Here is a 54,346-nt window from a genome sequence, read left to right as displayed (position 1 = left end):
CGACCGCATCTGGCGCGCCCCCGCGCGTGCCAAGAGCAGCGGCATCTTCAACCTGCTGCGCGTGCGATTGCTGTCCTTCAGCATGGTGATGGGCATCGGCTTCCTGCTGATGGTGTCGCTGGTGGCGAGTGCCGCGCTGGCCGCGCTCGGCAAGTGGTGGTCGCCGATGTTCGGCGCCTGGGAGACGCTGGCCCAGTGGGTCAACTTCGGCTTCAGCTTCGCAATGGTCACCGTGATCTTCGCGATGATCTACAAGATCATGCCGCGCGCGAAGGTGCAGTGGCGCGACGTGTGGGTGGGCGCGGCGGTGACGGCGCTGCTGTTCACCGTCGGCAAGCACCTGATCGGCCTGTACATCGGCAAGAGCAGCGTGGCCTCGGGCTACGGCGCCGCGGGTTCGCTGGTGGTGGTGCTGGTGTGGGTCTACTACTCGGCGCAGATCTTCCTGCTGGGCGCCGAGTTCACCTGGGTCTATGCGCGCAGCTACGGCTCGCTCAAGCATTCCGACGTCGGCATCGGCAAGGGCAAGGACGACCACGTGCCGGCGCGCACGCGCTCGGGCGGCGATCTCTGAACGCGCTCAGCCCTTGAAGCCGCCCTCGGCGAGGAACTTCTCTTCCTCGGGCGTGCTCGCGCGGCCCAGCATCCGGTTGCGGTGCGGGAAGCGGCCGAAGCGCGCCACGATGTCCCGGTGCAGCACCGCGAAGCGCAGGGTGTTGGCATCGAGCGCGCCGCAGTGCACGACCGAGCGCTCCTGCTCGGCCAGCACCTCGGAGTGCATGAAGGGCATGTAGAAGAAAGGCCGCAGCACCTCTTCGAGCTGGCGATCGAAGCCGGCCTCGACCGCATGGTGCGCGACGGCCAGCGCCTTGCCGTCGGTGGCCAGCATGTGGGCGTTGTCGCGCCAGGCGTTGCGCGGCAGCTGGTCGAGCAGCACCAGCAGCGCGAGCGTGCCTTCGGCATCGTTCATCCAGTCGTCGAGCTCGCCGCGCGCGGCGGCGTGGTGGGCTTCGACGAAGCGGCCGGCGAACGCGGCATCGAAGGTCTCGTCCTTGGCGAACCAGCGCTTGGGGCCGGCCTCGCGCCAGAACTGCACCACATCGTGCGCCGAGGGCAGGGTGGAAGACGAAGAAGATTCAGAAGATTCGGAGGCGGAAATCATCGCGGCATTGTCTTCTTTCAATCGGCTTTCAATGCCAGGGCTGGCGCCGCGTGCACGGCGAATTCGGGGTGGTGGCCGACAAGGGATCGCGCAGGGCCTGCCTATGCTGGTCCGCATCCATTCACGACCAGGAGACTTTCCATGAACCGATACGGCACCCTCTTGCGCGCCGCCCTCGTCGCCGGCGCGGCCAGCGCGGCACTGGCCGGCTGCGGCATGATGTCCAAGGCCAATGTCGCGAGCTTCAGCGGCGCGATGAACGCCGCCAGCGAGGTGCCGCCGAACATGACGCGCGGCAGCGGCATGGCCGAGGCCTGGCTCAACCGCGACACCAACGTCCTCAAGTACAAGATCACCTACACCGGCCTCAGCGGCCCGGCCACCGCGGCCCATTTCCACGGCCCCGCCGCCGCCGGCGCCAATGCCGGCGTGGTGCTGCCGTTCTCGAACGCGGCCAGCCCGATCGAGGGCGAGGCCACGCTCACGCCCGCGCAGGCGGCCGACCTCAGCGCGGGCAAGTGGTACGCCAACGTCCACACGGCGGCCAACCCGGGCGGCGAGATCCGCGGCCAATTGCTGCCGAAGATGTGACGCAGGTCCGCCGAACGGGGTTCGAGTGCCCCCTGGTCAGTCGGGGGTCACGGGGCTGATGTCAAATGACTTCATGACGACGTCCCCGAAGAAGCCCCGTTCCTCCCCTGTCTCTCCTTCTCCCCGTTCCCCGTCTCCCCCCGCCCGCCGCAAGAGCCAGGCCGTTTCCGCGGCCCGCAAGCTCGAGGCCTTCGCCGCGCGGCGCGAGGACATGCGCGCCGCGGGCAAGGCCCTGGTGCTGCAGGGCGGCGGCGCGCTCGGCGCCTACCAGGCCGGCGTCTACGCGGCGCTCAGCGAGACCGAGCTGCAGCCGCGCTGGATCGCGGGCGTGTCGATCGGCGCGATCAACGCCGCGCTGATCGCGGGCAACGCGCCCGAGCACCGCGTCGACCGGCTGCGCGAGTTCTGGCACCTGGTGTCCTCGGGCCCCTCGCAGCGCCTGCCGTCCTGGCTCGGCGACCGCGCCACGCAGAACCAGTGGAGCGCGACCATGGCCTCGCTGGTGGGCATTCCCGGCTTCTTCGAGCCGCGCTATTCGCCGGCCTTCCTGCTCGGCGGCGCGGCGCCGCTCCTGAGCTACTACGACACCTCGCCGCTGAAGGCCACGCTCGAGCGCCTGGTCGACTTCGACCGCATCAACCACTGCGAGGCGCGCTTCAGCGTGGGCGCGGTCAACGTGCGCACCGGCAACTCGGTGTACTTCGACAACACGCGCCAGCGCATCGGCCCCGAGCACATCATGGCCAGCGGCGCGCTGCCGCCGGGCTTCGCGCCGGTGCACATCGACGGCGACGACTACTGGGACGGCGGCATCGTCTCGAACACGCCGCTGCAGTACGTGCTCGACCTGCATCCGCGCAGCGAGCCGCTGGTGGTGCTGCAGGTCGACCTGTTCAATGCGCGCGGCGAGATGCCGCATACGCTGTCGGGCGTGATGGAGCGGCAGAAGGACATCACCTATTCGAGCCGCACCCGCATGAACACCGACGCGCTGGCGGCCAACATGAACCTGCAGCAGGCGATCGCCGACCTGATCGAGAAGCTGCCGCCGCACCTGCGCCGCGACCCCGCGGTCGAGGCGGTGCAGGCCGAGCTCACGCACCACCCGATCGACATCTTCCACCTGATCTACCGCGACAAGCCCTACGAGCTCGAGTCGAAGGACTACGAGTTCTCGCGCGCGGCGGTCGAGGAGCACTGGGAGTCGGGCGCGCGCGACATGCGCCGCGTGCTCGCGCATCCCGAGACGCTGCGCAGCGACGCCGCGGTCAACGGCGTCACCACCTTCGACCTCGGCGAGGGCGGCAGCGGCCGCGTGAAGCGGCCCGGCCTGTCACGCTGACGAGAAGAACCGCCCTCACGATTCAGCCCCGGCTAAGAAACCGGCACGAGACTGGTTGCCGGTTTTCAAACGCTTCAAAGGAGGAATGTCGTGAACATTGAAGACGTGCGGCGCCAGGCTTTCGCCATGCCGCTCACCAGCCCCGCCTTTCCGCCCGGACCGTACCGCTTCATGCGGCGCGAGTTCATGGTGATCACCTACCGCACCGACCTCGACGCCTTGCGCGCCGTGGTGCCTGAGCCGCTCGAGGTGGTCGAGCCGCTGGTCAAGTACGAGTTCATCCGCATGCCCGACTCCACCGGCTTCGGCGACTACACCGAGTCGGGCCAGGTCATCCCGGTGCAGCTGCGCACCGCGCGCGGCCTCGAGCAGGGCGCCTACGTGCATGCGATGTACCTGAACGACCATCCGCCGATCGCGGGCGGGCGCGAACTCTGGGGCTTCCCGAAGAAGCTGGCCTCGCCGCAGTTCGACTACGAGACCGACACCATCGTCGGCACCCTCGACTACGGCAAGCTGCGCGTGGCCAAGGCCACCATGGGCTTCAAGCACCGCGCGCTCGAGCCCGGCCCGATCCTTGCAGGCATCGCGCAGCCCAACTTCCTGCTCAAGATCATTCCGCACGTGGATGGCACGGCGCGCATCTGCGAGCTGGTGCGCTACCACATGGTCGACGTCACGCTGCACGGTGCCTGGACCGGCCCGGCCTCGCTCGAGCTGCATCCGCATGCGCTCGCGCCGGTGGCCGAGCTGCCGGTGCGCAAGGTCGAATCGGCCGTGCACTACATCGCCGACATGACGCTCGCGCTCGGCACGGTCGAGCACGACTACCTCGCCCCTTCCTCTTCTTCGCAACCCTAACCCAAGGAACCAGCATGCAACTCAAGGACAAGGTCGCCTACATCACCGGCTCGGCCAGCGGCATCGGCAAGGAGATCGCGATCCTCTTCGCGCAGGAAGGCGCGAAGATCGTCATCGCCGACCTCAACAAGGAAGCGGCCGACGCCACCGCGGCCGAGCTCAAGGCCACGGGCGCGCAGGCCATCGGCGTGGCGGTCGACGTGACCAGCGAGGCGCAGGTCGACGCCTCGGTCGAAGAGGCCGCCAAGGCTTTCGGCGGCATCGACATCCTGGTGAGCAACGCCGGCATCCAGATCGTGCATCCGGTCGAGGAGTTCAGCTTCGCCGACTGGAAGAAGATGCTCGCGATCCACCTCGACGGCGCCTTCCTCACGACCAAGGCCTGCCTCAAGCACATGTACGCCCAGGGCCGCGGCGGCAGCGTGATCTACATGGGCTCGGTGCACTCGAAGGAAGCCTCGCTGCTCAAGGCCCCCTACGTGACGGCCAAGCACGGCCTGATCGGCCTCGCGAAGACGGTGGCCAAGGAAGGCGCCAAGCACGGCGTGCGCGCCAACGTGATCTGCCCGGGCTTCGTGCGCACGCCGCTGGTCGAGAAGCAGATCCCCGAGCAGGCCAAGACGCTGGGCATCAGCGAGCAGGAAGTCATCAAGAACGTGATGCTCAAGGAAACGGTGGATGGCGAATTCACCACCACCGACGACGTGGCGCGCGTGGCGCTGCTGTTCGCGGCCTTCCCGACCAATGCGCTCACCGGCCAGTCGCTGGTGGTGAGCCATGGCTGGTACATGCAGTGAGCGCGATCGCCGCTAGAGCTTGAGCGACCAGGTCTCGCCGACCAGTTGCTGTCCGAAGCCCTCGTAGGCTTCGGACTTCTCGAGTTCGAAGCCGCGCTTCGCATAGATCGCACGCGCGGCCGTGAGGCAGCTGTTGGTCCACAGCACCATCTTGCGGTAGCCCCTGGCGCGCGCGAAGGCGATGCATTCGTCGGTGAGCCGGCCACCCAGGCCGAGGCCGCGCGCGGCGGGCGTGAGCAGCAAGAGCCGAAGCTGCGCGGTGGTGGCCGACTTTCGCACCACGAAGATCGCGCCCACGCGCTCGCCGTCGAGCTCGGCGATCCAGCCCTTGTCCCATTCGGGCTGGAACTTGCGGAGGTACTGCGCCACGATCTCCGCGACCAGCGCCTCGAACTCGCTGTTCCAGCCGTACTCGCGCGCATAGAGCTCGCCGTGCTGCTGCACCACCCAGCCCATGTCGCCGGGCCTGGGGTCGCGCAGCACCACCGTGCGCGTGGGCGCGCGCGGTGCCGCGGGGTCGAGCAGGCGCTCGATCCGTCCCATGGCCTCGACCACCTGTTCGCGCTCGCGCGGCGGCAGTGGCGCGAGCAGGGCGGCGGCTTCCTCGCGCGACTTCTGCTGCAGCGGCGCGAAGGCGGCGTGGCCGGCCCCGGTCAGGGTCAGCAGGCTCTGGCGCGCGTCGCGCGGGCTCGGCGAACGCACGATCCAGCCCTCGGTCTCGAAGCGCTTGAGGATGCGGCTCAGGTAGCCGCCGTCCAGGCCCAGTTCGCGCGCGAGATCGGTCGCGACCAGCGCGTCGCGGTGCGCGAGTTCGTAGAGCACGCGCACCTCGGTCAGCGGCAGCGCGCCGCCGAGGTAAGGCTCGAGCACGCCGGCCTGACGTGTGAAGAAGCGGTTGAAACGGCGCACGGCCTTGACGGCGTCGGCGGGAACGGCGGGGGATTCGGTGGTCGGCATGGAGCGACTGTGCGCCAATTGATTGACAAAAGCAAGCAATTGAATGACTGAAGATTGGTATATAGGCGGGGCGAGCCTGGGCCGAAGCCCCTAATCGAGACGCCGCGCCACCGCTTTCACGGGACAGGAAGGGTGGAAAACCCTAAAATCGCGGGTTACCCATCGCAGCCGCATCTCTCGTTTGTCTTCGAGGCCGCCTGCCGCACCACCCCCATTTGATGAACGCCCCCGTCGACGTCTCCTTTTTCGCGCGCGCCGCCAAGCCGCTGACCAGCTACCGCAAGTACTGGGCAGCCCGCTTCGGCACGGCGAAGTTCCTGCCGACCACGCGCCAGGAGATGGAGGCGCTCGGCTGGGACAGCTGCGACGTGGTGATCGTCACCGGCGACGCCTATGTCGACCATCCGAGCTTCGGCATGTCGGTGATCGGCCGCATGCTCGAGGCGCAGGGCTTCCGCGTGGGCATCATCGCCCAGCCCGACTGGCAGAGCGCCGAGCCCTTCAAGGCGCTCGGCAAGCCGAACCTGTTCTTCGGCGTGACCGCCGGCAACATGGATTCGATGATCAACCGCTACACCGCGGACCGCAAGATCCGCAGCGACGACGCCTACACGCCCGGCGACGTCGGCGGTTCGCGGCCCGACCGCGCGGCCATCGTCTATTCGCAGCGCTGCAAGGAAGCCTGGAACGACGTGCCGATCGTGCTCGGCGGCATCGAGGGCAGCCTGCGCCGCATCGCCCACTACGACTACTGGCAGGACAAGGTCCGCCGCTCGATCGTGGTCGATTCGAAGTGCGACCTGCTGCTGTACGGCAACGCCGAGCGCGCCATCGTCGAGATCGCCCACCGCCTCGCCGCGCGCGAGCCGGTGCACCAGATCGACGACGTGCGCGGCACCGCCTACGTGCGCCGCGAAACGCCCGAGGGCTGGTTCGAGATCGATTCCACCAGCGTGGACGAGCCGGGCCGCGTCGAGGCGCACGTCAATCCCTACCTGATGGTCTCGGACCAGGCCAAGGCCAACGGCGCGAGCTGCGCGCGCGAGGACGAGGCCGAGGCGGTCGCCAAGGCGGCCGAGGTCGCCGGTTCGCCGGCCGTGGCCTCCGCGGCGGTCAACCCCGCCATCAAGCCGCTGCAGTTCGTGCCCAACCCCGCGTTGCAGGGCCGCGGCAAGACCAAGGTGCCGCCGCGCGACCGCTCGGTGATCCGCCTGCCCTCGTACGAGCAGGTGCGCGCCGATCCGGTGCTCTATGCCCACGCCAACCGCGTGCTGCACCTCGAGACCAACCCCGGCAACGCGCGCGCGCTGGTGCAGGCGCATGGCGAGGGCACGACCGCGCGCGACGTCTGGATCAACCCGCCGCCGATCCCGCTGACCACGGCCGAGATGGACCACGTGTTCGACCTGCCGTATGCGCGCAGTCCGCATCCGCGCTATGCCGACGAGAACGGCAGCCACGACGGCGCGACCAAGATCCCGGCCTGGGAGATGATCCGCTTCAGCGTGAACATCATGCGCGGCTGCTTCGGCGGCTGCACCTTCTGCTCGATCACCGAGCACGAGGGCCGGATCATCCAGAGCCGCTCGGAAGACTCGATCATCAAGGAGGTCGAGGCCATCCGCGACAGCGTGAAGGGCTTCACCGGCACCATCTCCGACCTCGGCGGCCCCACGGCCAACATGTACCGCATCGGCTGCAAGTCGCCCGAGATCGAGGCCGCCTGCCGCAAACCCAGCTGCGTGTACCCGGGCATCTGCCAGAACCTCAACACCAACCACGATCCGCTGATCAAGATCTACCGCCGCGCGCGCGCGCTGCGCGGCATCAAGAAGATCCTGATCGGCTCGGGCCTGCGCTACGACCTCGCCGTGCAGTCGCCCGAGTACGTGAAGGAACTGGTGCAGCACCACGTGGGCGGCTACCTGAAGATCGCGCCCGAGCACACCGAGCAGGGCCCGCTCAGCAAGATGATGAAGCCCGGCATCGGCAGCTACGACAAGTTCAAGCAGATGTTCGAGAAGTACTCGGCCGAGGCGGGCAAGAAGCAGTACCTGATCCCGTACTTCATCGCCGCGCATCCGGGCACCAGCGACGAGGACATGATGAACCTCGCGATCTGGCTCAAGAGGAACGGCTTCCGCGCCGACCAGGTGCAGACCTTCTACCCGAGCCCGATGGCCACGGCCACGACCATGTACCACAGCAACCGCAACCCGCTGCGCAAGATCACGCGCGAGAGCGAGACGGTGGACATCGTGCGCGGCGAGAAGCGGCGCCGGCTGCACAAGGCTTTCCTGCGCTACCACGACGCCAACAACTGGCCGCTGCTGCGCGAGGCGCTCAAGGCCATGGGCCGCGCCGACCTGATCGGCAACGGCAAGCATCACCTGATCCCGACCTGGCAGCCGCTGACCGACGGCGGCTACACCAGCGCGCGCCGCAAGAATTCGACCAGCGCACCCGCGACCAAGACCGCCAAGGCCGCGCCGGCCGTGAAGCTGCCGATGGTCAAGCCCTCGAAGGGCCGCATCCTCACGCAGCACACCGGGCTGCCGCCGCGCGACACCGGTTCGGGCCGCCCCTCGGCCAAGCCCGCCGGCGGCAAGCCCTCGGCGCGCAAGGTGCGCTGAAGCGGCGGGCGATCCCGCTGCGGCGATCGCCCCGGCCGCCATGGCACAGCAACGCATCCTCCTGGCCACCGACCCGCGCTGGCGCGTCGAGCGCGTGCGTTCGCACGCAACCGCGCCGCAATGGAGTCCCGTCTACACCGCGCCCTCGGGCCGGCTCGTGCTGCCCTTCGATGCCGCCGCGATGGAGTTCCGCGGCGACGACGGCCCCGGTGCCTGGATCGATGCGCTGACGGCCCTGCGCGTCGCGCCCGCGCAGCGCTACCAGTTGCGCCCCCAGGCGCGCGAGCCGCGCTGCAGCGTGGTCGTGAGCGCCACCGACGGCGTGGCCGATGCGCCCTGGACCGGCGACGCGGCCCAGCGCCTGTTGTCGCCACGCGCCCTGTACCGGCTGCGCCTGCACTGGCGCCGCCTCGAAGCGGGGCTCGATGCCGTCGATGCCACGCCGCAATTGATCGCCGACGCTCTCGCGGCCGGTGGTCTCGCGCACAGCGAGGGCACCGTGGGCCGAGCGCGGCGCTGCCTGGCGGCGGAGGCGGCGGAAGGCCGCACGTTGTCGCTGCACGAGTTGGCGGAAGCCGCCAGCAGTTCGCCGTTCCATCTGGCGCGCAGCTTTCGCCGCCGCACCGGCCTGAGCCCGCACCAGTACCGGCTGCACCTGCGGCTGGCCGCCGCGCTCGCGCAGCTCGATGCCGGCGAACGCGACCTCGCGGGCCTGGCGCACGCGCTCGGCTTCTGCAGCCAGAGCCACCTCGGCGCGCTGTTCCTGCGCGAGGTCGGCGTGACGCCCGGCGAGGCGCGCCGCGCGCTTCACGCCGCGTAAGTCCGCACGCGGCTGCGCAGGATCTTGATAGCGCCGCCGGGCGCGCACGGCCAGACTGGCCGCATGAACCGATCCCTTCCCTGGACAGGCGTGCTCGCCGCGCTCGCCACCGCGCTGATCGGCAGCGGCTGGCAGATCGTCTCGCGCCATGGCGTCACCACCTCGCTCGGCCCGCTGGAGCTCGCGGTGTTGCGTTACGCGATTCCCGCGCTGGTGCTGCTGCCGGTGGCGTGGGCCTCGCGCGCGGTGCTGCGCGCGCTGCCGGCGCGGCAGGGCCTGCTGCTGGTGCTCGGTGGCGGCCTGCCGTTCGGGCTGGTGGCGATGGCCGGCGCGCAGTGGGCGCCGGCCGCCCACATGGGCGTGTTCGTGGCCGGCAGCGTGCCGCTGTTCACCGCGCTCGGCGGCTGGTGGCTCGACGGCGAGCGGCCCGCGCGCTCGCGCTGCCTCGGGCTGGCGCTGATGGCCGCGGGGCTCGCGGTGTCCGGCCTCGGCGGCTTGGCCGCGGCCGCCTCGGCATGGCGCGGCGACCTGCTGTTCCTGCTCGCCGCGCTGCTGTGGGCGGGCTACACCCTGGCGCTGCGCCGCAGCGGCCTCACGGCCTGGCAGGGCGCGGCCGCGGTCAACCTCGGCTCGACGTTGCTGCTGCTGCCGCTGCTGTGGCTCGCGGGCGCGCCCCGGCTGCTGAGCGCGCCCCTGCGCGACGTGGCGCTGCAGGCCGTGGGACAGGGACTGTTCGCGGGCCTGCTCGGGCTTGCGCTCTACGGCGTCGCCGTCGCGCGGCTGGGCGCGGCGCGCGCCTCGCTGTCGGGCGCGCTGGTGCCGCTGATGACCGCCGTGGGCGCGGCCTGGCTGCTGCGCGAGCCGCTCACGGCCTCGACCTGGATCGCGCTCGCGCTGGTACTGCCGGGGGTGGCATTGGCCGGCGGCGCCTGGGCTACGCGTACTGCATCTCTCCGTTCCCGAACGACCAGTTCTCCTTGACCACCTCGACCAGGCTGATGAACACGTCCTCGCGCCGGATGCCGAGCTGCTCGTGCAGCCCGTCGGCCACGCGTCGATAGAAGGCTTTCTTCATCTCGATGCTGCGGCCCTGGTTCAGCGTGATCTGGATCAGCACGAAGCCCGCCGAATACTCGATGCCCAGGTAGCTGCGCGGATGCACGAGCTGCCCCGGCGGATGGCGCGCGATGACCTGGAACTTGTCGTCCTCGGGAACGTTGATGGTCTCGGTCATCACCTGGTAGATGAGATCGCCGATGGCCGGGCCTAGCGTCTCGGGAGCGGTGTCGGGGAGGTCGATGCGGACGAGGGGCATGGTGTCTTCCTTGGCGAGCGGGAGGCGCTCGGCGCGATTGTGGGCGCGTCCGTGCCGGCGTGCAGGAAGCAGGGCGCGGGAAGCGCCCGAGCACGCGAAAGGCCGCGCCGTTGTATGGTGTGGCCCGATGAGCATTTCGTTCTACCGGTCGGGCCCCGGCATGTTCTCGCCAGCGCGGCGCCTGGGGCGTGCCTGTGGCGCCGTCCTGTGCGGCTGGCTGCTGGCGAGCGGCCTGCAAGTCACCGCCGCTCCCACCGCCAGCGAAGCGGCGGCCGGCGAAGCGCCCGCGCAGGCTTTGCGTGCCCAGCACCGGCAGCTCAAGGACAAGCTCGAACGCAGCAGCTTCGGCCGTCCGATACAGCTCGACTCGATCGAGACGCCCGGCGGGCTGCAGGGCGACGTCTATGCGGTGGTCGAGCATCCGCTGTCGGAGGTCGGCAGCGCGCTCAAGGGCTCGGCCAACTGGTGCGAGCTGATGCTGCTGCACGTCAACAACCGGCGCTGCCGCGTCAGCGGCGCGCCGGGCCGCGAGACGCTCACGCTCTACGTGGTGCGGCGCTACGACAAGCCGGTCGACCAGGCCTTCGAGCTGCCCTTCGCCTACCGCGTGGCGAGCGCGACGCCCGAGCACCTGATGATCGACCTGTCGGCCGCCAGCGGCCCGTTCGGCACCAGCAACTACCACGTCACGCTGGAGGCGGTGGCGCTCGACGAGCGCAAGAGCTTCCTGCACTTCAGCTACAGCTACGACCACAGCCTGATGGTGAAGCTCGCCACCCAGGCCTACCTCGCGACCTTCGGGCGCGACAAGGTCGGCTTCACCGTGGTGGGGCAGGCGCCCGACGGCAAGCCCGAGTACATCCGCGGCATGCGCGGGCTGGTCGAGCGCAATGCGATGCGCTACTTCCTCACGCTCGACGCCTACCTCGCGGCCGATGCCAAGGGCCAGTCCGAGCAGCGCCAGCGCCACTGGTTCGCGGCCGCCGAGCAGTTCCCGCGCCAGCTGCACGAGATCGACCTCGACACCTACCTCGCGCTCAAGCGCGAGGATCGGCAGCGCGAGGGACTGGGCCGCTGAGCGCCGCCGTGCCGGCCCTGGCCGGCGGCAGCCGCAGGTGCCGCGTGGCGCCGGCCGTGCGCATCACGGCCGACAGCAGCGAGCGGAACCACAGGTGGCCCGGCGCGCGCTGGTGGCGCGCATGCCAGAGCTGGTAGAAGCGCATCGGCGGGAAATCGAGCGGCGCCGGCACGATCGCCAGCGGCAGCAGGGCGGCGTAGTGTTGCGCGAAGTGCCGGCTGGTGGTGAAGATCAGGTCGGTGCCGGGCAGGAGCTGCGGCGCCATCGAGAAGTAGGGCACCGTCACGGTCGGCGTGCGCGCCAGGCGCAGCGTGGTCAGGTGGCTCTCGACCACGCCGCGCTGCAGGGTGCTGTAGAGCTGCGGTACCACGTGGGCGCCGTGCAGGTAGTCGCTCAACGCGAGGCCCTGCGCGCCCGGGTGGTCGCGGTCGACCAGGCAGACGATCTCGTCCTCCATCAGCAAGGTGGTGTGCAGGTGCTCGGGCGGCTGCGGCCAGTTGCCCACCACCACGTCGAGCGAGCCGTCGGCCAGCGCGGCCTCGACGTCGAACTCGGGCCCGAGCGGATGCATGAACAGGCGCGCGCCCGGCGCGGTGCCGCGCAGGTACTGCACCACCGCGGCCATCAGCGGCGGCGCCAGGTAGTCGGGCGTGCCGAGGTGGAAGGTCAGCCGCGTGGTCGCGGGATCGAAGCTGTCGGCCGGCGCGAGCAGGGCGTCGATCTCGCCGAGCACCACGCGCACCGAGGCCTCGAGCCGCAGCGCGCGCTCGGTCGGCACCATGCGCTGCTTGTCCTTCACCAGCAGCGGGTCGCCGAAGATCTCGCGCAGCCGCTTGAGCGCGGTGCTCACGGCCGGCTGCGACTGGTTGAGGCGCGTGGCGGCGCGCGAGACGCTGCGCTCGGCCAGCAGCACGGCGAAGACGCGCAGCAGGTAGGTGTCGAAAGGATCGTTGGCGCGGGACATGGAGAAAGGACGCTGCACAGCTTTGGTGCCGAGCCATCGCGCGGGCCCGGCGCTTTGCTATGCCGCGCATAACGCGCTAGCGATTGGCGTGCCATGGGCCGCTTCCTAGAGTGCGGGCATTGCTCTTGCTGGACCGCGCCATGACCTCCACCGCCCACCTTTCCCCTGTTCGTCCCACGCGCCGCGGCGCGCTGCAGCTGCTGGCGGCCGGCGCCGCCGCGCTCGCGCTGCCGGCCTTCGCGCAATGGCCCGACCGGCCGATCAGGATCGTCGTGACCTTCCCGCCCGGCGGCTCCAGCGACATCCTGGCGCGCGTGATGGGCGAGCAGCTCGCGCGCCGGCTCGGCCAGGCGGTGGTGATCGACAACAAGCCCGGCGCGGGCGGCACCATCGGCGGCGCCCAGGTCGCGGCCGCGGCGCCCGACGGCTACACGCTGATGCTCGCCAACACCACGCCGATCGCGCTCGGGCCCTTCACGCTCGACAAGCAGCCCTACGACCCGGTCGCGGCCTTCAGCCACATCGCCGCGCTGGGCTCGGCGCCGCTGGCGGTGATGGCCAGCAAGGGCTCGGGCATCGCGAGCTTCGCCGACCTGGAAGCCCGCGCGCGCAAGGACGGCCGGCTCGACTTCGGCTCGGGCGGCCCGGGCTCGATCGGCCATATCCACGGCGAGCTGATCCGGCGCGTGACCGGGCTGCACCTGGAGCATGTGCCCTATCGCGGCGGCGCGCCGATGACCACCGACCTGATCGCCAACACCATCCCCGTGGGGATCGACGTGATCACCGCCTACGTGCCGTACTTCAAGAGCGGCCAGCTGGTGCCGCTGGCGGTCACGGGCAGCGCGCGCTCGCCGCTGATGCCCGAGGTGCCGGCCATCGCCGAAGTCGGGCAGCCCAAGCTGGTGCTCGAGAACTTCTTCGGCCTCAGCGGCCCCGCGAAGCTGCCGCCCGAGGTGGTGGCGCGCCTCCATGCCGCCTGCAACGAGGTGCTGGCGATGGCCGAGGTGCAGAAGAAGCTGATCGAGCTGGGCATCGTCGCCAAGCCCGAGACGACGGCCCGCTTCGAGGGCATCGTGAAGGAGCAGGTGGCGGTGCTCGGGCCGACGGTGAAGGCGGCGGGCATCAAGCTCTGAGGCCCGCCGGCCCGGCGGGCCTCAGTCCGCCAGCGTGAGCAGCGGCACGTCGCGCTCGCGCGCCATCGCCTCGAGTTCGGCGCGGCTGCGCAGCGCGATCCAGGCCGCCACGCCCTCGTGCGTGGCCGGCGCCATCATGTCGCGCGAGGCCAGGCCCGCGGCCTCGCACAGCCGGGCGGCGAAATGCGGCTCGAGCGCGGCCACCGCCACGCGGCCATCGGCGCAGGGATAGACGCGGTAGCCCGCATGCGCGCCGCCGACCGCGCCTTGTGGCTGCGTCAGGCCCCAGGTGCGCGGCAGCGCGAGCCAGTCGGCCGAGACATTGAGCGCGACCTCGAGGTACACGCCCCCGGCCGTGGCGCCGCGCGCGCGCAGCAGCAGCGCCTTGAGCACCGCCTCGCTCGCGAGCAGCGCGCCGCCCATGTCGGCGAACAGCGTGGCCGGCAGCGCGGTGCCGGTGACCAGGCCGCTCTCGGCGAGGTAGGTCAGGTCGTGGCCCGGCTCCTCGGCGCGTTCGCCGTGGGCGCCGACGATCGCCACCTGCGACAGCGCCGGATGGCGCGCATGCAGCGCGTTCCAGTCCAGGCCGAGCTTGGCCAGCGCCGAGGGACGGAACGAGGTCAGCAGCACGTCGGTGCGCGCGAGCGCCTCGTGCAGCGCGCGCTGGCCGGCCTCGCTCTTGAGGTCGGCCGCCTCGATGGCGATGCCATCGTGCAGCGCGGCATAGGCCGCCTGGTTGTAGAGCGCCATCGGGTCGCCCGCGGGCGGCTCGAGCTTCAGGCAATCGGCGCCCATGCGGCGGCAGCGCAGCAGCGCGGCCGGGCCGGGCAGGTTGAGCGCGAGGCTCAGGATGCGCACGCCGGCGAGCGGCTGCGAGGAGGCGTCGATGGAGTCGGGCATGGCGCCATTCTCGCCCCAGCCCCGCGTCGCGCCCGCGACCCGGCCCCCGATGCGCGCGGCGCCCGCCGCGCGTAGCATGGCCGCCGTCAGGCAAACCTCCAGGAGACGACGCATGTTCCAATCTTCCCTCATGAGCGGCCAGCGCATCCTCGTGACCGGCGGCGGCACCGGGCTCGGCCGCGCGATGGCCGAGCGCTTCCTCGGCCTGGGCGCCGACATCGCGATCTGCGGCCGGCGCCAGTCGGTCTGCGAGGAGACCGCGGCCGAGTGGCGCCAGCAGTTTCCCGAACGGCGCATCGACACCTTCGGCGTCGACATCCGCGTCGCCCAGAGCGTGGACGAGATGGTCGAGAGCCTCTGGCAGAGCGGCGGCCTCACCGGCCTGGTGAACAACGCGGCCGGCAACTTCGTCTCGCCGACCGAGAGTCTCTCGCCGCGCGCCTTCGACGCGATCGCGAACATCGTCTTCCACGGCAGCTTCTACGTCACGCAGGCCGTGGGCAAGCGCTGGGTGGCCGAGGCCAAGTCGGGCCAGTGGAAGGCCGGCGATGCCTTCCGCAGCGTGATGAGCATCATCGTGACCTGGGTCGACAACGGCAGCCCCTACGTGGTGCCCTCGGCGATGAGCAAGGCCGGCATCGAGGTGATGACCAAGTCGCTCGCGGTGGAGTGGGCGCGCTACGGCGTGCGGCTCAATGCCGTGGGCCCGGGCGAGATCCCGACCGAGGGCATGAGCAAGCGCCTGAACCCCGGCGAGGAGCCCGGCGCGCGCACCATCGCGATGAGCCCGATGGCGCGCACCGGCCGCATGAGCGAGCTGCAGAACCTCGCGGCCTTCCTGATGTCGCCGGGCGAGTGCGACTGGCTCACGGGCCAGAGCATCATGATGGACGGCGCCAACGCGCTGGCCAACGGCGGCAACTTCTACGAGCTGCGCCAGTGGAGCGACGGCGACTGGCTGGCCGCGCGCGAGCGCATCGAGGCGCAGAACCAGAAGGACAAGACGCAGCGCTGAGCCTGCGCGCTACTTCCTCGGCGGCTTCGCCGCGTGCACGGTGACGTGCTTGTTCACGGGGCTCGACAGCACCAGCGAGGTGGTGACCGCGCCGTCGACCGCGAGCGCGTCCACCACGCGCTCGAGCTCGGCCGGCTCGGCGATCGCGCAGCGCACGATGAAGCAGTCCTCGCCGGTCACGCGGTCGGCGCTCAGCACCTCGGGCATCTGCTCGAACAGCTTCAGGTAGCGCGCGATGCCCGCATGCGTGGTGTCGATGCGGATGATGGCCTGCAGCCCCACGCCGAGCGCGCGCAGGTTGACGCGCGCGCCGTAGCCCTCGATCACGCCCGCGTCCTCGAGCTTGCGCACGCGCTCGCTCATGGCCGGCTGCGACAGGCCGATGCGCTTGCCCAGCGCCGCGAGGCTCTGGCGCGCGTCGGCCTGCAGGGCTTCGAGGATCAGGCGGTCTTTCTTGTCGATGTCCATGCGATGAGAAGAGGGGGCACCGATGGTCCATCGGCCGGGAGCGTCGATTTTCGATGAATGCCCGTGGCCCGCGCGCACGGGCGCCGCTAAGGTCGTGGCTTCGTTCAAGACCCAAGGAGGAACCCTCGATGCAACTCGTCGGCATGCTCGATTCGCCCTATGTGCGCCGCACCGCCGTCTCGCTGCGGCTGCTGGGCATTCCCTTCGAACACCGCTCGCTCTCGGTGTTCAGCACCTTCGAGCAGTTCCGCGCGATCAACCCGGTGGTCAAGGCGCCGACGCTGGTGCTCGACGACGGCGCGGTGCTGATGGATTCGACCCTGATCGTCGAGTACGCCGAGTTCCTCGCCGGCCGCAGCCTGTGGCCGGCCGAGGCGGCGGCGCGGCTGCGCGCGCTGCGCCTCACGGGGCTCGCGCTCGCGGCCTGCGAGAAGACGGTGCAGATCGTCTACGAGCGCAACCTCCGGCCGGCCGAGAAGCTGCACCAGCCCTGGGTGGACCGGGTGCTGGGGCAATTGCTGGCGGCCTATGACGAACTCGAGCGCGAGGTGGCGGTGGCGCCGTGGACCGCCGAAGAAGCGGCGCTGACGCAGGACGCCGTCTCGGCGGCCGTGGCCTGGTCGTTCACGCAGCTGATGCTGCCCGAGCTGGTGGCACCCGCGCGTTGCCCGGCACTGGCGGCCCATGCCGCGCGCGCCGAGGCCCTGCCGGTGTTCGCGGCGCTGCCGCAGCTCTGATCAGGCCGCGATGTCGGCGCCGCGCTCGGCCAGCAGGCCGCGCAGCAGCGAGCGGTGGCAGCGCGACTCGTCCTCGCAGTAGCAGCCCACGGCCAGCGCGGTCCGGTGCGAGAGCGCCGCGAGCAGGTCGAGGCTGCGGCTCGCGTCGGCCTCGGCCATCTCGGCCTTGTACTTGCGCATGAAGGCCGTCCACTCGGCCGGCGTCCGCGCGGCCTGGCCCAGCTTCATGGTCTCGGTCGAGGGCGCGAGGTTCGGGTACCAGACGTCGTACCAGTCCTGCGACGCGAATTCGCTCTTGGGCACGCCGCGCGGCGGGCGCCGCACGGTGCCCACGCGCAGGCCTTCGCCGGGGCTGCGCGGCGTGCCGAGTCGAACGATGCGGATGCTCATGGATGGGTCTCCTCTAGGTACCGACGATGCCGCCGTCGCGCCGCCGGATCACCAGCGTGGCCGAGCGCGGCCGCGCGCTGCCCGGCGCGGTGCCGTCGGGCCAGGCGCTGTTGTGCGTGGCGCTGCCGTCGTCGCGCGACTCGCCCGGATGCTGGACGTTGACGAACAGCGCGCGGCGGTCGGGTGCGACCACGCAGCCCGTGATCTCGCAGCCGCTGGGCCCGGTCAGGAAGCGCTTGATGCGGCCCGTGGCCGGGTCGGCCACCAGCATCTGGTTGTTGCCCAGGGCGGTGTAGGGCGGCTTGCCGATCAGCTGGCCGCTCATGTCGGTCTGGATCCACAGCAGACCGCCGCTGTCGAAGTGCAGGCCGTCGGGGCTGCCGAACAGGTCGGCATCGGCGCTCGGATAGCGCGCGCCGCTGCCGGGCTGCGCGGTGTCGCCCGCGAGCACGAAATGCTCCCAGGCGAAGCCCGCGCTCGCCGCGTCGCCGTCGTCCTCGCGCCAGCGCAGGATGCCGCCGAACAGGTTGTCTGCGCGCGGGTTCGCGGCATCGGGGCCGGGCTTGTCGAGGTCGCCGCGCTGGCTGTTGTTGGTGAGCGTGACGTAGACCTCGCCGCCGGGGCTGATCGCGATCCACTCGGGGCGGTCCATCTTCGTGCCGCCCACCGCGTCGGCCGCGAGCCGCGCATGGACCAGCACCTCGGCCTGGTCGGCGAAGCCGGCCGCGGCGTCGAGCCCGTGGCGGCCGTGCACCAGCTCGATCCAGCGGCCGCGGCCGTCGGCGTCGAAGCGCGCGACGTACAGCGTGCCCTCGTCGAGCAGCCGCGCGTTGGCCGCCGCGCGCGAGCCCTCGCCGGCGGGCGCGATGCGGCCGGTGCTCAGGTACTTGTAGATGTATTCGAAGCGCGCGTCGTCGCCCATGTAGACCGCCACGCGGCCGTCCTTCGTCACGGTGCAGGTCGCGCTCTCCTGGCGCTTGCGGCCCAGCGCGGTGCGCTTGACGGGCTTCGCGGCGGGATCGAAGGGGTCGATCTCGACCACCCAGCCGAAGCGGTGCGGCTCGTTGGGATGGCGGCTCAGGTCGAAGCGCTCGTCGAAGCGCCAGTACTCGACCCATTGCGAGCCCGCCACCGTGCCGTAGCGGCGCTGCGCGGGCGTGGCCTCCTTGGCCGCCTCCTTCGGGCCGCCGAAGTAGCCGTGGAAGTTCTCCTCGCAGGTGAGGTAGGTGCCCCAGGGCGTGACGCCCATCGCGCAGTTGGCGAAGGTGCCGAGCACCTCCGTGCCGGCGGGATCGAGCGCGGTGCGCAGGCGCGGCGAACCCGCGGCCGGGCCGGCGATGCGCATCGGCGTCTTGCCATGCACGCGGCGGGCATAGGGGGAGGGCAGCACCTGGCGCCAGCCGCCCTCGGGCGTGCGCGCGATCTCGATCACCGACACGCCCATCGCATGCAGCGACTTGCGCACCTTCTGCGCATTCCATTCCTTCGCGCCGTCGGCATGCAGCAGCTGCTCGTCGGTGTACTCGTGGTTCATCACGAGCAGCGCGCGCCCGGGTGTGGCGAGCGGAAAGAAATGCATGCCGTCGTGGTGCATGCCGGCCTGCAGCGCCTGGTCGGCGGCGCTGTTGCCGCCGTCGGGCGCGAAGGCGGGCATCGGCTGGCCGGCGATGCCGGTGGGCGTGCCCCAGGGGTAGAGCAACTGCCATTCGTACTCGGGCGGCACCACGACCGCGTCGCGCAGCGAGGCCGGCACGGCCGTGAAGCCCAGCGCTTCCCTGCCTTCGATGGACACCGTGGGCTTGGTGGCCCCGGCAGGGTGCTGGGCCAGCAGCGCCACCACGGCGGCGGTGCCCGATTGCAGGAAGCGGCGGCGGTCGAGGGACATGAAAGGCGGTGCGGGTGTTGGGTCGGCGACAGCCGCCATCATCGCCGAGCACCGCGGCGCGCGATACTTTGCCAACGACCCCAGGAGACACACCGCATGACCGAACGCATCGAAACGATCCGCCACCCCGACGGCGTGGTGGAACTGCAGCTGGACCGCGCCGACAAGATGAACGCGCTCGACCCCGCGATGTTCGATGCGCTGATCGCCGCCGGCGAATCGCTGCGCGCCGACGCCACGGTGCGCGCGGTGGTGATCGCCGGGCGCGGCAAGGCCTTCTGCGCGGGCCTGGACATGGCTTCGTTCCAGCGCATGGAGCAGGGCACGGCCGGCGAGGTGCTGGGCCAGTCGGCCGGCGGCGCCGGGCTGGTGGCGCGCACGCACGGCCTCGCGAATGCCGCGCAGCAGGTCGCGATGGTGTGGCGCGAGGTGCCGGTGCCGGTGATCGCCGCGGTGCATGGCGTGGCCTTCGGCGGCGGACTGCAGGTGGCACTGGGCGCGGACATCCGCATCGTCGCGCCCGATACCAGGCTGTCGGTGATGGAGATCAAGTGGGGCCTGGTGCCCGACATGGGCGGCATGGTGCTGATGCGCGAATTGGCGCGCAGCGACGTGGTGCGCGAGCTCACCTACACCGGCCGCGTGTTCTCGGGCGAGGAGGCGCTGCAGCTGGGCTTCGCCACGCGCCTTTCGGCCGATCCGCTGGCCGAGGCGCTCGCGATGGCGCACGAGATCGCGCTCAAGAGCCCCGACGCGATCCGCGCCGGCAAGCGGCTGCTCAATGCCTCGCTGGCGCACAGCGCGGCCGAACTCTTGATCGCCGAGTCGGTGGAGCAGCAGGCGCTGATCGGCAGTCCGAACCAGGTCGAGGCGGTGCGCGCCAACATCGAGCGGCGCGCACCGCGTTTCGCCTCGCCCGGCTGAGCGAGCGCAACGACCGCGATACCCCCCGGGGGACATTCACCGGCACCGCCGCACGAGGCGGGTGGCCCTTGCACGCGACGCGCCCGCTGCCCGCGGCGTGCGGCGCGCGCCTGCGCGTTCGCCGGCCGGGCCGGTGCCTCATGACCGTCGAGTGTGATCTTTTTGGCTCAAACAATTAACAAATTGATGCCGATCTGACACAAAGATTTACGATCATGTAAAATGTAAGTATTCGTTTTGGTGCAATGAGGCTCTTTGGGTCTCATTGTGTGCACTAGGTCACGACCCGATGCTCTGTACACGCCAGTCGCGGGAAATCCTTCGTATCACTGTCATCAATTACTAAAAGAACCTTGCCAAGCGGCAGCGACCCTGCATGTCGACGACCACGTTTTTCTGCAATCTCAACGTCCCCATCCTCGTGGGCGAGGATCGCTACAAGTACGTCCCGATCGTCGGCGTGTTCCGCACGATCGCGATGGACGACGTCGACGCCTGGGTGATGCATGCCGACGGCCGTCCGCGCAGCGACCGCGAACTGGCGGCGGAGGTGCTGGTCGAGATCCGCAAGCCGCTGGGCGCCACCGGCCGCACCGCGCCGCATGCCTTCGAGGTGGCGGACATCCTGCAGCTCGACCGCGCGGCGGCGATCGTGGTGTCGACCTACCTCGCCGCGCTGCCGCGCGTCTGAGCGGCCTTCTTCCTTATCTTCCTCAGCGCTTCCCGCGCGCATCCACCGGCCAGATGGCGACCAGCGTGTCGTCCTCGACCACGTGGTAGACGTCGTGCAGGTTCACGGTCGGGTCGCAGTGCGGCGTCACGAACTCGACGCGCGCGCCCAGCGCCGGGCGTTCGTCGGCCGGCACCAGCAGCTTGCCGTGCTCGTCGCCGAAGAAGGCATAGCGGCTGCCCGTGCCGGCGCCGCGCGCCACCAGCGGCACGCCGCTGTCGGTGGCGAAGCACTTGCTGCCGCCGTCCACCGTGACCCAGTCGGCCGCCTGCGTGCTGACCACCGCGGCCTGCACGAACAGCGAGACCTCGAAGGCCTGTGCCGGCGCATTGCCGGCCAGCACCTGCGCGTACTCGGCGTCCATGAACACGTACGAGCCGGCCTGCAGCTCGGTGAAGCCGTCGCCCTGCGCATCGAGGTCGTGGGTGCCGGTGCCGGCCCCGGTCACGATCTCGAAGCGCAGGCCCTGGCGCTCGGCAGCGGCCACGATCTGCGCCACCGTCCGGCGCAGGCCCGCGGCCGAGGCGCTGCGATGTTCGCGCTCCACGATGTGCTGCAGGTTGCCCGCATAGGCCTGCAGGCCGCGCAGCCGCAGCCGCGGCTCGGCCGCGATCGCCGCGGCCAGCGCCAGCACCTGGGCTTCGGTGGCCGCGCCGGTGCGGTTGTAGCCCGCGCCGTAGTCGACCAGCACGTCGAGCGGATGGGGCAGGGCGGCCGCGGCGCGCGCGAGCTCGGCGGCATTGCGCGGATCGTCGATCACCACCATCAGCCCGCCGGGGCCGGCCTGGCGCGCGAGCTTGAGCACGCGCGCGATCTTGCTCGGCGTGACCGCGGGCGAGGTCAGCAGCACGCCCGGGATGCCGCCCGCGACCATCACCTCGGCCTCGCCCACCGTCACGCAGCTCACGCCGATGGCGCCGGCCGCGACCTGCATGCGCGCGATCGCCACCGACTTGTGCGTCTTCACGTGCGGCCGCAGCCCCACGCCGCGCGAGCGCGCGAAGGCGGCCATGCGCTCGATGTTGCGCGTCATCGCGCCGAGGTCGATCAGCAGCGCCGGCGTGTCGAGCTGCTGGCGGCCGCCGGGCACGCCGATCAGCGGCGCATTGACGGGGGAGTGGGTTTCGAGGGACACGGGATGTCTCTTTCTGTGGAGGGTCGATGTGCCGCGCCGGAACACGCGGGCGAATGCCTTGTGAAATGATCGCATCGAAATGAGCGCGCCTTCCATCGTCCCCACCGATCCCCCAGCCTTCGACGGGCGCGCGCCATGAAGGCGCTCGACATCGAGGCCGTGCAGGCCTTCGTGCTGGTGGCCGACCTGCGCAGCTTCACGCGCGCGGCCGAGGCGCTCGACGGTACCCAGTCGGCCGTGAGCCTGCGCATCAAGCGGCTCGAGGACGGGCTGGGCCGCCGGCTGCTCGAGCGCACGCCGCGCCGCGTGCGGCTGTCGGCCGAGGGTGATGCCTTCCTGCCCTTCGCGCGCAACCTGCTGGCCGCGCACAGCGGCGCGCTCGATGCCTTCGCGGCGCCGCGCCGCAGGCTGGTGGTGGGCCTGAGCCACCACATCGTCGGCGCCGAGCTGCCGCTGCTGCTGCGCCGCGTGAAGCAGGCCGAGCCCGGCGTGGTGATGGAGGTGCGCATCTCCACCTCGCGCGAACTGCTCGAGGCCTTCGACCGCGGCACGCTCGATGCCGTGCTGGTGCTGCGCCACGACAGCCGCCGGCTCGACGGCGAGGTGCTGTTCGAGGAGCCCTTCGGCTGGATGGCCGCGCCCGACTTCATCCACCGCTCGGGCGAGCCGCTGCCGCTGGCGACGCAGGCCGAGCCCTGCAGCGTGCGGCAGATGGCCGTCAGGGCGCTGGCGCAGGGCGGCGTGCCGTGGTCCGAGGTGTTCGTGGGTGGCGGCATCCTCACGGTGGGCGCGGCCGTCTCGGCCGGACTCGCCGTGGCCGCGCTCGGCCGCCGCGTGGCGCCGGCCGGCACGATCGAGGTCGGCCCGGTGCTGGGCCTGCCGCCGCTGCCCGCGCGCGACGTGGTGCTGCATGCGGGCGTGTCCGATGCGCCGGCGCGGCGCGCCCTGAAGTCGCTGTCGGACGCGATGCGCGCGACGGCCGGCGGCCTCACGCGCTGAGCGCGCGCAGGGCGATGGCCGCCACGGCGGTGGCCATCGCCAGCACGGCGGCGCTCGAGAGCACGGCCAGCAGATGGCCCGCGAGCAGGTCGAAGGCGGTGCTCATGGCAGCGTCTCCAGGCCCGGCTTCGCGAGGTGCAGCACTTCGTAGATCGCATCGCCATCGCCCGCATCGGGCGCCTCGGGCGCATCCGTCAGCAGCGTGAAGCGCACGATCCGCCAGGCGGCGAGATCGAGCGCGCTCCAGGTCGCGACCACGCCCGCTTCTGGCTCGCGGGCCTGCGCGGCGAACACCGCCGCGCGATCGGCATCGGCATCGAGCGCGCGCTCGCTGCGCCGCAGCCAGGCCGCGCGTTCGGTGCGCGCCGCGCCGGCGCGCGCATCGAGCGGCAGCCAGCTCTCCACGCGCGGCCGGCCGAAGCTGTCGATCACGTTCTGGAAGCGCTCGCCCATCAGGAACGAAGCCGCGGCCGCCGGCTCGCGCCACAGGTAGACCGAGGCGTAGAGGTGGCCGACCGCACGGTGCCGGCCGCGCTCCTGCGCGACGAAGGCCTTGAACACCAGGCCCTCGGTGTGGTCCCACAGCGGGCCGCGCTGCGCCGCGCGGCGGCGGATGGCTTCCATGTCGTGGCCGGCCGGCAGCCGGTGCGAGTACTGCATCGCGAACATCGTGTCGCTCCTTGCATGCTTTGTTGAAGATGCAGCGAGCTTGCGATGCCGGGCGGGCCGGTTGAAGGGGCCGCGCGATATAGCTGTGATGTGGCGGCGCAATCGTCGCGTCGTTGCCGCGCAGCTAGGCGCGGCGCTTCGCCGCCTTAGGCGCCCGCGCGCGCAGGCCCTCGACCAGCAGGCGCCCCGTGGTCTGCAGATGCTCCGTGATCAGCGCCTGCGCGGCCTGCACGTCCTTGCCGAGCACCGCGTCGACCAGCGCCTGGTGCTCGCCGCGCACGTCGCGCCGGTCGCCGCCCAGCGGCGCCGACAGCTGCCGGTAGCGCTCGCTCTGCTGGTAGAGCATCAGGTGCATGCGCAGCAGCCAGCCGTTGGGGCAGCCGCTCACCAGCGCATGGTGGAACTCGGCATGGGCGACGGTCCAGTCCTCGCTCAGCAGGGTCTGCGGCAGCTCGTGCTGCAGCTCGGCCAGCCGCGACAGCCGGTGGTGGGCCGACACCACGCGGCCTTCCCATTCGAGGCCGCCATGGCGGATCGCCTCGGCCAGGCAGAGCTTCTCGATCTCGATGCGTGCCTGCACCAGGTCCTCGAGCTCGGGCTCGGAGATCGGGCTGACCCGGAAACCACGCGCGGGCTCCGACACCACCAGCGACTCGGCCTCGAGCATCGCCAGACCCTCGCGCACCGCGCCCGCGCTCACGTCGAGTTCCTCGGCCAGCGCGGCGATGTTGAGCTTGGCGTCGGGCAGCAGGCGGCCGCCGACGATCGCGGCGCGCAGGTGGGTGAACACCAGCCGGGTCTGGCTCATGCCCTTGGTCTTCTCGTTCATCGCGTCCTTTCGCGCCGTGGTGTTGTCCCGGATCATACTTGGCAGGCTTTTAAATCTATGATTCAATAAATAATATATTATTTGAACGAAAAACCACGGATCCACCCGTCCACCGGAGACAAGCCGCCATGACCGCTTCCTCGCTTCGCACCGTCAAGAACCCGCCGCGCGCCGCGCTGCAAGCCGTGCATTCGCTCGACCGCTTCGTGTTCACCGTGCCCGACCTCGCCGAGGCCGAGCGCTTCTATGCCGCCTTCGGCCTTGATCCGCGCCGCGATGGCGGCCGGCTCGACCTCCACACCGTCGGCCATCCGCAGGCCTGGGGTTCGCTCCACGAAGCGCCGGGCCGTCCGAAGAAGCTGCAGTACCTGCGCTTCGGCTGCTTCGCGGAGGACTTCGACGCCATCGCCGCGCGCGCGCGGCACCTGGGCCTGCCGCACTGCGCGGCCCATCCGCTGAGCGCGGGGCAGGGCGGCGAGGCCGGTCTCTGGCTGCTGCATCCCGACGGCTTCCCGGTGCAGGTCGTGGTGGCCGCCAAGAGCTCGCCCGAGGCCGCGGGCGAACGGGTGCTCGCGCCGCGTCCACCGCCGGGCGTGGGCGCGTCACTCAACCGCGCGCGCATCCCGAAGGTGCACCCGCGCCGGCTTTCGCACGTGCTGCTGTTCAGCGCCAAGGTGCCCGAGGCGGTGCGCTTCTTCGAGGAGGCTCTGGGCCTGCGCGTCTCCGACCGCTCGGGCGACCTGATCGTGTTCATGCACGGCGTGCACGGCAGCGACCATCACCTGGTCGCGATGGCCAAGTCGGGCGGGCCCGGCCTGCATCACCTGAGCTGGGACGTGGCCGACATCGACGAAGTCGGCCGCGGCATGGAGCAGATGCTGGCCGTCGGCCATGTGCGCGGCTGGGGCGTGGGGCGTCACGTGCTGGGCTCGAACTACTTCCACTACGTGCGCGATCCCTGGGGCAGCTATTCGGAATATTCGTACGACATCGACTTCGTGCCCGGCGACTTCGACTGGCCCGCCGCCGACCATCCGCCCGAAGACTCCTTCTATGCCTGGGGCCCGCGCGTGCCCGAGGACTTTGTCACCAACTTCGAGATCGAGCCCGCGCCGCCGGCCGCCGATCCCGCCGCCTGATCCTTTCGCCTTCTTCTTTCTCTTTCACCCACCACAAGGAACTCCCATGCGCCTCCTGGCCTTTCAAAGCAGCGGCAAGCCCGCCCTCGGTCTTCGTCTTGGCGACGAAGTCGTGAACCTCAGCGCCGAAGGCCTGCCCGCCACGCTCGACGAGCTGCTGCGCGCCGGCCCCGAGGGCCTGGCCGCCGCGCGCCGCGCCGGCGAGAGCGCGCGCAGCCGGCTGCCGCTGGCCGGCCTCGACTGGCTGCCGCCCGTGCAGTCGCCCGCCAAGGCGATCGCGGTCGGCCTCAACTACATCGACCATGCGGCCGAGAGCAAGTTCGACCCGCCGACCTACCCGGTGCTGTTCCACCGCTTCGCCTCCTCGTGGGTGGGCCACGGCAAGGCGCTCGAGCGCCCGCACGTCTCGACCCAGTTCGACTACGAGGGCGAACTGGTCATCGTGATCGGCAAGGCCGGCCGCTACATCGCCAGGGACCAGGCGCTCGACCACGTGGCCGGCTACTCGGTGTTCAACGACGGCTCCATCCGCGACTACCAGTTCAAGTCGGCGCAATGGATGATGGGCAAGAACTTCGACCGCTCGGGCTCGTTCGGCCCCGAGTTCGTGACCGCCGACGAACTGCCCGCGGGCGCCGCCGGCCTCAAGCTGCAGACCCGGCTCAACGGCCAGGTGCTGCAGGACGCCAACACGCGCGACATGATCTTCGATGTGGCGACGCTGGTGTCGGTGTGCTCCGAGCCCTTCGCGCTGCAGCCTGGCGACATCATCATCGCGGGCACGCCCTCGGGCGTGGGCCTGGCGCGCAAGCCGCAGGTCTTCATGAAGGCCGGCGACGTCTGCGAGGTCGAGATCGAGGGCGTGGGCCTGCTGTCGAACCCGGTGGTCGACGGCGCCTGAGCCGAGGTCCGGGCGCGCTACACCGAGCAGTAGCGCTCCTGGATCTCGCGGTCGGCCAGCAGCTCGGCCGCGCCCGCGTGGTGCGCGATGCAGCCCTGGTCGACGATGTAGGCGCGGTCCGCGATCGACAGCGCCAGCTCGACGTTCTGCTCCACCAGCAGCAGCGTCTTGCCGGCGCGCTTCCAGGCCGCGAACAGCGCGAACATCTCGTCCACCAGCACTGGCATGATCCCCTCGCTGGGCTCGTCGAGCATCACCAGCTTGGGGTGCGCGACCATCGCGCGCGCGATCGCCAGCATCTGCTGCTCGCCGCCCGACATCGTGACCGCCACCTGCGCGAGCCGCTCCTTGAGGCGCGGAAAGGTCTGCGCCACCTCGTCGATCAGCTCCTGCTCGCGCGCGCGCCGGCCCGAGGCCAGGATGCCCAGGCGCAGGTTCTCGAGCACCGTGAGCCCGGGCACAATGCGGCGCTCCTCGAACACGTAGGCCAGCCCCTGGTGGAAGCGCCGGTGCGGCGGCAGGCCCAGCAGCGACACGCCGTCGAACAGCACGCTGCCGCGCGTGCGGCCCATCAGGCCCATGATGCTGCGCATGATCGTGGTCTTGCCCGCGCCGTTGCGCCCGATCAGGCAGACGATCTCGCCCGCGTGCACCTCGAGGTCGACGCCCTGCAGGATGTGGCTGCGGCCATACCAGGCCTCGAGCTTCCGCACCGCGAGCAGCGGCGATTGCGTTGGGGTCATCGGTGTTGCCCTCCGTGGCCGAGGTAGACGCGCTGCACGTCCTCGTTGGCGCGGATCTCCGCGGGGCTGCCCTGGGCCAGCAGGCGGCCCTGGTGCAGCACCACGATGCGGTCGCTCACGCCCATGATCAGTTTCATCTTGTGCTCCACCAGCGCCACCGTGCGTTCGGCCACCAGCGCGAGGATCAGGTCCATCACCGAGCGCGTCTCCTCGGGGCTCATGCCGGCCGTGGGCTCGTCGAGCAGCAGCAGCTTCGGGTCGCTCGCCAGCGCCACCGCGATCTCGAGCGCGCGCTGCTCGCCGTGCGAGAGCCGCTCGGCGCGAAAGCCGCGCTTGTCCTGCAGCTGCACCCGCTCGAGCAGCCGCTCGGCCTTCTCGATCCAGTCGCGGCGCGCGGCGCGCGGGCGCCAGCAGTCGAAGCCGCTGTCGAGCGCCTGCACCGCCACGCGCACGTTCTCCAGCACCGTGAGGTCGGGGAACAGGTTGGTCACCTGGAACGACTTGGCGATGCCCAGGTGCGCGAAGCGGTGCTGCGCCAGCCCGGTGATGTCGCGGCCGTCGAAGCGGATCTCGCCCGCGCTCGGCGCGAAGGCGCCCGAGACCATGTTGAAGAAGGTCGACTTGCCCGCGCCGTTGGGACCGATGATCGCGGTGAGCTGCCCGCGCGGGAAGCTCACGCCGATGTCCTCGTTGGCGGTGAACTGGCCGAAGCGCTTGGTGAGGCCGCGCGTCTCGAGGATGGCTTCGGCGCTCATCGTTCCATCCTCGCGAGCAGCGTGCCCCAGATGCCCTTCGGGAAGAACAGCACCAGCGCGATGAAGATCACCCCGACGATCAGCTGCCAGCGCTCGGTCACGGCCGTCAGCGCATGCTCCATCGCGAGGAACACGCCCGCGCCCACGAAGGGCCCGAAGAAGGTGCCCATGCCGCCGAGCAGCGTGACCATCATCACCTGGCCCGAGGTGTGGTACGACAGGGTGTCGATGCCCACGGTGGCGAGGTTGATCGCCGTCAGCGCGCCGGCCAGCCCGCAGAACAGGCCCGAGATCACGAACGACAGCAGCTTGGCGCGCTCCACGTCGAAGCCCGAGGCGCGGGCGCGCTGTTCGTTCTCGCGCACCGCCTCGAGCACCGCGCCGAACGGCGACTGCAGGATGCGCGACAGCAACCACACGGCCAGCGCCACGAAGCAGAGCATGAAGTAGTAGCGGTTCAGCGGCTGCAGCAGGTCGATCTGCCAGCCGCCGAGGCGCAGCGTGGGCACGTTCACGCCGCGCAGGCCGTTGTCGCCGCCGGTCAGCGAGGTCGCGTGGAAGGCCGCGAAGTACACGCACTGCGCGAGCGACAGCGTGACCATCGCGAAGTAGATGCCGCGCGTGCGGATCGCGAGCGCGCCGATGGCCAGCGCCACCAGCCCGCCGAGCGCGATGCCCGCCGCCACGGCCAGCGGCCAGGGCAGGCCGTGGCTGGCGATCAGGATGCCGCAGGCGTAGGCGCCGCTGCCGTAGAAGGCCGCGTGGCCGAACGACAGCTTGCCGGTGTAGCCGAAGGTCAGGTTGTAGCCCGCGGCGAACAGGCCGAACAGCAGGATGTTGATCGCCATCGCGTGGAAGGGCACGACCAGCGGGAACAGCGCGAGCACCGCGATGCTCAGCGGCACGCGGTGGCGCGTGGCCGCCTCGCGCAGCCGTCGCGCGCCCGGGGCCGCGGCGGCTTCGGCGCGCGGCGCACGCAGCGGGGGCGGGGAGGAGGAAGTGGTGGTGGACATGGTCTGGAAAGCGTTGGAAGCGAAGGGCGCGCCTTCAGTCGCGCGCGCCGAACAGCCCGTTGGGCCGCAGGATCAGCACCGCGGCCATCAGCGCGAAGATGGCGAGTTCGGCGAGCTCGGGCTGGAACAGCGTGGTCATCGCCACCACCACGCCCACCAGCAGGCCGGCCACGATGGCGCCGACCAGCGAACCCATGCCGCCGATCACGGTGACCACGAAGGCCTCGATCAGCACCGAGCCGCCCATCTCGGGATTCACCCCGCGCAGCGGCGCCGCCAGCAGCCCGGCCAGGCCCGCGAGCGCGGTGCCGAGGCCGAAGATCAGGAGCCACACGCGGCCCACGTCGATGCCCAGCACCTTGAGCACCAGCGGGTCGCGCGCGCCGGCGCGGATCACCAGGCCCAGGCGCGTCTTCTCGATGAACAGCCACAGTGCCAGCAGCAGTGCCGCGCACAGCCCGAGCAGGAACAGCCGGTAGAGCGGGAACACGCCGAAGCCCAGGTCGACCGCGCCGCGCAGCGCCTCGGGCGTGGCGAAGGCCTCGCCCTGCACGCCCCAGACCATGCGCACGCCGTCGACCAGCACGTAGGCCAGGCCGAAGGTCAGCAGCAGCGGGTAGTCCACGCCGCGGCCGTACAGCGGCCGGATCAGCCAGCGCTCGGCCACCAGCCCCAGCAGGCCGACCGCGAGCGGCACCAGCAGCAGGCACCACCAGAAGCTGCCGGTGAGCCCGTAGGCGTAGACCGCCACGTAGGCGCCCAGCATGTAGAAGGCGCCGTGCGCGAAGTTGACCACGCCCAGCAGCCCGAAGATGAGCGACAGGCCGACGGCCACCAGCACGTAGATGGCACCGAGCGCCAGGCCCACGAAGAGCTGCTGGAGCAGCAGGGAGACGGAGAGTTCCACGGCGAGGCTCTCAGGCGTGGCCCAGCTCGGCGCAGCTGCGCATGCGCGCCTCGTCGGGGGCCTCGGTGGCGACGATGCGGAAGATGTCGTCCTTGCCCTTGGCCTGCGCGGCGGGCTTCGATTCCACGATCAGCACCGACTGCACCGACTGGTGGTCGCAGGCGCGGTAGTAGGTCGGCCCCTTGTAGGCGTCGCTTTTGAGGGCCTGCAGCGCCTCGGCCACGCGGTCGCTGTCGGTGCTGTTGGCCTGCCTGGCCGCGGCCAGCAGGTTGCGCACGCCCGCATAGCCCAGGCCCGCGTAGTCGGTCGGCGCGGTGCCGCCGTTGGCCGCGCGGAACGCCGTGTTGAAGGCGCGCGCCGAGGGCGTGCTTTCCTCCATGCCCCAGTAGTAGCCGGTGCCGCCGATGATGTCGGCATACACCTCGTGGCCGTCGACCATGCGGCCCGAGTGCATCAGGAGCGGCGCGATGATCTTCGACTTCTGCTTGACGCCGAAGTCGCCGGCCTGGCGGAAGGCGATCGACTGGTCGCGGCCGAAGTTGCAGACCACCAGCACGTCGGGCTTGAGCGCGAGGATGCGCGGGAAGTAGCTCGAGAAATCGGTCTGGCCCAGCGGATGGCGGATGTCGGCCAGCACCTCGATGCCGAAGGCCTTGCCGGCCGCGAGGAAGCCGCGCGACATCTCGTGGCCGTAGGCGTAGTCGGCCGTGAGGAACACCACGCGCTTGCCCATCTTCGGGAAGGCGTAGCGCGCCACCGCGCCCGCGGTCATGTGCGGGTTCAGGCACTCGTGGAAGGTGTACTTGCTGAAGTCCTTGGCCTCGTTGATCGAGTCGGACTGGCTCACCGAGTTGTAGATGATCTTGCGCTGCTTCGTCGCGTTGTTGACCGACAGCTGCACCGCCGCCGACACCGAGCCCACGATGAAGTGCGCGCGGTCCTTCTCGATCAGCTCGACCGTGCGCGTGACGGCCTCCTGCGGGTTGAGCTTGTCGTCGCGCACCAGCAGCTCGGCGCGCCGGCCGCCGGCCGCGTTGAACTCCTTGATCGCGAGCTCGGCGCCTTGCTGCACGGCGCGCGCCTCGGCCGCGAAGGGCCCGGTCAGCGGGATCGGCAGGCCGACGCGCAACGGTTCGTTCTGTGCCAGCGCGCGCAGCGGCAGCGCGGCGCCCGAGGCCAGCAGGGCGCCGCCGGCGGCCTGCAGCACGGTGCGCCGGCGCAGCGAGGGGGAGGGAAGGTCGAGGGGCGAGGTCATGGCGTGTCTCCTTGTCGTTCGGGTCAATGCAAGCGATGAAGGCGCGGGCCGGGATCAGATGCGTCCGAGGGCGCGCAGCACCTTCTCGGGGGTCACGGGCTGTTCCGAAACGTGGGCGCCGAAGGGCCGCAGCGCGTCGTTGATCGCGTTGAGCACGGCGGCCGGCGCACCCGCCGTGCCGGCCTCGCCCGCGCCCTTGGCGCCGAGCTGCGAGGTGCGCGTGGGCGTCTCGATGTGGGCCACCTCGATGTCGGGCATCTCGAAGGCCATCGGCACCAGGTAGTCGGCCATGCTGCCGTTGCGCATCAGGCCGTGGTCGTCGTAGAGGCATTCCTCGTAGAGCACGCCGCCGATGCCCTGCACCACGGCGCCGCGGATCTGTTCGTCGACCAGCATCGGGTTGAGCACGCGCCCGCAGTCCTCCACCACCCAGTGGCGCAGCAGCCGCACGAAGCCGGTGTCGACGTCGACCTCGACATGCGAGGCCTGCACGCCGTTGGTGAAGACGAAGGGATAGTCGCGCTGCGCATAGTGGCGCGTGACCACCAGCTCGGGCTGGAAGCCCGCGGGCAGCAGGTCGGGGCGGAAGTGCGCGAGCCGGCCGAGCTCGGCCAGGTCGGACAGCGTGTCGCCGGTGGCCAGGCAGCGCACCTCGCCGTGCGCGATCGTCAGGCCCTCGGCCGGCCGCTTGAGGTGCGCGGCCGCGAGCGCCAGGATGTGGCGGCGCAGGTCGCGGCTGGCGAGCAGCACGGCCTCGCCGCCGATGCCCGCGCCGCGCGAGGCCCAGGTGCCGCCGCCGTAGGGCGTGGCCGCGGTGTCGCCGGTCAGCACGCGCACCGAGGCCATCGGCAGGCCCAGCGTGTCGGCCACGATCTGCGCGAAGATGGTCTCGGTGCCCTGGCCCTGTTCGCCCACGCCGGTGGCGCAGTGCACCACGCCGGTGGGGTCGAGCCGCACGGTCGCGCCATCCTGCGCCGCGATGCGCGCGCCGCCCACGCCGTAGAAGGCCGGGCCGGGATTGGTCAGCTCGATCAGCGCCGCCAGGCCGATGCCGCGGTGCACGCCGCGCTCGCGCAGCGCGGCCTGCTCGCGGCGCAGCGCGCCGTAGTCCATCAGCGTCTCGATGCGGTCCAGGCAGGCCTGGTGCGACAGCCCCTCGAGCAGGATGCCCGAGGCACCCTGGCGCGGATAGCTGCCGTCCTCCATCACGTTGCGGCGGCGCAGTTCGAGCGGGTCGATGCCCAGCTTCGCCGCGGCGAGATCGACCAGCCCCTCGGTCACGGTGCAGGCGATCGGATGGCCGACGCCGCGGTACTGGCTGGTCTGCACCTTGTTGAGGAAGGCGACATCGAGCGTGGCCTTGTAGTGCGCGTGCTTGTAGGGGCCGCCCGTGATGTTGATGACCTGGTTGCCCTCGATCGCGCTGGTGCGCGGGAACATCGAGAACGGGCCGATGCCCGTGAGGTCGTCGATCTGGAACGCCAGCATGCGGCCGTCGCGCGCCAGCGCGAGCCGCGCCTTCACGCGGTGCTCGCGCGCATGCACGTCGGTGACGAAGGACTCGAGCCGGTCGGCGACGAACTTGACGGGCCGCCCCAGCAGCACCGACAGCGCCACCGTCGCGAAGTCGTCGGCATAGGCATGCACCTTGATGCCGAAGGAACCGCCGACGTCGCGGCAGACCACGCGCACGTCGGCCTCCTGCAGGCCGAGCTGGCGCGCATAGAGATCGGCCATCATGTGCGGCGCCTGGTGCGAGTGGTGCACCACGAGGCGCCGGCCGGTGGGCGTGAAATCGGCCAGCACGGCGCGCGGCTCCAGCGTCACGCCGGTGTGGCGGCCGAAGCGGAACTCGTCCTCGACCACCACGTCGGCACCCTCGAACACCGCCTCCACGCCGCCGGTGTCGATCTCGCGGTGGAAGCACAGGTTGCTGCCGAGCTCGGGATGGATCACCGGCGTGGCGGCATCGAGCGCCGTGTCCATGTGCACCGCCGCGGGCAGCGGCTCCCATTCGACCTGGACCGCGTCGAGCGCGTCCTCGGCCAGGGCCCGGGTGCGGCCGAGGATGGCGAGCACCGCCTCGCCCTGCCAGGTGGCGCGCTCGATCGCCAGCGCATGCTGCGGCGGCGAGCGCATGCCCGCCAGGTGCTTGAGCGTGCCGACCCAGGGCGCGCAGACCGCCGCGAGCTGGCGGCCGTCGACGATGGCCGCGATGCCCGGCATGCGGCGCGCCGCCTCGGCATCGATGCGCACGATGCGCGCATGCGCATGCGGGCTGCGCAGGTAGACCACGTGCAGCATGCGCGGCAGCTCGAGGTCGTCGACGTAGTTCGCGCGGCCCTGCGTGAGCCGCTGCATGTTGGGCCGCTCGACCGACTGGCCGATGTAGCGCTGCGCCTCGATTTCGCGCACCGGCGCGGGGAGGGTGAGGTCGTTCATGCCGCGCTCCCCGCGGCGCCGCTACAGCCGCCGCAGCGTGCCTGCCGTTCCTGCCCGGCCAGCGCGATCGCGTCGACGATCGCGTGGTAGCCCGTGCAGCGGCAGTAGTTGCCCGAGATCTGTTCGCGGATCGTGTCGCGGCCCGGGCAGGGCGTGCGTTCGAGCAGCGCATGCGCGGTCAGCAGCATGCCCGAGGTGCAGGCGCCGCACTGCGCGGCATTGCGCGCCGAGAAGCTGCGCTGCAGGTCGGCGAGCGTGCCGGCGTCGGACAGGCCCTCGATGGTCTCGATGCGCCGGCCGTCGGCCTGCACCGCGAGCACCAGGCATCCGCGCGCGATCTCGCCGTCGATCAGCACCGTGCAGGCGCCGCACACGCCGTGCTCGCAGCCCACGCGCGTGCCCTTGAGGCCGAGCTCGTCGCGCAGCCAGTCGACCAGGTGCTGGCGCGGCTCCACGCGGCAGGCGTGCACCTCGCCGTTGACCTCGATGCGCACCGCGAGCTGGAGGTCGTGGGTGTCGGTGGTGTCCATCACTGGGCGGTCTCCGGTTGCAGCACGCGCTCGACCGCGCGCCGCAGCAGCACGCCGGCCAGGTGGCGCTTGGCCGCGGCGCTGCTGTGCAGGTCGGCGTCGGGCTGCATGTCCTCGTCGAGGCTCAGCACGGCCGCCTCGAGCGTGCTTTCGTCGGCCTGCGTGCCGGCCAGCCGGGTCTCGGCGCCGAGCGCGCGCATCGGCGTGTTGCCCATGCCGAAGAAGGCGATGCGCAGGTCGGACAGCCGGCCCTCGTGCACGTCGGCGGCCAGCGCGATGCCCACGATGGCGTAGTCGCCATGGCGCCGCGCGAGTTCGGCGAAGGCGAAGCGGCGCGCCGGGCCCGGCAGCGGGAACTCGAGCGCCACCAGCACCTCGTGCGCGCGCAGGTCGGTCTGGTAGAGGTCGACGAAGAAGTCGCCGGCCATCACGCGGCGCTCGCGCTGGCCGTCGCTCACGATCAGCTCGGCATCGGCCGCGAGCGCGCAGGCCGGCCACTCGGCCGCGGGATCGGCGAAGGCGATCGAGCCGCCGAGCGTGCCGCGGTTGCGGATCGCCGCGTGCGCCACGTGCGGCGCGGCCTGCGACAGCAGCGGCAGCCGCTGCGCGATCAGTTCCGAGCATTCGATGTCGACGTGCCGCACCAGCGCGCCGATGCGCAGGAAGTCGCCGCGCAGTTCGATGCCGCGCAGCTCGGGCAGGGCGGCGATGTCGATCAGCAGTTGCGGCTTCGACAGCCGCATGTTGAGCGTGGCCAGCAGGGTCTGGCCGCCGGCCAGCACGCGGGCCGCGTCGCCGTGCTCGCGCAGCAGGGCCGAGGTCTGGGCCAGGCTCTGCGCGCGCAGGTAGGAGAAGGCGGGGGCTTTCATCGCGGGCTTTCCTGGCTCAGAACGCGCGGCTCGCGAGCCAGCCGATGCCGCTGCCGATCGCGAGCCACAGCAGGCGCTGCAGTTCGCCGGACCAGGGGCCGAAGCCGGCCGATGCGGTGGCGGCGCGCACGGGTGCCGCCAGTGCCGCTGGCGCGGAGGCGGTTTCGCGCCGTGCCTCGGGCAGGTCCGCCGCGGCTTCGAGCACCTGCGCCGCGGGCTTCGGCGCGAGCTGCTCATTGAGCGCGAGAAAGAACTCGTCGGCCATCTTGCGTGCCGAGGCATTCACGAGCCGGCCGCCGATCTGCCCCAGCTTGCCGCCGACGGCCGCCTCGACCGTATAGGTCAGCCGCGTGCCGTTGCCCTCGGTGGCGAGCGTGACGCGCGATTCGCCCTTGGCCATGCCGGCCGCTCCGCCGCTGCCCTCGAAGGCGATGCGGCAGCTCTGCGGCTCGACCACGTCGAGCCGGCGGATGCGGCCGCTGAAATGCGCGCGCACCGGGCCGATCTTGGCGAGCAGCCGCGCCTCCATCTCGTTCTCGCCGAGCCGGCGGATCTCCTCGCAGCCGGGCACGCAGCGCGCCAGCAGCTCGGGATCGTCGAGGGCACGCCAGACCGTCTCGCGGCCCGCGGGAATCCACTGTTCGCCTTGCAGTTCCATCCGTCGTCTCTTTCCTCGGTGGCGCACCGGGAGCCGGTGCCGTTCGCATGGGGCGGAGTATTTAACGACTGGTCAATAAGATCATTGGTACTTACCATGAGGTAAATTGCGACCCTCCAACGACAACACCGAAGACAACAGCCGTTTCATGAAAGACGCATCCGAAGACCCGAAGAACGTGGCCGTCAAACCCGCGCGCCAGCGGCTCTCGACCGAGGACCGCGAGCGCCAGATCCTCGACGGCGCGATCGCCTTCTTCTCGGAGCGCGGCCTCGACGGCCAGACGCGCGAGCTGGCGCAGCAGATCGGCATCACGCATCCGCTGCTCTATCACTACTTCCCGAACAAGCGCGCGCTGATCGAGCGCGTGTACGAGGAGGTCTACCTCGAGCGCTGGCAGCCCGAGTGGGAGGAGTGGCTGTCGGACCGTTCCACCCCGCTCGAAGCGCGGCTGGTGCGCTTCTACGGCGCCTATGCGCGCGCGATCCTCACCAAGGAGTGGGTGCGCATCCTGGTGTTCTCGGGGCTGTCCGACGGCTACGTGCCGGGGCAGTACATGGAACTGCTCAAGGAACGGCTGTTCCCGCACATCTGGCGCGAGATGCGCCACGAGCTCGGCCTCACGGGGCGCGCCAAGCCCACCGAGCGCGAGCGCGAGCTGATGTGGGGCATGCACGGCGGGATCTTCTACATCGGCGTGCGGCGCTGGATCTACGCCGAGGCCATGCCCGAGGACCTCGACGCGGTGCTGGCCGACCGCGTGCGCGCCTTCATGCTGGTGGCGCCCGAGGTGTTCGGCCGCAAGGGCGCGAAGCCCTCGGCCTGATCGCGCCGAAGCGGCTGCCGCTTTCAGATGCATTGGTCATAGCCATATCGCAAACGCTTCGTTGGTGAGCGCGCGTCGACTCCCTACAGTGCGGCCTGCACTTTTCACAAGGAGTTACGCATGTCGATCCTGAGCCGCTGGTGGCGAGCCGCCTCCCTTGCCACGCTGACCTTCATCGCGAGCGCCCCCGTGGCCGTCGCCCAATCCACGGCCGAAGCCGGCGAGGCGCTGGTGTCGACCGAGTGGCTCGAGAAGAACCTCAGGAACGCCAAGGTGCGCGTGATCGAGGTCAGCGTGAACCCCGGCCTCTACGAGCGCGGCCACATCCCCGGCGCGGTCAATTTCTCGTGGCACAACGACCTCAACGACCGCGTGCGCCGCGACATCGTGAGCCAGGCCCAGTTCGAGAAGCTGCTGTCGGCCGCGGGCGTCGACAAGGACACCACCGTCGTGCTGTACGGCGACAACAACAACTGGTTCGCGGCCTGGGGCGCCTGGGTGTTCGAGCAGTACGGATTGAACAACGTCAAGCTGCTCGACGGCGGCCGCAAGAAGTGGGAGGCCGAGAACCGCACGCTCGAGAACCGCACGCCCGAGTACGCCGCCACCGCCTTCAAGGCGAGCCGGCCCGACCCGGCACTGCGCGCGCGCCTGACCGACGTGGTGGCGGTGGCCGACGGCAAGTCGGACACGCGCCTGGTCGACATCCGATCGGCCGACGAATACAGCGGCAAGATCTTCGCGCCGCCGGGCGCGGCCGAACTCGCAGTGCGCGCGGGCCACATCCCCGGCGCGGCCAACGTGCCCTGGGGCCGCGCGGTCAACGAGGACGGCACCTTCAAGTCGCCGGCCGAGCTGAAGGCGCTCTACGCCGCCGCGGGCATCGACGGCAGCAAGCCGGTCATCACCTACTGCCGCATCGGCGAGCGCTCGAGCCACACCTGGTTCGCGCTGCACCGCATCCTCGGCTACAAGAACGTGCGCAACTACGACGGCTCGTGGACCGAGTACGGCAACGCCGTCGGCGTGCCGGTGAACAACCCGAGCGGCACCGTCTGGGCGTCGAAGTGATTCGAGGAGAGAAGAAGAACGAGGAGGGTGCGTGAGTCACCAGGAGTTGGGTGGCCGTCCGCCGGAAGCGCGGACGGCATTGGGCGAGCCTTCGGGCTCGTTTTTTTTGGATGGCACGGGCGCGGCGCGCTGGCCCGCGCTGACCACGGCGTCGGTCGTGCTGGTGCTGCTCGCGGCCGGCGTGCACCTGCTCGGCGAGCGCAGCGGCGGCCGCGCGCTGGCCTTCGCGCTGGGCATCGGCGCGGTGCTCGGCATCGTGCTGCAGCGCTCGCGCTTCTGCTTCTATTGCCATGCGCGCGACTACTTCGAGCGCGGCGACGCGCGCGGCCTGCTCGCGATCGTCGCGGCGCTCGCGGTGGGCACGCTCGGCATGCACGTGGTGATGAGCGGCTGGCTGCCGGTGCCGCAGCCGGGCCGGCTGCCGCCCGATGCCCACATCGGCCCGGTGAGCTGGGCACTGGTGCTCGCGGGCCTGGCCTTCGGCGCGGGCATGGTGGTGTCGGGCTCGTGCATCAGCGCGCACTGGTACCGGCTCGGCGAGGGCTCGCCCACCGCGCCCTTCGCGCTCGCGGGCGCGGCGCTGGGCTTCGTGCTCGGCTTCAATACCTGGAACCCGCTCTACAGCGCGACCATCGCCACCGCGCCCGTGCCCTGGCTGCCGCATCACCTCGGCTATGCGGGCTCGGCGGCGCTGCAGCTCGCGGTGCTCGCGCTCGCGAGCGCGCTGCTGTGGCGACGTCTGCCGCCCGCGCGGAACGCCGCGGTGCCCGCGAGCTTCGGCGCCGCGCTGCGCGCGCTGCTGCGGGGGCGCTGGCCCTATGTCTGGGGCGGCCTCGGGGTGGGCGCCATCGCCGTGATCGTGGTGCTGCGGCTGCGGCCGCTGGGCGTGACGGCCGCGCTCGGCAGCGCGGCGCGCGCGGCCGGCGAAGGGCAGGGCCTGCTGCCGCAGCGGCTCGAGGGCCTCGACGGCTTCGCCGGCTGCGTCACGGCCGTGGCGCAGAGCCTGTGGCAGACGCCGAACGCGCTGCTGGTCGGCGGCCTCGTCGCCGGCGCCTTCGCGGCCGCGCTCGCGAGCGGGCAGTTCCGGCCCGCGTGGCCGCGGCCGGCGCAGGTCGCGCGCGGGCTCGGCGGCGGCCTGCTGCTCGGCTGGGGCGCGATGACCGGCCTGGGCTGCACCGTCGGCAACCTGCTGTCGGGCACCATGGCCGGCGCGCTCTCGGGCTGGGTCTTCGGCGCGGCCGTGCTGCTCGCGGTCTGGGCCGGCCTCAAGCTGCGCTGGGGCAACTGAGCGGCATTCCAGGGCCGCGCATATCGAAGCACGCATTCCTTCTTTGTGCCATGCCCGCGCCGTTGATACGGTCGGTCCTCTTTTCTTTCTTTGCAGCAGAGGACACGCGACATGGGCGCCAGGGATTTCGAGCGGCAGCTTCTTTCGGGCGCCGATGGCGGCACGCGCCACGAGGCCGACGTGCTGGTGATCGGCGGCGGTCCGGCCGGCGCCTGGGCCGCGGTGAGCGCGGCCGCGCGCGGCGCGCGCGTGCTGCTGGCCGACAAGGGCTTCTGCGGCACCTCGGGCGCCACCGCGCCTTCGGGCACCGGCCTGTGGCACGTGCCGGCCGAAGGCACGGCGCGCGAGGAGGCCAAGGCCAGCCGCTTCGCGATGGGCGGCCAGCTGGCCGAGCACGCCTGGATGGACCGCGTGCTCGAGCAGACCTGGACCAACGTCGAGACGCTCAAGGAATGGGGCTATCCGTTCCCGGTCGACGACCAGGGCGCGCTGCGCTGCACCTCGCTGCAGGGCCCCGAATACATGCGGCTGATGCGCAAGCGCGTGAAGGCCGCGGGCGCGCGCATCCTCGACCACAGCCCGGTGCTCGAGCTGCTGGTCGACGAGCACGGCACCGTCTGCGGCGCCACCGGGGTGAACCGGCAGAGCGGCGAAAGCTGGGTGGCGCGCGCCGGCGCGGTGGTCATCGCCACCGGCGGCTGCGCCTTCCTGAGCCGCGCGCTCGGCTGCAACGTGCTGACCGGCGACGGCCAGCTGATGGCGGCCGAGGTCGGCGCGGCCTTGTCGGGCATGGAGTTCTCCAATGCCTACGGGCTCGGCCCGGCCTTCTCGTCGGTCACCAAGTCGCTGTTCTACAACTGGGCCACCTTCTACTCGGCCGACGGCGTGGCGATCGAGGGCGCGGGTTCGTCCAAGGGCCGCGGCGTGATCGCGCAGACGCTGCAGGCGCAGCCTGTCTACGCCTGCCTCGACCGCGCCGACGCGCAGATCCGCGCCTGGATGCGCACCGCGCAGCCGAACTTCTTCGTCTCCTTCGACCGCCAGGGCATCGATCCCTTCACGCAGCACTTCCCGGTCACCCTGCGGCTCGAGGGCACGGTGCGCGGCACCGGCGGCCTGCACCTGATCGACGACAGTTGCGCCACCACCGTGGCCGGCCTCTATGCTGCGGGCGACGCGGCCACGCGCGAGCTGATCTGCGGCGGCTTCACCGGCGGCGGCAGCCACAACGCGGCCTGGGCGCTGTCCTCGGGTTTCTGGGCCGGCGCCGGCGCGGCCGACTTCGGGCGCGATGCGCGCGCGCGTTCGCAACGCGCGGCCCTGCGCGCCGGCGGCGTCGCGCTGGCCACGCGCGGCGCGCAGGCCTGGGACAGCCAGGCCGTGGTGCGCGCGGTGCAGGCCGAGGTCTTTCCCTACGAACGCAACTGGTTCCGCGAAGGCGACGCGCTGCGCGATTCGCTCGCGCGGCTCGACGCCCTGTGGGAGCGCCTGCGCCAGGGCGCACCGGCCGCCAGCGCGGCCGACGCCGTGCGCGCGCGCGAAGCGGCCGCCATGCTGGCCACCTCGCGCTGGATGTACCGCAGCGCGCTGCAGCGCACCGAGACGCGCGGCATGCACCGCCGGCGCGAGCATTCGGCCATCGACCCGAGCCAGCGCCATCGCCTGCTGAGCGGCGGGCTCGACGAGGTTTGGGTGCAGCGCCATGCCGTGCAACGGCGCGCCGAGGAAGAGGTGGCCGCATGATCGAGCTCATCAGCGCCGAGCGCTGCACCGCCTGCAACATCTGCGTGAGCGCCTGCCCGACCAACGTGTTCGAGGCCGTGCCCGGCGGCCTGCCGCGCATCGCGCGCCAGGATGATTGCCAGACCTGCTTCATGTGCGAGCTCTACTGCCCCGAGGATGCGCTCTACGTCGCGCCGATCGCCGACCGCGGCGCCACCGCCGAGGAGCGCGACGTGGCCGCCCAGGCGCTGATGGGCAGCTACCGCCGCGACATCGGCTGGGGGCGCGGCCGCCAGTCGACGGCCTCGGCCGACGCCAGCTTCGAACTGCTGCGGCGCGCGCACTGATGGCGGCGCCTGTCGATACCCGCCGCCGGCGGTTGCTGCGCGGCGCCGTCGCCGCAACCGCGGCCACGCTGCCGCTGTTCTCGATCGCGCAGGGCGCACCCGGTGCGGGCGTGCTGCGCCTGGGCTACATCGGTCCGGGCAGGAAGCCCGCGGCCGCCACCGGCTGGGCGCTGCGCCAGGGCCTGTTGCAGCGCGAGCTCGCGCCGCTGGGCTTCAAGGAGGTGGTCACGCGCAACTTCCCGAACGGACCCGATCTCAACGAAGCCTTCATTTCGGGCGTGCTCGACGTCGGCATCTACGGCGACACGCCCGCCGTGGTCGCGCGCTCGCGCGGCCTCGATGCGCGGCTGATCGGCTTCGACACCGTGGGCATGAACGTCTGGCTGCTCACGCCGCGCGACGGCGTGCGCAGCGTGCGCGAGCTCGAGGGCCAGGCCATCGGCGTGGCGCGCGGTTCCTACATGCACCGCTATGTGCTGGGCCTGCTCAAGGAGCACGGCCTGCAGAAGTCGGTGAAGGTGATCCACATGTTCCCGCGCGACGGCGAGGCCGCGCTCGACCAGCGCTCGATCGCCGCCTTCGCGGCCCAGATCGACGTCGGGCCGCTGCTCGCATCGCGCGGCTACCCCGTGATCGACGAGGCCGATCGCCATCCCACCCTGCGCGGCACCTCGGTGATCGTCGCCTCGTCGAAGCTGCTCGCCACCGCGCCCGGCCTGCCGGCCGCCTGGACCCGCGCGCGCCGCGCGGCCATTGCCGAGATGCGCGCCGACAGCGCGGCCTACTACGCCTTCCATGCCGAGGTCAGCGGCTTCCCGCTCGAGGCGGTCAAGGCCTCGCATCCGCTGAGCCAGTACCCCGAGGCCGCCTATCCCGCCGACGGGCTGGGGCTGATCGAGGAGGTGAAGAAGTTCCTGCTGGGGGAGAGGCTGGTGACGCAGGACTTTGCGTTGGCGCAGTGGCAGTGGGCGGGCGAGGGTTAGTGGCGCGGTCGTAGATCCCCGGGTGCGGCCACGCGCAGGCTGGTCCGGAATCTGGTGGCCCAGGCATCGCCCGACAGGATGGGATTTCCCACGATGCCGACGAGCAGGTCGGGCGACAGTTGCATGATGAACCCCTGCTGCGCATTCGTGCCGCCGTACACGTGCTCGTACCGGCTGGTCCTGCCGCGATTCCATTCGCCCTTGTAGACGAACTCCCCCTTCAGGGCGGACTTGCCCGCCAGTTGCGCCGGGTCCATGCGCGTGATGCTTCCGGAGACAGCGTTGGGCAGGTGCCAGCCGTCTTCGTCGGAGAAAAAATCTCCCAGGTCACGCTGGCCCATGTCGTTCAACCGGCCGTGGCCGACGACGACGGTGCCCACCGCGCCCAGGGGCACGGGGCCGAACGCAAGATACCAATCGCAGACCTCGTAGGGCGGCGCGGAGGCATATCCGTCCGTGTGGCACTCGTAGAGATCGCTGTTCTTCGGTTTCGCGATCCAGACCGTGAACTGGCATTCGTCCCCGCCGGATGGGTTCTCGGGATAGTCCGGCCTGCCTATCTGGTAGTGGGGTGCGGGTCCCTGTTTGTTGTCGGCTCGTTCGGGCCGGCCGATCCGGTACTTGGCGGAGAGTTCGAAGGCAACGCCGCAGGAGACCACGGTGTTCACCGGAAAGCCGTCGGCTTGCCCAGTGGCCGGTGCATTGGGAGCCGCGTTGGCTGCAAGTGGGGCCAGGATCGCAACGGCGAGGGCCCAGAGGATGGAAATGACGGTACGCAGGGAACGCATCGGAGCTTCTTCGGATGGGCGATGGTGGCGGCCGCCCGACCATAGCGCGCCGGGTCATCGTCTTCATGAAGCTCGCGTGACACGAACGAGGCTGGCGCAGCCCGTTTCCTCCCCCACTCACGAATGGCAGACCAACCCATCCTTCAGCAACGTGATCTCGAACTGCAGATTCCCCGCACGCGCCCCCCGCGCCTGCGCGAGCGTGCCGTCGGCGCGCCAGCGCCGCAGCGCGGCCGCGATGTAGTCGCGCGACACGGTGTCGCCCGCCGCGAGCCGCACGGCCGCGTCGGCCGGTGCGCGCAGGTCCTGCGCGACCGGCTTGTAGAAGCGCCATTCCTCGTTGCCCATCAGCCGCTCGAGCACCTGCGCGTCTTCGGCCAGCGCCGCGCATTCGCCGGCCATGAAGGCCGAGGCCGCATGCACGGCCGAGGGATAGTTGCGCGGCTGCGCGCCATAGCGCAGCGCCACCGCGCCCGCATAGCCCGAGCCTTCGCCGACGCAGACCGAGGCGCCGCGCAGCGCTTCTTCGTCCTGCACGCGGCCGCGGCGCAGCGCGATGACCTGGCCGCGGCCGGTGTCGTAGCTGCCGGGCGCGGCGTCGATGCCGGCGCCGCCTTCGTCGGTGCGCGCGCCCTGGGCCGGCACGCCGGCCACCAGCAGGTCGACGCGGCCGTCGCGCAGCGCCTCGTCGCGTTCGTCGGGCGCGAGGCCGACCAGCACGGCCTTCACGCCGAGCGAGGCGGCGAGTTCGCGCGCCAGCGTGGCGTCGAAGGCATCGGGTTCGGGCGGCGTGGGCGAGCCGGGCGGGGCAGGGCGCGGATAGCGCCGCACGCCGACGACCAGTTCGCCGCGCGCGATCGCGCGTGCGAGCACCGGGCCCTTGGGCAGTTGATTCAGCGGCGTGGCCAGCGCGGGCACGGCCAGCGGCGGCAGCCATGCGAGCCAGGTCGCGGGGCCCGACAAGCCACGCTCGCGCGGCGCGTTGTCGGCATTCGGCCAGGCACCGCCCGCGGCGGCCAGCGCGGCGACCACCGCGAGCACCGGCCCGGCCGCGACCAGACTGGGCCAGCGGCCGATGCCGTCGAGCAGGCCGGCCACGGCCGAGGAGGCAGAGGAAGAAGGGGGGCGCGGGTTCTCACTCATCGAGGCTCAACCCGCGCCGCCAGCGCAGCAGCCGGCGCTCGAGCAGCGCCAGCAGGTAATTCAGCAGCAGCCCGAGCACCGCCAGCAGCAGGATGCCGGCGTACATGGTCGGGATCTGGAAGGTCTCCTGCGAATTGAGCGTGAGGAAGCCCAGCCCCGAGTGCGCGCCGATCATCTCGGCCGCCACCAGCGCCGTGATGCTGTAGGCGCCCGCGAGCCGCACGCCGGTGAAGATCGAGGGCAGCGAGGCCGGCAGCACCACCTTGAAGAAGACGAAGCGGCGCGAGGCGCCCATCGACAGCGCGGAGTTCACGAGCAGCCGGTCGACCTGCTTCACGCCGCTCACGGTGCTCAGCAGCACCGGCCAGAACGAGGCCCAGAAGATGATCGCCACCTTCGACAGCTCGCCGATGCCGAGGAACAGGATGAAGACCGGGAACAGCGCGAAGGCCGAGGTCTGGCGGAACAGCTGCAGCACCGGGTCGACGATGGCCGCGAGCCGGCGGATGCCGCCGATCAGCAGGCCCAGCAGCACGCCCGCGCTGCTCGCGAGCACCAGGCCCCAGAGGGAGCGCTGCAGGCTCGCGGCCACGTGCTTCCAGAGCTGGCCGTTGTCGAGCAGCTGGCCGATGCTCGCGAGCACGGCCGAGGGCGGGCTCAGGTAGGCATCGCTCACGATGCCCAGGCGCGACAGCGCTTCCCACAACGCGAGGAACAGCACGATGCCGGCGGCGCGTTCGGCGAAGCGGCCCGCGAACCGGGCGAAGCGCGCCAGCGTGCGGCGCGGTGCGGGCGCGGCAGGCGCGCCTTCGAGCACGGCGCTCACGAGACCACTCCTTCGAGGGAACGCGGCTTCAGGCCGACCTGCACCTCGTCCTTCAGCACCTCCCAGGCGCGCTGGCGCAGGGCCGCGAACTCGCTCGAATGGCGCAGTTCGGCCGAGCGCGGCCGCGCGAGCGGGATGTCGATGATCGCCTTGATGCGGCCGGGCCGCTGCGTCATCACGGCCACGCGGTCGGACAGGTAGACAGCCTCCTCGAGGCTGTGCGTGATGAAGACGATGGTCTTGCGGTACTGCTCCCAGATGCGCAGCAGCTCGCCCTGCAGGATCTCGCGCGTCTGCGCATCGAGCGCGGCGAAGGGCTCGTCCATCAGCAGCACGTCGGGTCGGTAGGCCAGCGAGCGCGCGATCGCCACGCGCTGCTTCATGCCTCCCGAGATCTCGTGCGGATAGCGTTCGCCGAAGCCGTGCAGGCCCACGAGCTCGAGGTACTCGTGCGCGGTGCGGCGGCGCGCGGCCTTGCCGATGCCGCGGATCTCGAGGCCCACCGCGATGTTGTCGAGCACCGTGAGCCACGGGAACAGCGCATAGCCCTGGAACACCACGCCCTGGTTGCGGTGCACGCCCGCGACCGGCCGGCCGTCGATGGCGATGCGCCCGCCGGTGCGCTCGGTGAGCCCGGCCAGGATGCCGAGGAAGGTCGACTTGCCGCAGCCCGAGGGGCCGAGCACAGAGAGGAACTCGCCCTCGCGCACGTCGAGGTCGAAGCCCTCGAGTACGCGCACGCGCTCGCTCGCGCCGCGCGCCGCGTAGTCCATGCGCACGTCGCGCGCCGAGATCTTGATGCCGCTCATGCGCGCGCCGCTCAGGTCTTCGCCGCGGCGGGCTGCGAGGGCGCCTGCGCGTAGGGGTTGAACTCGTTGGTGTAGACGTCCTTCACCGCCACCTTGCCGGCCGGGATCTTGCCCTCTGACTGCAGGATGTCGACGTAGTACTCGATCGGCGGTTCGGTCACCACCAGGTCCTCGACGTAGGCGTAGCGGTCCACGTTCCGCAGGTCCATGTTGATGCGCTTGGCGACCAGCTTGCGCGCCTCCTCGGGATTCGCATTGACCCAGTTGCCGGCCTTGGCCAGCGCCGTCACCACGTCGCGCACAGCCTCGGGATGCTCGCGGATGAAGCGGCCGTGCGCGCTGTAGGGCGCCATGCCGCCGAGGCCGCCGTCGAGGTCGAAGTCGCTCCACAGCCGCACCAGCGCGTCGGCATGGTCGGCGCGGCCCGAGAAGGGCGCGTGGATGATCGCGAGGTCGGTGTTGCGCGTGACCAGCGTCTGCTCGGCCTGCTCGTCGGGCACCACCACGAAGTTGATCCTGTTCACGTCCACGCCATGCTGGCGCAGGTACTTCTTGGTCACGAACTCGGCGCAGGCGCCGAAGCTGTTGAAGCCGATGGTCTTGCCCTCGAGGTCCTTGGGCTTGAGGATGCCCGAGTCCTTGCGAACGAAGTACTTCATGTGCGGGGCTTCCTGCAGCGTCTTGCCGCCGGCCGCCACCACCTTGAGGTCGGCGCCCGAGGCGATGGCCGAGATCACCAGCGGCACCATGCGGCTGCCGAAATCGATCTCGCCGGTGCCCACGAGCGGAATGATCTGCGGCGCCGCGATCTTGCCCACGTACTGCGGCCGCGTGTTCGTGCCCTCGAAGTAGCCGAGCTGGTCGGCCAGGTAGATCAGGTCGAACGAGGGGTTGTCGGGGTACTTGAACGCGACCTTGTCGCCGGTCTTCCTGACGATGGCCGGCGCGTCGGCCGAAGCGGATTTCGCCTCGTCGCGCGAGCAGCCCACGAGCGCGGCCGCGCCGAGCCCGCCGAGGCTGCCCACCGTGCCCAGCGAGACGAGGGTTTGCAGCAGGCCGCGGCGCGAGGGCGCGCGCAGCGCGACGGTTGCGGGTTCGCGGGAGGGGGAGAGCTTCTCGATGGACATGGCGACCGGCAGCGGAACTGCCTCTGAACAGGGATGGCCGATGCTAGGAAGCGGCCGGTGCCGGACCAACGAAGAAATCCATGCATGGATATGCAGGGAGTGGGGAAGCCCCTTTTCGCCTCCGGGCTCGATCGATCAGCCGGCCTCGCGCGGCGGCCGTTGCGCGCGGGCACTGGCGAGCCTCGTCCTCGCCAGTGCCAGGTGAGCGATCAGGAAAGGGAGGGGCATCAGGTAGAGGCTCCAGTTGCTCCTGATCGCCTGCTGCAGCGGCGTGAGTTCGATCAGGTGCGGGTAGGCGGCCGCCCGTGCGATGGAGATCGCGTAGTAGGCACAGCAGACATACACCCTGGTGGCTGCGAACAGTCCGTTCAAGACGACGATGTAGATGCTGGATAGCCTTCTGTCACCAGCCACCAGACCGAACGCGAAGCTGTATGCCGCCACTTGAAGGAGCGAAATGCCAAGGATGAGGGGCCACCAGCCGCGCGCGTCCACGCTGAAGTGACAGGCGATGGCTGTTTCGACGATGGCGCCGATCGAAAGGATGGCCAGCGGCAGAGCGACGTTGCGATATCTCATGGTGGGGCGGTTGTACCGGCTGGCGTGCTCGCACCGCGGATCGCGCTGTTGAAGTATCGATTTCCAGCACCGAGGGTCGCAGCGACGGCTCGAACCGAGGTGCCCTGGATTGCTTGCGAAAATGCGGCATGCACAGCCTTCTCGCTGCCGACCCGGCAGCCGTTTCTTCCGCCCCCGACCCCCTCGCACTCCAGACGCTGCTCGAGCAGCGCGGCTCGACCCGTGGCTTTACCGACCAGCCCCTGCCCGAGGGCTGCCTCGAGCAGCTCCTGGTCCAGGCGCGCCGTGCCCCCAGCGGCGCGAACCTGCAGCCCGGCGAGTTCGTCTCGCTCGAAGGCGATGCCCGCGCGCGCCTGAGCGCGGCGCTGGTGGGCGCATTCCGCAACGGCGAGCAGGAAGCCGAGGACTACAGCTACTTTCCGCGCCCGATGCCCCACAGCCTGCGCCGGCGCCAGGTCGCGGCGGCACAGGCGCTCTATGGCGCGCTGGGCGCAGCACGCGAGGACCGGGCCGCGCGCGATGCGCAGTTCGAGCGCAACTTCCGTTTCTTCGATGCGCCGGTGGCGCTGCTGGTGCTGATCGATGCGCGCATGGGCAGCGGTTGCTACATGGACCTGGGCATGTGCCTGTTCGGTCTGATGATGGCTGCGAGCGCGCAGGGCATCGGCAGTTGCGCCATCGGCGCGATCGCGTCCTATCCGGGCCTGGTGCGTTCGACGCTGGGGCTGGGCGATGAGCACCACATCGTGTGCGGCCTGGCGCTGGGCTATGCCGATCCGCGGGCGCCCGAGAACGCGGTGCGGACCGCGCGGCGGCCGCTCGACGACTTCTTCCGCGTGATGCGCTAGCGGCTGGAGCCTAGAGCCGCTGCACCAGCCCCGCCGCGCCCAGGCCACCCGCGCCGGCAATCGCCGCGAGGCCGTGCGCGCCCGATGGGGCATCGTGCGCCATGTCGGCGAGCAGGCGCACCAGGCTGACCGCGCCCGAGGCGCCGATCGGATGCCCGCGGCCCAGGCCGCCGCCGCCGCGGTTCAGGCGCGAGGGCTGCAAGCCCAAGGCCTGGATGAAAGACAGCGCCTGCACGGCAAAGGCTTCGTGCAGCTCCGCGCCCCACAGCGCGCCCGCATCGAGGCCGGCACGGCGCAGCAGCGCTTCGGCGGCGGTGGAGGCACCGAGCATCGGCATCTCCGGTGCCACGCCGATCGAGGTGCCGCCCAGCCAATGGAAGCGCGGCGCGATCTTCAACGCGGTCGCGGCCTGTGGCGTGGCGAGCAGCACGAAGGCGGCGCCGTCGGCGCGCGGGGCGATCGCGAGGCGGCTGACAGCCATCTCTAGCGCAACGACCGGGTCGGACAGCGTGTCGGCGACGGCCTCGATCGGCATGCGGGCCATGCGCGAGGCCGTGAGTTCGCGCGCATAGCTGTCGTGCGTGGCATCGCCGATGGGCACGATCTCCTGCGACATGCGTTCGCGCCATGCGAGCGCCTTCGCATGGCTTTGGGCCGCGAACTCATCCTGCCGCGCGCGACCGATCGAATGCAGCGCGGCATGGCGCGCGGCGGCGAGCAGCAGGTCGGGATCGCGCGCCGGGTCGGGCGCGAAGGCGGGGCGGTCGTAGGGCACGGGTGCCTCGCCGGCATCGCGCGGGCGATGCTGGCGGATGGGAGCGCGGCTCCAGGCCTCGACGCCGCCGGCGATCGCGATGGCGGCATTGCCGCTGGCCAGCAGGCCGGCGGCCAGGGTCAGGGCATCGAGACCGGCGCAGCACTGGGTATCGACCGACAGCGCGGCGACGTGGTCCGGCAGGCCGGCGGCCAGCGCGACCATGCGCGCGGGATTGCCGCCCGCGCCGAGCGCGTTGCCGGCGACGACCGCATCGACCGCCTGCGCCGGAACGCCGGCGCGCGCCATCAAGGCCCGCAGCACCGGCGCGCCGATCTCGTGCGCCGCCAGCGCGCCGAGCGCACCGCCGACCGGCACCACCGCGCTGCGGGCCCAGCCGAGGATCACGGGCGGATTCACAGCCGTTCCCATGGCGCCGCCGATGTGTCGGCCAGTCGCCGCGCAAGGGCCGCGTGATCCGTCTTGCCGCTCGGCGTGCGCGGCCAGGCGTCGACGCGGTAGAAGCGCCGGGGCAGCTTGAAGGGCTCGAGCCGGTCACGGCACCAGGCCTGCAGTTCCTCGCGCGAGAGCGGTGCCGACAGCGCCAGCAGGGCCACAGCCTCCATGCCGCGCAGCGGATGCGGCAGCCCCTGGATCGACGCGGCCGCGATGGCCGGATGCCCGGCCAGCACGTTCTCGACTTCCTCGGGGAACAGGTTCTTGCCTTGCACGAGCAGCATGCGTTGCTGCCGGCCGACCAGGTGCAGGAAGCCTTCCTCGTCCACATGGCCCATGTCGCGCACCGAGAGCCAGTCGCCGTCGCGCAGCACCGCGGTGCCGTCTTCCTCGGCGGTCAGCGTCACGTAGTCGCTGAACACCATGGGGCTGCGCACGTAGATCAGTCCGGGCAAGGGCGGCTCGATCCTGAGTTCGACGTTGGCGAAGGGCCGGCCGACCACGTCGTCGGGCAGGGCCTCGTCGCTGTCGGCCCAGGCGATGAACGAGGTTTCCGACGCGCCATAGAACTCGACGATGCGGGCCTCGGGAAACAGCGCGCGCAGCGCCGCGGTGCGCGCGCGCGGCCACGGGGCGCCGCTGACCATCACGAGGCGCGTGCCCGTCACGGGCGCCAGGCCATGGCGCTGCGCATGTTCGAGCATCAGCAGCAGCTGGCTGGGCACGGCGACCAGGCTGCCCGCGAGGCCGCGCTGCAGCGTCTCGAGCGCGGCGGCGGCCGAGAACTGGCGCTGCAGCCGCATGCCCGCGCCGGTCCACAGGCCCAGCAGCGCGCCGAACAGGAACAGCGAATGCGAGAGCCGGCCCGGCACCAGCACGGTGGTGCCGGTGGCGGGGCCGAAGCTTTGCACGCAGATCTCGAAGCTGTGGGTCCACGATCCGTGCGTGCGGCGGAAGCCCTTGGGCACGCCGGTGCTGCCCGAGGTGAAGCCGATGTAGAAGGGGGTGTTCGCGTGCGCTTCCTCGATGCCGGCGGCCGCGCCCAGGTGCCGCGCCATGCGCGCCTGCACCTTGTCCCGCACGGCCTCGGGCCAGTCGGGATCGCCGACGGCCGCGGCGCGGTTGCTCGCGAGGATCGCGAGGAAGCTCGCGAGCTGGTCGGCCGGCGAGGCGCTCGCGCTGGCCCAGGCGACCGTCGGCGTGGCAGCGGCGTCGAGCGCGGCGGCTTCCGTCGCGACGCGGGCCGCGAGCGCGGCGAAACTCAGTCGCGTGTGGCCATCGTCGAGCGCGAGGGCATCGGGCGTGTGCCGCGCCCACCAGGCGAGCGGCGCGTGGACGGTCCGGAAATCGGGCGCCGGACCGGTCATCAGTCGCGATCGAGCCGCCAGCTCGGCAGGCCGCGTGCCACGGTCTGCACCACCAGCGCGCAGACCACGCATTTGACGAGGTCGCCCGGTACGAAGACCAGGCTCGCGAGCGCTGCCTTCTGCAGCGGCAGGTGGGCCACCAGCGACAGCCCCGCGATGCCGAACAGGTAGACCACGACGATGCCGCCGATGAACGAGGCGGCCAGCGCCGCGGCGAACAGGGCGCGTCCGCGCGCGGCGGCGAAGCGCCGCATGACCCAGCCGCACACGAAGGCGCCGAACAGCCAGCCCACGAGGAAGCCGGCGGAAGGCGTCACGAACGCGCCCGGACCGCCCCGGCCACCGGACAGCAGCGGCAGGCCGAGCGCCACGCCCACGAGCAGCAGCGCCACCGCGAGAAAACCGCGGCGCGGGCCGAGCAGGCAGCCCGCGAGCATCACGCCGAGCGTCTGCAGCGTGATCGGCACGCCCAGGGCCAGGTCGATGCGCGGAACGGCGCCCAGGGCGGCGATCAGCGCGGCGAAGAGCGCGACGTAGGACAGCGTGCGGGAGGAGGTGATCGGGGTGGAGGTGGACATGGAAATGGGATGTCGGGGAAGGTCGTGCCACGGGCCGTGGCCCTGGCTTCCTTGCGTGGCGGACGGGCCGCGGGTGGCTGGGCCTTCACTGCCTGCACGGGGGGCGGGCAGGAGGCGTCCGAGAGCGTAACACCGTCGCCGCCAGGCCCGCGCTGGTACCCTGTCCGTCCGACTTCAGACTCAGGCGCGAGGAGGCGCCGCCCCATGAAACAACAGATCTCGCGGCTCTCGCCGCATCAGAACGGCAAGGTGTTCGGCGTCATGATGGCGGTCACCTCGCTGGTGTTCATCGTGCCCTTCGCGCTGCTGTTCGCGCTGGTCCAGCCGGCCGGCAAGAGCGGGCCGTCGATCCTGGTCCTGCTGCTCGCGCCGGTGATGTACCTGGTCTTCGCCTACTGCGCGGTGGCCGTCGGCTGCCTGATCTACAACTTCCTGCAGAAGTTCGTCGGCGGCATCGAGTTCGAGACCTCGACCGACCTCAACGCGCGATAACGGCTCGGGCGGCCCCGGCAGCCGAACGCGGGCGTCAGGCCTTGTCGGCCTCCGACTTCTTGTCGATCGCCGCCTGCAGCTCCCTGGCATAGGCCAGGAGCTGGTCGCGCATCGCATCGGCGCCCTGCAGCAGCGCGTCCGACGTGGGCTGGCCCAGCAGGATGCCCGCCTGCTGGTTGCCGAAGCGCTCCATCCGGTCGAACAGCAGCCTGGGATTCGGGTGCGAGGACATCAGGGCCAGGCAGAAGCTCTTGAGCGCGGCCACTTGTCCCTGGAGGTAGTCGAGGCGTTCTTTGTCGGTCATGGGAGAGGCGTGCGGTTGCAAAGGAGCCGTGGTGGACTCGGGCGGGGACCCCGGGGTTCCGGGTCCGGCGACGGGCCGCATTATGAGCCGCCGGCCGGCATGGCCGGATGACGGGCGCGCCGCCTACGCGAGGCCGCGCCAACTGCTGCCGCACGCGGGCGCGGGGCACACGGAGACTTTGCCGTCCCTTCCCGCAACCCCCCAGCCCGATCACCCACACGCCATGGCCGACACCCCTCACGTTCCGACCCCCCTGACGGTGCTCGAAGGCACCGCGCACCCCCTCGGCGCCACCTTCAACGGCGACGGCGTCAACTTCGCCGTGTTCTCGGCGCATGCCACGCGGGTCGACGTCTGCATCTTCGACGAGGCCGGCACCACGCAGGTCGGCTGCGTCACCCTGCCCGAGTACACCGACGAGATCTGGCACGGCTTCGTGCCCGGCCTGCAGCCCGGCGCGCGCTACGGCCTGCGCGTGCACGGTCCCTACGAGCCCGAGAAGGGCCACCGCTTCAACCACCACAAGCTGCTGCTCGATCCCTATGCCAAGGCCTACATGGGCGAGCTCAAGTGGGGCCCCGAGCTGTTCGGCTACACCGTGGGCCATGCCGACGGCGACCTGAGCTTCGACGAGCGCGACAGCGCGCCGCTGGTGCCCAAGTGCGTGGTGGTCGATTCGCGCTTCGAGTGGACGCAGACCGACGCACTGCGCGTGCCCTGGCCCGAGACCGTGTTCTACGAGACCCATGTGCGCGGCTTCACCATGAAGCATCCGCAGGTGCCCGAGCAGTTCCGCGGCACCTTCGCGGGCATGGCGCGCGACGAGGTGCTGGCGCCGATCCGCGCGCTCGGCGTGACCAGCGTGGAACTGCTGCCGGTGCAGATGTTCCTGAACCAGTCCTCGCTGCTCGAGAAGGGCCTGACCAACTTCTGGGGCTACGACACCATCGGCTTCTTCGCGCTCGACCCGCGCTACATGGACGGGCCGCAGATCGACGAGTTCAAGCACATGGTCGACCGCTTCCATGCGCACGGCCTCGAGGTGATCCTCGACGTGGTCTACAACCACACGCCCGAGGGCAACGAGCTCGGCCCGACGATCTCGTTCAAGGGCATCGACAACGCGAGCTACTACCGCCTGCTGCCCGACACGCCGCGCTACTACATCAACGACACCGGCACCGGCAACACCGTGAACCTCAGCCATCCGCGCGTGCTGCAGATGGTGACCGACAGCCTGCGCTACTGGGTGACCGAGATGCGCGTGGACGGCTTCCGCTTCGACCTCGCGACCATCCTCGCGCGCGAGCCGCACGGTTTCGACGAGGGCGGCGGCTTCCTCAAGAGTTGCCGGCAGGACCCGGTGCTCTCTAGCGTGAAGCTGATCGCCGAGCCCTGGGACATCGGCCCCGGCGGCTACCAGGTCGGCGGCTTCCCGCCGGGCTGGGCCGAGTGGAACGACCAGTTCCGCGACACCGTGCGCGCCTGGTGGAAGGGCGAGGAGGGCATGGCCGGCAAGCTCGCGCAATGCCTCACCGCGAGCGGCGAACGCTTCAACCACCGCGGGCGCCGGCCCTGGGCCAGCGTCAACTTCATCAGCGCGCACGACGGCTTCACCCTCGCCGACACCGTGAGCTACAACGACAAGCACAACGAGGCCAACGGCGAGGACAACCGCGACGGCCATTCGGACAACCGCTCGTGGAACTGCGGCGTCGAGGGCCCCACCGACGACGAGGCCGTGCTCGCGCTGCGCGCGCGCCAGCAGCGCAACCTGCTGGCCACGCTGCTGCTGTCGCAGGGCACGCCGATGCTGCTGGCCGGCGACGAGTTCGGCCGCACGCAGCAGGGCAACAACAACGCCTACTGCCAGGACAACGAGATCTCGTGGGTCGACTGGGCCACGGCCGGCGGTGAAGCGGGGCGCGCGCTCGGCGAGTTCGCGGCCCGCCTGCTCGCGCTGCGCAAGGAGTTCCCGGTGCTGCGGCGCAACCGCTTCCTGGCCGGCGCCTGGTTCGAGGACATCGGCGCCAAGGACTCGACCTGGTTCACGCCGTCCGGCGAGGAGATGCAGCCCTCGCATTGGGACGACCCGCAGACGCGTTCGTTCGCGCTGCTGCTCGACGGCCGCGCGCCGGTGTCGGCGATTCCGGTGGCGGCGCACGATGCGAGCGTGCTGCTGGTGTTCAACGCGTGGCACGAGGCCGTGCCTTTCACGCTGCCGGCCGCGCCGGCCGGCGCGTGGACGCTGGTGCTCGACAGTGCCGACCCGGCATTGGGCGTGGGCGATGACGCGGCGCGTGGCGACTATCTGGCGACGGGGCGCTCGGTGCTCGTGTTCGCGAGCCGCTGAGTCCGTGGCATTCCGGTGACGGAAGGAAGGACCGCGCGCGCCCTCGCGGGGACGCGCGAATAGCACTTCCACGCCCGCGCGGCGCGGTGAAAACCCTCGGTAAAAAAATCGCATCCGGTTGAACTTCCGGCCCGTA

56 protein-coding genes (1 of these 56 cut by a window edge) are annotated in these 54,346 nt (G+C 71.1%); 26 read left to right on the top strand and 30 right to left on the bottom strand.

Going from position 1 to position 54,346, the window contains the following annotated elements; genetic code table 11:
* On the top strand, positions 1–574 hold the 3' portion of the coding sequence (locus tag KV106_RS14995; protein WP_057594744.1) for a YihY/virulence factor BrkB family protein. It extends 347 nt beyond the left edge of the window; only the last 574 of its 921 coding nucleotides appear in the window; its start codon lies beyond the left edge, outside the window; the stop codon is at positions 572–574.
* 6 nt (positions 575–580) lie between these two features.
* On the opposite strand, the gene KV106_RS14990 is transcribed toward KV106_RS14995, so the two are convergent.
* A complete protein-coding gene (locus KV106_RS14990) occupies positions 581–1,162 on the bottom strand; it encodes a DUF924 family protein (protein ID WP_261210900.1) in 582 nt (193 codons plus the stop codon).
* A gap of 141 nt (positions 1,163–1,303) precedes the next feature.
* Here KV106_RS14990 and KV106_RS14985 point away from each other — a divergent pair, with 141 nt between their 5' ends.
* From KV106_RS14985 to KV106_RS14970, 4 genes are all read left to right on the top strand, one after another.
* Entirely contained in the window at positions 1,304–1,753 is a 450-nt protein-coding gene (locus KV106_RS14985; protein ID WP_057594746.1) for a CHRD domain-containing protein, read from the top strand.
* A gap of 211 nt (positions 1,754–1,964) precedes the next feature.
* Positions 1,965–3,095 (top strand): patatin-like phospholipase family protein, encoded by a 1,131-nt coding sequence (locus KV106_RS14980; protein WP_057594747.1) that lies wholly within the window; start codon positions 1,965–1,967, stop codon positions 3,093–3,095.
* A gap of 90 nt (positions 3,096–3,185) precedes the next feature.
* Positions 3,186–3,956, top strand: a complete 771-nt coding sequence (locus tag KV106_RS14975; protein WP_261210898.1) for an acetoacetate decarboxylase — start codon at positions 3,186–3,188, stop codon at positions 3,954–3,956.
* Between the two features lie 14 nt (positions 3,957–3,970).
* Positions 3,971–4,753, top strand: a complete 783-nt coding sequence (locus KV106_RS14970; protein ID WP_261210897.1) for a 3-hydroxybutyrate dehydrogenase — start codon at positions 3,971–3,973, stop codon at positions 4,751–4,753.
* 12 nt (positions 4,754–4,765) lie between these two features.
* On the opposite strand, the gene KV106_RS14965 is transcribed toward KV106_RS14970, so the two are convergent.
* Positions 4,766–5,710, bottom strand: a complete 945-nt coding sequence (locus tag KV106_RS14965; RefSeq protein ID WP_261210896.1) for a bifunctional helix-turn-helix transcriptional regulator/GNAT family N-acetyltransferase — start codon at positions 5,708–5,710, stop codon at positions 4,766–4,768.
* 218 nt (positions 5,711–5,928) lie between these two features.
* Between KV106_RS14965 and KV106_RS14960 the strand changes: the two genes are divergently transcribed.
* From KV106_RS14960 to KV106_RS14950, 3 genes are all read left to right on the top strand, one after another.
* The gene (locus KV106_RS14960) at positions 5,929–8,343 is read left to right on the top strand and encodes a YgiQ family radical SAM protein (protein ID WP_057594751.1); all 2,415 of its coding nucleotides are present in this window, start codon (positions 5,929–5,931) and stop codon (positions 8,341–8,343) included.
* Between the two features lie 40 nt (positions 8,344–8,383).
* Entirely contained in the window at positions 8,384–9,163 is a 780-nt protein-coding gene (locus tag KV106_RS14955) for a helix-turn-helix domain-containing protein (protein ID WP_314733640.1), read from the top strand.
* Positions 9,164–9,226: 63 nt separating this feature from the next.
* Positions 9,227–10,144 (top strand): DMT family transporter, encoded by a 918-nt coding sequence (locus KV106_RS14950; protein ID WP_261210895.1) that lies wholly within the window; start codon positions 9,227–9,229, stop codon positions 10,142–10,144.
* Here the strand turns inward: KV106_RS14950 and KV106_RS14945 are convergent.
* Entirely contained in the window at positions 10,098–10,478 is a 381-nt protein-coding gene (locus KV106_RS14945; protein WP_261210894.1) for a tautomerase family protein, read from the bottom strand. The two genes, KV106_RS14950 and KV106_RS14945, sit on opposite strands and share 47 nt — an antisense overlap.
* Positions 10,479–10,605: 127 nt before the next feature.
* Between KV106_RS14945 and KV106_RS14940 the strand changes: the two genes are divergently transcribed.
* Positions 10,606–11,556: a hypothetical protein gene (locus KV106_RS14940; protein WP_261210893.1), complete on the top strand. Its 951-nt coding sequence runs from the start codon at positions 10,606–10,608 to the stop codon at positions 11,554–11,556.
* On the opposite strand, the gene KV106_RS14935 is transcribed toward KV106_RS14940, so the two are convergent.
* Positions 11,516–12,520, bottom strand: coding sequence for a LysR family transcriptional regulator (locus tag KV106_RS14935; RefSeq protein ID WP_261210892.1), 1,005 nt, complete (start codon positions 12,518–12,520; stop codon positions 11,516–11,518). The genes KV106_RS14940 and KV106_RS14935 overlap by 41 nt on opposite strands.
* A 140-nt stretch (positions 12,521–12,660) precedes the next feature.
* On the opposite strand from KV106_RS14935, the gene KV106_RS14930 reads away from it, so the two are divergent.
* Positions 12,661–13,656: a Bug family tripartite tricarboxylate transporter substrate binding protein gene (locus tag KV106_RS14930; protein ID WP_261210891.1), complete on the top strand. Its 996-nt coding sequence runs from the start codon at positions 12,661–12,663 to the stop codon at positions 13,654–13,656.
* A 21-nt stretch (positions 13,657–13,677) separates the two neighbouring features.
* On the opposite strand, the gene KV106_RS14925 is transcribed toward KV106_RS14930, so the two are convergent.
* On the bottom strand, positions 13,678–14,556 hold the full coding sequence (locus KV106_RS14925) for a CoA transferase (RefSeq protein ID WP_261210890.1): 879 nt from the start codon (positions 14,554–14,556) through the stop codon (positions 13,678–13,680).
* A gap of 112 nt (positions 14,557–14,668) precedes the next feature.
* On the opposite strand from KV106_RS14925, the gene KV106_RS14920 reads away from it, so the two are divergent.
* On the top strand, positions 14,669–15,571 hold the full coding sequence (locus tag KV106_RS14920; RefSeq protein ID WP_261210889.1) for an SDR family oxidoreductase: 903 nt from the start codon (positions 14,669–14,671) through the stop codon (positions 15,569–15,571).
* 9 nt (positions 15,572–15,580) lie between these two features.
* Here KV106_RS14920 and KV106_RS14915 read toward each other — a convergent pair whose 3' ends face one another.
* Positions 15,581–16,039, bottom strand: coding sequence for an Lrp/AsnC family transcriptional regulator (locus KV106_RS14915; protein ID WP_261210888.1), 459 nt, complete (start codon positions 16,037–16,039; stop codon positions 15,581–15,583).
* A gap of 128 nt (positions 16,040–16,167) precedes the next feature.
* Here KV106_RS14915 and KV106_RS14910 point away from each other — a divergent pair, with 128 nt between their 5' ends.
* The gene (locus tag KV106_RS14910; protein WP_261210887.1) at positions 16,168–16,776 is read left to right on the top strand and encodes a glutathione S-transferase; all 609 of its coding nucleotides are present in this window, start codon (positions 16,168–16,170) and stop codon (positions 16,774–16,776) included.
* Here KV106_RS14910 and KV106_RS14905 read toward each other — a convergent pair whose 3' ends face one another.
* On the bottom strand, positions 16,777–17,166 hold the full coding sequence (locus KV106_RS14905; RefSeq protein ID WP_261210886.1) for a DUF488 domain-containing protein: 390 nt from the start codon (positions 17,164–17,166) through the stop codon (positions 16,777–16,779).
* Positions 17,167–17,179: 13 nt separating this feature from the next.
* On the bottom strand, positions 17,180–19,051 hold the full coding sequence (locus KV106_RS14900) for a PhoX family protein (RefSeq protein ID WP_261210885.1): 1,872 nt from the start codon (positions 19,049–19,051) through the stop codon (positions 17,180–17,182).
* 96 nt (positions 19,052–19,147) lie between these two features.
* Here KV106_RS14900 and KV106_RS14895 point away from each other — a divergent pair, with 96 nt between their 5' ends.
* On the top strand, positions 19,148–19,975 hold the full coding sequence (locus tag KV106_RS14895) for a crotonase/enoyl-CoA hydratase family protein (protein ID WP_057594269.1): 828 nt from the start codon (positions 19,148–19,150) through the stop codon (positions 19,973–19,975).
* A 376-nt stretch (positions 19,976–20,351) separates the two neighbouring features.
* A complete protein-coding gene (locus tag KV106_RS14890) occupies positions 20,352–20,666 on the top strand; it encodes a hypothetical protein (RefSeq protein ID WP_057594268.1) in 315 nt (104 codons plus the stop codon).
* 22 nt (positions 20,667–20,688) lie between these two features.
* Here KV106_RS14890 and KV106_RS14885 read toward each other — a convergent pair whose 3' ends face one another.
* Entirely contained in the window at positions 20,689–21,840 is a 1,152-nt protein-coding gene (locus KV106_RS14885) for a DSD1 family PLP-dependent enzyme (RefSeq protein ID WP_261210884.1), read from the bottom strand.
* A gap of 135 nt (positions 21,841–21,975) precedes the next feature.
* Between KV106_RS14885 and KV106_RS14880 the strand changes: the two genes are divergently transcribed.
* On the top strand, positions 21,976–22,839 hold the full coding sequence (locus KV106_RS14880; RefSeq protein ID WP_261210883.1) for a LysR family transcriptional regulator: 864 nt from the start codon (positions 21,976–21,978) through the stop codon (positions 22,837–22,839).
* Positions 22,840–22,941: 102 nt separating this feature from the next.
* On the opposite strand, the gene KV106_RS14875 is transcribed toward KV106_RS14880, so the two are convergent.
* Together KV106_RS14875 and KV106_RS14870 are read right to left on the bottom strand one after the other, a co-directional pair.
* Positions 22,942–23,508, bottom strand: a complete 567-nt coding sequence (locus KV106_RS14875; RefSeq protein ID WP_261210882.1) for a DUF4865 family protein — start codon at positions 23,506–23,508, stop codon at positions 22,942–22,944.
* 124 nt (positions 23,509–23,632) lie between these two features.
* Complete coding sequence (locus KV106_RS14870; RefSeq protein WP_261210881.1) at positions 23,633–24,337, bottom strand: GntR family transcriptional regulator; 705 nt, start codon at positions 24,335–24,337, stop codon at positions 23,633–23,635.
* Positions 24,338–24,465: 128 nt separating this feature from the next.
* On the opposite strand from KV106_RS14870, the gene KV106_RS14865 reads away from it, so the two are divergent.
* Positions 24,466–25,476, top strand: coding sequence for a VOC family protein (locus KV106_RS14865; RefSeq protein WP_261210880.1), 1,011 nt, complete (start codon positions 24,466–24,468; stop codon positions 25,474–25,476).
* Positions 25,477–25,522: 46 nt separating this feature from the next.
* Complete coding sequence (locus KV106_RS14860) at positions 25,523–26,377, top strand: fumarylacetoacetate hydrolase family protein (protein WP_261210879.1); 855 nt, start codon at positions 25,523–25,525, stop codon at positions 26,375–26,377.
* A gap of 17 nt (positions 26,378–26,394) precedes the next feature.
* Here KV106_RS14860 and KV106_RS14855 read toward each other — a convergent pair whose 3' ends face one another.
* The 9 genes from KV106_RS14855 to KV106_RS14815 are packed head-to-tail and all read right to left on the bottom strand — an operon-like array spanning position 26,395 to position 35,549.
* On the bottom strand, positions 26,395–27,099 hold the full coding sequence (locus KV106_RS14855; RefSeq protein WP_314733642.1) for an ABC transporter ATP-binding protein: 705 nt from the start codon (positions 27,097–27,099) through the stop codon (positions 26,395–26,397).
* A gap of 17 nt (positions 27,100–27,116) precedes the next feature.
* On the bottom strand, positions 27,117–27,875 hold the full coding sequence (locus KV106_RS14850) for an ABC transporter ATP-binding protein (RefSeq protein WP_261210877.1): 759 nt from the start codon (positions 27,873–27,875) through the stop codon (positions 27,117–27,119).
* Positions 27,872–28,888 carry a branched-chain amino acid ABC transporter permease gene (locus KV106_RS14845; protein ID WP_082321953.1) on the bottom strand — a complete coding sequence of 339 codons (1,017 nt, stop codon included), beginning with the start codon at positions 28,886–28,888 and terminating at the stop codon, positions 27,872–27,874. The genes KV106_RS14850 and KV106_RS14845 overlap by 4 nt, the downstream gene beginning before the upstream one ends.
* Positions 28,889–28,922: 34 nt before the next feature.
* Positions 28,923–29,795, bottom strand: coding sequence for a branched-chain amino acid ABC transporter permease (locus KV106_RS14840; protein WP_057594262.1), 873 nt, complete (start codon positions 29,793–29,795; stop codon positions 28,923–28,925).
* Positions 29,796–29,805: 10 nt separating this feature from the next.
* On the bottom strand, positions 29,806–31,050 hold the full coding sequence (locus tag KV106_RS14835) for an ABC transporter substrate-binding protein (protein WP_261210876.1): 1,245 nt from the start codon (positions 31,048–31,050) through the stop codon (positions 29,806–29,808).
* 54 nt (positions 31,051–31,104) lie between these two features.
* The gene (locus KV106_RS14830; protein ID WP_261210875.1) at positions 31,105–33,492 is read right to left on the bottom strand and encodes a xanthine dehydrogenase family protein molybdopterin-binding subunit; all 2,388 of its coding nucleotides are present in this window, start codon (positions 33,490–33,492) and stop codon (positions 31,105–31,107) included.
* Entirely contained in the window at positions 33,489–34,022 is a 534-nt protein-coding gene (locus KV106_RS14825) for a (2Fe-2S)-binding protein (RefSeq protein WP_261210874.1), read from the bottom strand. The genes KV106_RS14830 and KV106_RS14825 overlap by 4 nt, the downstream gene beginning before the upstream one ends.
* Positions 34,022–34,891, bottom strand: coding sequence for an FAD binding domain-containing protein (locus KV106_RS14820; RefSeq protein WP_261210873.1), 870 nt, complete (start codon positions 34,889–34,891; stop codon positions 34,022–34,024). The genes KV106_RS14825 and KV106_RS14820 overlap by 1 nt, the downstream gene beginning before the upstream one ends.
* A 16-nt stretch (positions 34,892–34,907) precedes the next feature.
* Positions 34,908–35,549 (bottom strand): CoxG family protein, encoded by a 642-nt coding sequence (locus tag KV106_RS14815; protein ID WP_261210872.1) that lies wholly within the window; start codon positions 35,547–35,549, stop codon positions 34,908–34,910.
* Between the two features lie 148 nt (positions 35,550–35,697).
* On the opposite strand from KV106_RS14815, the gene KV106_RS14810 reads away from it, so the two are divergent.
* The 6 genes from KV106_RS14810 (at position 35,698) to KV106_RS14785 (ending at position 41,786) form a co-directional block, all read left to right on the top strand.
* Complete coding sequence (locus KV106_RS14810) at positions 35,698–36,375, top strand: TetR/AcrR family transcriptional regulator (RefSeq protein WP_261210871.1); 678 nt, start codon at positions 35,698–35,700, stop codon at positions 36,373–36,375.
* A 120-nt stretch (positions 36,376–36,495) separates the two neighbouring features.
* Complete coding sequence (locus tag KV106_RS14805) at positions 36,496–37,446, top strand: sulfurtransferase (RefSeq protein ID WP_261210870.1); 951 nt, start codon at positions 36,496–36,498, stop codon at positions 37,444–37,446.
* Between the two features lie 106 nt (positions 37,447–37,552).
* Positions 37,553–38,734 carry a YeeE/YedE thiosulfate transporter family protein gene (locus KV106_RS14800; RefSeq protein WP_409976525.1) on the top strand — a complete coding sequence of 394 codons (1,182 nt, stop codon included), beginning with the start codon at positions 37,553–37,555 and terminating at the stop codon, positions 38,732–38,734.
* 111 nt (positions 38,735–38,845) lie between these two features.
* On the top strand, positions 38,846–40,477 hold the full coding sequence (locus KV106_RS14795) for an FAD-dependent oxidoreductase (protein WP_261210869.1): 1,632 nt from the start codon (positions 38,846–38,848) through the stop codon (positions 40,475–40,477).
* Complete coding sequence (locus tag KV106_RS14790) at positions 40,474–40,803, top strand: 4Fe-4S binding protein (protein WP_057594253.1); 330 nt, start codon at positions 40,474–40,476, stop codon at positions 40,801–40,803. The genes KV106_RS14795 and KV106_RS14790 overlap by 4 nt, the downstream gene beginning before the upstream one ends.
* Positions 40,803–41,786, top strand: coding sequence for an ABC transporter substrate-binding protein (locus KV106_RS14785; RefSeq protein WP_261210868.1), 984 nt, complete (start codon positions 40,803–40,805; stop codon positions 41,784–41,786). The genes KV106_RS14790 and KV106_RS14785 overlap by 1 nt, the downstream gene beginning before the upstream one ends.
* Here KV106_RS14785 and KV106_RS14780 read toward each other — a convergent pair.
* The 6 genes from KV106_RS14780 to KV106_RS14755 form a co-directional block, all read right to left on the bottom strand.
* A complete protein-coding gene (locus tag KV106_RS14780; protein WP_057594251.1) occupies positions 41,783–42,574 on the bottom strand; it encodes a hypothetical protein in 792 nt (263 codons plus the stop codon). The two genes, KV106_RS14785 and KV106_RS14780, sit on opposite strands and share 4 nt — an antisense overlap.
* A 117-nt stretch (positions 42,575–42,691) precedes the next feature.
* Entirely contained in the window at positions 42,692–43,717 is a 1,026-nt protein-coding gene (locus KV106_RS14775; RefSeq protein ID WP_261210867.1) for a substrate-binding periplasmic protein, read from the bottom strand.
* Positions 43,710–44,543, bottom strand: a complete 834-nt coding sequence (locus KV106_RS14770; RefSeq protein WP_409976524.1) for an ABC transporter permease — start codon at positions 44,541–44,543, stop codon at positions 43,710–43,712. Before KV106_RS14770 ends, KV106_RS14775 begins: the two co-directional genes overlap by 8 nt.
* Positions 44,540–45,352, bottom strand: a complete 813-nt coding sequence (locus tag KV106_RS14765; RefSeq protein ID WP_261210866.1) for an ABC transporter ATP-binding protein — start codon at positions 45,350–45,352, stop codon at positions 44,540–44,542. The genes KV106_RS14770 and KV106_RS14765 overlap by 4 nt, the downstream gene beginning before the upstream one ends.
* Before the next feature lie 11 nt (positions 45,353–45,363).
* Positions 45,364–46,479 (bottom strand): ABC transporter substrate-binding protein, encoded by a 1,116-nt coding sequence (locus KV106_RS14760; RefSeq protein WP_261210865.1) that lies wholly within the window; start codon positions 46,477–46,479, stop codon positions 45,364–45,366.
* A gap of 135 nt (positions 46,480–46,614) precedes the next feature.
* A complete protein-coding gene (locus KV106_RS14755; RefSeq protein WP_261210864.1) occupies positions 46,615–47,058 on the bottom strand; it encodes a hypothetical protein in 444 nt (147 codons plus the stop codon).
* A gap of 128 nt (positions 47,059–47,186) precedes the next feature.
* Between KV106_RS14755 and KV106_RS14750 the strand changes: the two genes are divergently transcribed.
* Positions 47,187–47,906 (top strand): nitroreductase family protein, encoded by a 720-nt coding sequence (locus KV106_RS14750; protein WP_057594247.1) that lies wholly within the window; start codon positions 47,187–47,189, stop codon positions 47,904–47,906.
* Between the two features lie 10 nt (positions 47,907–47,916).
* Here KV106_RS14750 and KV106_RS14745 read toward each other — a convergent pair whose 3' ends face one another.
* The 3 genes from KV106_RS14745 to KV106_RS14735 are packed head-to-tail and all read right to left on the bottom strand — an operon-like array spanning position 47,917 to position 51,061.
* Positions 47,917–49,080: a thiolase family protein gene (locus tag KV106_RS14745; protein ID WP_261211034.1), complete on the bottom strand. Its 1,164-nt coding sequence runs from the start codon at positions 49,078–49,080 to the stop codon at positions 47,917–47,919.
* A complete protein-coding gene (locus KV106_RS14740; RefSeq protein ID WP_261210863.1) occupies positions 49,077–50,483 on the bottom strand; it encodes an AMP-binding protein in 1,407 nt (468 codons plus the stop codon). Before KV106_RS14740 ends, KV106_RS14745 begins: the two co-directional genes overlap by 4 nt.
* Positions 50,483–51,061, bottom strand: a complete 579-nt coding sequence (locus KV106_RS14735; RefSeq protein ID WP_057594244.1) for a biotin transporter BioY — start codon at positions 51,059–51,061, stop codon at positions 50,483–50,485. The genes KV106_RS14740 and KV106_RS14735 overlap by 1 nt, the downstream gene beginning before the upstream one ends.
* Positions 51,062–51,265: 204 nt before the next feature.
* Between KV106_RS14735 and KV106_RS14730 the strand changes: the two genes are divergently transcribed.
* Positions 51,266–51,553 carry a hypothetical protein gene (locus tag KV106_RS14730; RefSeq protein ID WP_057594243.1) on the top strand — a complete coding sequence of 96 codons (288 nt, stop codon included), beginning with the start codon at positions 51,266–51,268 and terminating at the stop codon, positions 51,551–51,553.
* A 34-nt stretch (positions 51,554–51,587) separates the two neighbouring features.
* Here the strand turns inward: KV106_RS14730 and KV106_RS14725 are convergent, their stop codons facing one another.
* Complete coding sequence (locus tag KV106_RS14725; protein WP_057594242.1) at positions 51,588–51,857, bottom strand: hypothetical protein; 270 nt, start codon at positions 51,855–51,857, stop codon at positions 51,588–51,590.
* 223 nt (positions 51,858–52,080) lie between these two features.
* Here KV106_RS14725 and glgX point away from each other — a divergent pair, with 223 nt between their 5' ends.
* Entirely contained in the window at positions 52,081–54,210 is a 2,130-nt protein-coding gene (gene glgX, locus KV106_RS14720; RefSeq protein ID WP_261210862.1) for a glycogen debranching protein GlgX, read from the top strand.
* The last annotated feature ends 136 nt before the right edge of the window (positions 54,211–54,346 follow it).

This window comes from Variovorax endophyticus, from assembly GCF_025376855.1.
In the GTDB taxonomy this organism is placed as follows: Bacteria; Pseudomonadota; Gammaproteobacteria; order Burkholderiales; family Burkholderiaceae_C; genus Variovorax.
Note: the sequence above shows the minus strand (reverse complement) of the source record. Positions and strands in the feature narration are given on the sequence as shown.

Coding starts and splice junctions, on each gene's coding strand:
- KV106_RS14990 (WP_261210900.1), bottom strand. CDS start 1,162: ATGATTTCCGCCTCCGAATCTTCTGAATCTTCTTCGTCTTCCACCCTG.
- KV106_RS14985 (WP_057594746.1), top strand. CDS start 1,304: ATGAACCGATACGGCACCCTCTTGCGCGCCGCCCTCGTCGCCGGCGCG.
- KV106_RS14980 (WP_057594747.1), top strand. CDS start 1,965: ATGCGCGCCGCGGGCAAGGCCCTGGTGCTGCAGGGCGGCGGCGCGCTC.
- KV106_RS14970 (WP_261210897.1), top strand. CDS start 3,971: ATGCAACTCAAGGACAAGGTCGCCTACATCACCGGCTCGGCCAGCGGC.
- KV106_RS14965 (WP_261210896.1), bottom strand. CDS start 5,710: ATGCCGACCACCGAATCCCCCGCCGTTCCCGCCGACGCCGTCAAGGCC.
- KV106_RS14960 (WP_057594751.1), top strand. CDS start 5,929: ATGAACGCCCCCGTCGACGTCTCCTTTTTCGCGCGCGCCGCCAAGCCG.
- KV106_RS14955 (WP_314733640.1), top strand. CDS start 8,384: ATGGCACAGCAACGCATCCTCCTGGCCACCGACCCGCGCTGGCGCGTC.
- KV106_RS14950 (WP_261210895.1), top strand. CDS start 9,227: ATGAACCGATCCCTTCCCTGGACAGGCGTGCTCGCCGCGCTCGCCACC.
- KV106_RS14945 (WP_261210894.1), bottom strand. CDS start 10,478: ATGCCCCTCGTCCGCATCGACCTCCCCGACACCGCTCCCGAGACGCTA.
- KV106_RS14940 (WP_261210893.1), top strand. CDS start 10,606: ATGAGCATTTCGTTCTACCGGTCGGGCCCCGGCATGTTCTCGCCAGCG.
- KV106_RS14935 (WP_261210892.1), bottom strand. CDS start 12,520: ATGTCCCGCGCCAACGATCCTTTCGACACCTACCTGCTGCGCGTCTTC.
- KV106_RS14930 (WP_261210891.1), top strand. CDS start 12,661: ATGACCTCCACCGCCCACCTTTCCCCTGTTCGTCCCACGCGCCGCGGC.
- KV106_RS14925 (WP_261210890.1), bottom strand. CDS start 14,556: ATGCCCGACTCCATCGACGCCTCCTCGCAGCCGCTCGCCGGCGTGCGC.
- KV106_RS14920 (WP_261210889.1), top strand. CDS start 14,669: ATGTTCCAATCTTCCCTCATGAGCGGCCAGCGCATCCTCGTGACCGGC.
- KV106_RS14915 (WP_261210888.1), bottom strand. CDS start 16,039: ATGGACATCGACAAGAAAGACCGCCTGATCCTCGAAGCCCTGCAGGCC.
- KV106_RS14910 (WP_261210887.1), top strand. CDS start 16,168: ATGCAACTCGTCGGCATGCTCGATTCGCCCTATGTGCGCCGCACCGCC.
- KV106_RS14905 (WP_261210886.1), bottom strand. CDS start 17,166: ATGAGCATCCGCATCGTTCGACTCGGCACGCCGCGCAGCCCCGGCGAA.
- KV106_RS14900 (WP_261210885.1), bottom strand. CDS start 19,051: ATGTCCCTCGACCGCCGCCGCTTCCTGCAATCGGGCACCGCCGCCGTG.
- KV106_RS14895 (WP_057594269.1), top strand. CDS start 19,148: ATGACCGAACGCATCGAAACGATCCGCCACCCCGACGGCGTGGTGGAA.
- KV106_RS14890 (WP_057594268.1), top strand. CDS start 20,352: ATGTCGACGACCACGTTTTTCTGCAATCTCAACGTCCCCATCCTCGTG.
- KV106_RS14880 (WP_261210883.1), top strand. CDS start 21,976: ATGAAGGCGCTCGACATCGAGGCCGTGCAGGCCTTCGTGCTGGTGGCC.
- KV106_RS14875 (WP_261210882.1), bottom strand. CDS start 23,508: ATGTTCGCGATGCAGTACTCGCACCGGCTGCCGGCCGGCCACGACATG.
- KV106_RS14870 (WP_261210881.1), bottom strand. CDS start 24,337: ATGAACGAGAAGACCAAGGGCATGAGCCAGACCCGGCTGGTGTTCACC.
- KV106_RS14865 (WP_261210880.1), top strand. CDS start 24,466: ATGACCGCTTCCTCGCTTCGCACCGTCAAGAACCCGCCGCGCGCCGCG.
- KV106_RS14860 (WP_261210879.1), top strand. CDS start 25,523: ATGCGCCTCCTGGCCTTTCAAAGCAGCGGCAAGCCCGCCCTCGGTCTT.
- KV106_RS14850 (WP_261210877.1), bottom strand. CDS start 27,875: ATGAGCGCCGAAGCCATCCTCGAGACGCGCGGCCTCACCAAGCGCTTC.
- KV106_RS14845 (WP_082321953.1), bottom strand. CDS start 28,888: ATGTCCACCACCACTTCCTCCTCCCCGCCCCCGCTGCGTGCGCCGCGC.
- KV106_RS14835 (WP_261210876.1), bottom strand. CDS start 31,050: ATGACCTCGCCCCTCGACCTTCCCTCCCCCTCGCTGCGCCGGCGCACC.
- KV106_RS14830 (WP_261210875.1), bottom strand. CDS start 33,492: ATGAACGACCTCACCCTCCCCGCGCCGGTGCGCGAAATCGAGGCGCAG.
- KV106_RS14825 (WP_261210874.1), bottom strand. CDS start 34,022: ATGGACACCACCGACACCCACGACCTCCAGCTCGCGGTGCGCATCGAG.
- KV106_RS14820 (WP_261210873.1), bottom strand. CDS start 34,891: ATGAAAGCCCCCGCCTTCTCCTACCTGCGCGCGCAGAGCCTGGCCCAG.
- KV106_RS14815 (WP_261210872.1), bottom strand. CDS start 35,549: ATGGAACTGCAAGGCGAACAGTGGATTCCCGCGGGCCGCGAGACGGTC.
- KV106_RS14810 (WP_261210871.1), top strand. CDS start 35,698: ATGAAAGACGCATCCGAAGACCCGAAGAACGTGGCCGTCAAACCCGCG.
- KV106_RS14805 (WP_261210870.1), top strand. CDS start 36,496: ATGTCGATCCTGAGCCGCTGGTGGCGAGCCGCCTCCCTTGCCACGCTG.
- KV106_RS14795 (WP_261210869.1), top strand. CDS start 38,846: ATGGGCGCCAGGGATTTCGAGCGGCAGCTTCTTTCGGGCGCCGATGGC.
- KV106_RS14790 (WP_057594253.1), top strand. CDS start 40,474: ATGATCGAGCTCATCAGCGCCGAGCGCTGCACCGCCTGCAACATCTGC.
- KV106_RS14785 (WP_261210868.1), top strand. CDS start 40,803: ATGGCGGCGCCTGTCGATACCCGCCGCCGGCGGTTGCTGCGCGGCGCC.
- KV106_RS14780 (WP_057594251.1), bottom strand. CDS start 42,574: ATGCGTTCCCTGCGTACCGTCATTTCCATCCTCTGGGCCCTCGCCGTT.
- KV106_RS14775 (WP_261210867.1), bottom strand. CDS start 43,717: ATGAGTGAGAACCCGCGCCCCCCTTCTTCCTCTGCCTCCTCGGCCGTG.
- KV106_RS14765 (WP_261210866.1), bottom strand. CDS start 45,352: ATGAGCGGCATCAAGATCTCGGCGCGCGACGTGCGCATGGACTACGCG.
- KV106_RS14760 (WP_261210865.1), bottom strand. CDS start 46,479: ATGTCCATCGAGAAGCTCTCCCCCTCCCGCGAACCCGCAACCGTCGCG.
- KV106_RS14755 (WP_261210864.1), bottom strand. CDS start 47,058: ATGAGATATCGCAACGTCGCTCTGCCGCTGGCCATCCTTTCGATCGGC.
- KV106_RS14750 (WP_057594247.1), top strand. CDS start 47,187: ATGCACAGCCTTCTCGCTGCCGACCCGGCAGCCGTTTCTTCCGCCCCC.
- KV106_RS14740 (WP_261210863.1), bottom strand. CDS start 50,483: ATGACCGGTCCGGCGCCCGATTTCCGGACCGTCCACGCGCCGCTCGCC.
- KV106_RS14735 (WP_057594244.1), bottom strand. CDS start 51,061: ATGTCCACCTCCACCCCGATCACCTCCTCCCGCACGCTGTCCTACGTC.
- KV106_RS14730 (WP_057594243.1), top strand. CDS start 51,266: ATGAAACAACAGATCTCGCGGCTCTCGCCGCATCAGAACGGCAAGGTG.
- KV106_RS14725 (WP_057594242.1), bottom strand. CDS start 51,857: ATGACCGACAAAGAACGCCTCGACTACCTCCAGGGACAAGTGGCCGCG.
- glgX (WP_261210862.1), top strand. CDS start 52,081: ATGGCCGACACCCCTCACGTTCCGACCCCCCTGACGGTGCTCGAAGGC.